The sequence below is a fragment of the Helicobacter pylori genome, from assembly GCF_014497725.1.
Taxonomy (GTDB): domain Bacteria; phylum Campylobacterota; class Campylobacteria; order Campylobacterales; family Helicobacteraceae; genus Helicobacter; species Helicobacter pylori_DE.
The window spans coordinates 57,672-115,342 of sequence record NZ_JACTGF010000002.1 but is presented as its reverse complement, the minus strand read 5'-3'; the positions used below and the strand labels follow the sequence as shown (position 1 = coordinate 115,342).

Genomic DNA, 57,671 nt, shown 5'->3' with positions numbered 1-57,671 from the left:
TAGAAGCAGGCTTTAACAAGGTAGCTGTCTTTAATTTGCCTGATTTAAATAATCTCGCTATCACTAGTTTCGTAAGGCGGAATTTAGAGGATAAACTAATCGCTAAAGGATTGTCCCTACAAGAAACTAATAAGCTTATCAAAGATTTTTTGAGCAGCAATAAAGAATTGGTTGGAAAAGCTTTAAACTTCAATAAAGCTGTAGCTGAAGCTAAAAACACAGGCAACTATGATGAAGTGAAAAAAGCTCAGAAAGATCTTGAAAAATCTCTAAGGAAACGAGAGCATTTAGAGAAAGAAGTAGAGAAAAAATTGGAGAGCAAAAGCGGCAACAAAAATAAAATGGAAGCAAAAGCTCAAGCTAACAGCCAAAAAGATGAGATTTTTGCGTTGATCAATAAAGAGGCTAATAGGGACGCAAGAGCAATCACTTACGCTCAAAATCTTAAAGGCATCAGAAGGGAATTGTCTGATAAACTTGAAAATGTCAACAAGGATTTGAAAGACTTTAGTAAATCTTTTGATGAATTCAAAAATGGCAAAAATAAGGATTTCAGCAAGGCAGAAGAAACACTAAAAGCCCTTAAAGGCTCGGTGAAAGATTTAGGTATCAATCCGGAATGGATTTCAAAAGTTGAAAACCTTAATGCAGCTTTGAATGACTTCAAAAATGGCAAAAATAAGGATTTCAGCAAGGTAACGCAAGCAAAAAGCGACCTTGAAAATTCCGTTAAAGATGTGATCATCAATCAAAAGGTAACGGATAAAGTTGACAATCTCAATCAAGCGGTATCAGTGGCTAAAGCAACGGGTGATTTCAGTAGGGTAGAGCAAGCGTTAGCCGATCTCAAAAACTTCTCAAAGGAGCAATTGGCTCAACAAGCTCAAAAAAATGAAAGTCTCAATGCTGGAAAAAAATCTGAAATATATCAATCCGTTAAGAATGGTGTAAACGGAACCCTAGTCGGTAATGGATTATCTGGAATAGAGGCCACAGCTCTCGCCAAAAATTTTTCGGACATCAAGAAAGAATTGAATGAGAAATTTAAAAATTTCAATAACAATAACAATAATGGTCTCAAAAACAGCACAGAACCCATTTATGCTAAAGTTAATAAAAAGAAAGCAGGACAAGTAGCTAGCCCTGAAGAACCCATTTATACTCAAGTTGCTAAAAAGGTAAATGCAAAAATTGACCGACTCAATCAAATAGCAAGTGGTTTGGGTGGTGTAGGGCAAGCAGCGGGCTTCCCTTTGAAAAGGCATGATAAAGTTGATGATCTCAGTAAGGTAGGGCGATCAGTTAGCCCTGAACCCATTTATGCTACGATTGATGATCTCGGCGGACCTTTCCCTTTGAAAAGGCATGATAAAGTTGATGATCTCAGTAAGGTAGGGCTTTCAAGGAATCAAAAATTGGCTCAGAAAATTGACAATCTCAATCAGGCGGTATCAGAAGCTAAAGCAGGTTATTTTGGCAATCTAGAGCAAACGATAGACAAGCTCAAAGATTCTACAAAAAACAATTCTGTGAATCTATGGGCTGAAAGTGCAAAAAAAGTGCCTGCTAGTTTGTCGGCGAAACTAGACAATTACGCTACTAACAGCCACACACGCATTAATAGCAATATCCACAATGGAGCAATCAATGAAAAAGCAACCGGTATGCTAACGCAAAAAAACCCTGAGTGGCTCAAGCTTGTGAATGATAAGATAGTTGCACATAATGTAGGAAGCGTTCCTTTGTCAGAGTATGATAAAATTGGCTTCAACCAGAAGAATATGAAAGATTATTCTGATTCGTTCAAGTTTTCCACCAAGTTGAACAATGCTGTAAAAGACGCTAAGTCTGGCTTTACGCAATTTTTAACCAATGCATTTTCTACAGGATATTACTGCTTGGCGAGGGAAAATGCGGAGCATGGAATCAAAAATGTTAATACAAAAGGTGGTTTCCAAAAATCTTAAAGGATTAAGGAATACCAAAAACGCAAAAACCACCCCTTGCTAAAAGCAAGGGGTTTTTTAACTTAAAATATCCCAACAGACACTAACGAAAGGTTTTGTTCTTTAAAGTCTGCATGGATATTTCCTACCCCAAAAAGACTTAACCCTTTGCTTAAAATTAAATTTGATTGTGCTAGTGGGTTCGTGCTATAGTGCGGAATTAATTAAGGGTTATAAAGAGAGCATCAACTAGAAAAAACAAGTAGCTATAACAAAGATCAAGTTCAAAAAATCATAGAGCTTTTAGAGCAAATCAATCGCGCTCTTAACCAAAGAAAAATCAGAAAAACCATAGGAATTATCACACCTTATAATGCCCAAAAAAGACGCTTGCGATCAGAAGTGGAAAAATGCGACTTCAAGAATTTTGATGAGCTCAAAATAGACACTGTGGATGCCTTTCAAGGCGAGAAGGCAGATATTATCATTTATTCCACCGTGAAAACTTATGGTAATCTTTCTTTCTTGCTAGATTCTAAACGCTTGAATGTAGCTATTTCTAGGGCAAAAGAAAATCTCATTTTTGTGGGTAAAAAGTCTTTCTTTGAGAATTTGCGAAGCGATGAGAAGAATATCTTTAGCGCTATTTTGCAAGTCTGTAGATAGGTAATCTTTTCCAAAGATAACCATCAGACATTTCGCTTCAAAACGCTTTTTCAAAACGCTTTCATAAATCTCTCTAAAGTGCTTTTTATAATCAACACAATACCCTTTATAATGTGAGCTATAGCCCCTTTTTGGAATTGAGTTATTTTATTAGCGTTACAATTTGAGCCATTCTTTAGCCTGTTTTTCTAGCCAGATCACATCGCCGCTCGCATGAAATTCCACTTTAGGGAATGCGTGTGCATTTTTCTTAAGGGCGTAATTTTGTTGCAAATATTCCACAATAGCATCGCCCGAATGGATGAGTAGGGGGGGCGTTGAAAGGGCAAAATGCTCCATAAAATAGCCCTCAATTTTTTGAGCGATCAAGGGAAAATGCGTGCAACCTAAAATAATCACTTCAGGTAAAATCTTTAAGGGAGTGAAATAATAACGCATGCAAGTCTCTAACAATTCGCCCTCTAAAATACTTTCTTCAATCAAAGGCACAAAAAGAGAAGTGGCTAAATGCGAAACGTTCAAATAGCCTTGTTGTTTTAGGGCGTTGTCATAAGCGTTAGATTGAATCGTCGCTTTTGTCCCTAGCACTAAAATAGGGGCGTTTTTATCTTCTACTTGTTGTTTGATCGCTAAAATGCTTGGCTCAATCACGCCCACAATAGGGATTTTGGAATGCTTTTGCATCTCTTCTAAAGCCAGAGCGCTCGCTGTGTTGCATGCCACAATCAACAATCCAATCTGGTGCGGTTTGAAAAAATCCAAAGCCTCTAAGCCAAATTGCTTGATCGTGGTGGGGTCTTTAGTGCCATAAGGCACTCTAGCGCTATCGCCATAATAGATGATTTCATCAAATAATTGCGCTTTTAAAAGGCTTTTTAAAACGCTAAACCCTCCCACACCGCTATCAAAAACGCCTATTTTCATGACACTTTTTTTAATTTAATGGGATTTTAATGAGGGATTTTATTTTTCATTCATTAAGTTTAAAAATTCTTCATTGTCCTTAGTTTGTTGCATTTTAGAATACACAAAGCTTAAGGCTTCTATGTCATCCATTTGTTGCATCACATTCCTTAAAACCCACACTTTAGTCAATCGGTCTTTACCAAGTAAGATATTATCTTTTCGTGTGCCGGATTTTAAAATATCAAAGGCCGGATAAATACGCCTGTCCGCAATATTCCTTGCTAAAACGATTTCGCTATTCCCAGTGCCTTTAAATTCTTCAAAAATCACCTCATCCATTCTAGATCCCGTTTCAATCAACGCCGTAGCGATAATCGTCAAACTCCCGCCTTCTTCAATATTCCTTGCGGCCCCAAAAAAGCGCTTGGGTCTGTGCAAGGCGTTCGCATCTACGCCCCCACTTAAAACCTTACCGCTTGAAGGCGTTACAGCGTTATACGCTCTGGCTAAACGGGTGATAGAATCTAATAAAACCACCACATCTTTACCCATTTCCACTCGCCTTTTAGCCCTTTCTAAGACTAATTCAGCGATTCTTATGTGGTTATTGGCGGGCAAATCAAAAGTGGAGCTAAAAACTTGACCTTTAACGCTTCGTTGCATATCCGTAACTTCTTCAGGGCGCTCATCCACTAAAAGGATAATCAGCTCCACTTCAGGGTGGTTAGAAGTGATGCCTTGGGCGAGTTCTTTCATCAGCTCCGTTTTCCCTGTCCTTGGTGGTGCAACGATCAAAGCCCTTTGGCCTTTCCCCACAGGGCTGAATAAGTCTAGCATTCTGCCGGTAACTTTAGTGGGTTCGTATTCTAATTTGATTTGTTCATCAGGGAATAGGGGGGTTAGATTGTCAAACAAAGGGCGGTTTTTGATCTCATCTGAAGGCAAGTAATTGATGGCTTCTATTTTTAAAAGGGCGTAGTATTTTTCCTGGTCTTTGGGGGATCGCACTTGACCGGTAACAATATCGCCATTCCTTAAAGCAAAACGCCTGATTTGAGAAGGGCTGACATATGTGTCGTTATGCCCGTCTGAAAAACTTCCATCAAACCCTCTTAAAAAGCCATAGCCATCAGGCATGATTTCTAAAATCCCGGTAAAAAGAATGTATCCGCCTTGCGTGACTTGGGTTTTTAAAATTTCAAACATCAAGTCTTGTCGTTTGAATTCTTGGGGGTTTTCCACTTTGAGCTTGTTAGCGATTTCTAAAAGCTTTTCAGTAGGGTAGGCGCGTAAATCTTCAATGTGATAACCGCTCACTGGCGTGTGGGTTTTGACCTTGTGCGAACTTTTGTGCGTAGGCGCGTTTTCGTTCATTAAATTTCCTTTTAATTAAAAAGAGGTTTCTAGTTGTTTCAATTAAGATAAAAATACAAAAAGCTAAAGCATTCTTAAAGAATTAGTGTAATCAAAAGATGCTAATAAGTGGCGCATGCCACAAGCGTTGAATTTCGTAATGCTTCGCTATGCTATCATAATTTTTTTAACAAAGTCAAATTTTATTTTAACTTTAGAGTGGTTTTAATTTATTATGACTTATGCTATAATTTTAAGTTTAAATTTAAGAATAAAGGATACTTGATGAAAAAAGGCATTCACCCCGAATACATCCCATGCAAAGTTACTTGCGTAACGAGTGGGAAAGAAATTGAAGTTTTAAGCACCAAACCTGAAATGCGTATTGATATTTCTAGCTTTTGCCACCCTTTCTATACCGGTAGCGATAAGATCGCTGACACTGCAGGGAGAGTAGAGAAATTCAAGCAACGCTACAATTTGAAGTAACTTTTTTAAAAAGCGTGGCTTTTTGTGTTGTATTTTTTGCCCACCCCAATAGGTAATCTCGCTGACATCACGCTACGCGCTTTAGAAGTTTTAGAGCGTTGCGAGGTTTTTTTATGCGAGGATACAAGGGTGAGTAAGAGGCTGTTGCACTTGCTCGCACAAAACCCTATTATTAGCCATTCTTTCCCTAATATCGCTGCTAAAAAAAGGGAGTTTATCGCTTTCCATTCACACAACGATCAGGAATTTTTAAACCAAATAAAGCCTTCTTTTTTTGACAAAGAAATCGCTGTGATGAGCGATGCAGGCATGCCAAGTTTGAGCGATCCAGGCATGAGTTTAGCCGCTTACGCTTTAAAACACAATATCCAATACGATGTTTTGCCTGGGGCTAACGCGCTCACTACGGCATTTTGCGCGAGCGGGTTTTTAGAAGGGCGGTTTTTTTATGCTGGCTTTTTACCCCATAAGAGCAAGGAAAGGCGCTTAAAAATCGCTAAAATTTTAAACGCTTTAGCGTATTTGGAGGAAAAAACCCCGGTGGTTTTTTATGAAAGCCCGCACCGATTGTTAGAGACTTTAAAGGATTTAAACGATCTGGCTAAAGGCATGCATTTGTTTGCAGCTAAAGAGCTTACCAAACTCCACCAGCAATATTATTTAGGAGAGGTTTCTCAAATCATAGAGCGGTTGCAACAAAATAATATCCAAGGGGAGTGGGTTTTAGTGCTTTTGAATGAGAAAAAAATAGAGCCTTGCATGGGGCTATCAGCGTTATTGGAATTGGATTTACCTCCTAAAATTAAGGCTAAAATTGAAGCCGCTATGACACAAAAAAACGCTAAAGAGCTTTATTTCCAGCGTTTGTTAGAAGAAAAAAATCAATAAAAGGGGTTTAGCATGCAAGCAGTAATTTATGGCAAGCAGGTGGTTATGCATATTCTAAACTCTCACAAAGAAAAATTGCAAGAAATCTATCTTTCTAAAGAAATAGACAAAAAGTTTTTTTTCGCGCTCAAAAAAGCATGCCCTAATATCATCAAAGTAGATAATAAAAAAGCGCAAAGCTTGGCTAGGGGGGGGAATCATCAAGGGGTTTTAGCTAAAGTAGAACTGCCTTTAGCTACTTCTTTAAAAGAAATTAAAAAAGCTCAAAAACTTTTGGTGCTTTGTGGCATTACGGATGTGGGGAATATTGGGGGTATTTTTAGGAGCGCGTATTGCTTAGGAATGGATGGCGTTATTTTAGATTTTGCTAGAGAGTTTGCTTATGAGGGGATTGTGCGATCCAGCTTGGGGCTTATGTATGATCTGCCTTTTAGCGTTATGCCTAACACGCTGGATTTGATCAATGAATTGAAAACGAGCGGGTTTTTATGTTTGGGCGCAAGCATGCAAGGCTCTAGCCAAGCAGAAAATCTGTCCTTAAAAAAATGCGCTCTTTTTTTGGGGAGCGAACATGAGGGGTTGTCTAAAAAAATCCTTGCTAAAATGGATGCTATATTGAGTGTAAAAATGCGAAGGGATTTTGATTCGCTCAATGTGAGCGTGGCAGCAGGGATCTTAATGGATAAAATCAACTAGGTGGTCAATTGAATGGAACAGAATAAAAAAAGTTTAGAAAATTTAGATCTTTCTGATGTTCAAAACGTTTCTAAAGATATTTCTGGCGCGGCATTAGAAGAATTATCGCTTAAAAATTTAGATAAAAATTTGCAGATTCTAAAAGAAGTTGGAGTGGCAGAAATTTGCAAGGCGACTAAAATCGCTTCTAAAAATATCCATTCTATCTTGGAAAAACGCTATGAGTCTTTATCAAGGGTGCATGCTAGGGGTTTTATACAGATTTTAGAGCGCGAGTATAAAATTGATTTGAGCGCATGGGTGAAAGAATTTGACAAAGTGTGTGTTTTTAAAGAGGGCGTGGGAGAAGAGCAAAAACAAGAAACAAGCCCTGAAGAAACAACCAAAAACCCTTTGAAAGTTGAGATAGATTATAGCATCAATCAAGCCAATACTTCATTATCCAAAAAGTCTTCCAAATGGAAACCCTTTGTTATCGTTTTAGGGGTGGTTGTTATTATTTTAGTGGTCGTTATCATTCAAAACAGCTCTTCTTTAAAAGAAGAGAGAGAGCAAGAAAGCGCTATTAAGCCCGACACCAAAAATAGTCCTTTCAATGAAGTTAGTCCTACAGAAGAAAAAAAGTTAGAGCCAACGCCTAAATTAGAAGAAAAACCAAAAGAACAAGACAAGCAAGGCAAAGAAGCGATCAAAGAAAATCCTAATACCATTTACATTATCCCTAAACGAGATATTTGGGTAGAAGTGATTGATTTGGATGAGAAAAAAAACTCTTTTCAAAAGGTTTTTAAAAAAAGTTATCCTTTAGAGGCTAAAAACCACCGCTTGTTGTTACGCTTTGGGCATGGGCATCTTATTCTTAAAAACAACCATCAAGAACAAGATTATAACGACAGCAAAACTAGGCGGTTTTTATACGAGCCAAATAAAGGCTTAACGCTCATCAATGAGGCCCAATACAAAGCGCTCCAGCAATGAACAAGCTTTTTTTAGCTTTTATTGTTGGGGGAATGCTTTTAAACGCTGATGCTTTAAATGATAAGATTGAGAATTTAATGGGGGAGCGATCCTACCACATGAACAAGCTTTTTTTAGAGCGTTTGTTTAAAAATCGTAAGGATTTCTATGAAATGGGGCGTTTGGATTCCTTAAAATTGCTTAACACTCTCAAAGAAAACGGGCTTTTATCGTTTAATTTTGACAAACCAAGCGTGTTAAAAATCACTTTCAAGGCTTCAAGTAATCCCCTAGCGTTTGCCAAAAGCATCAACAATTCTTTGAACATGATGGGGTATTCGTATGTTTTGCCTATTAAAATGCAAAGTTCTTCAGGCGAGAATGTTTTTTCATACGAGCTTAAAACGGAATACGTTTTAGACCCTAACATTTTGATAGAGACGATGAAAAGGCATGGTTTTGATTTTATAGATATTAGACGGGTGTCTTTAAAGGAGTGGGAATACGACTTTGCCTTACAAAAGATCAAGCTCCCTAACGCGAGAGCCTTAGTTTTGAGTAGCGATCCTGTGGAGTTTAAGGAAGCGAGCGGGAAATATTGGCTGAGCGTGAATCAAAACGCGTATTTAAAAATAAGCTCCAATAACCCTTTGTGGCAACCCAAAATCATTTTTTATGATGAAAACTTAAAGATCATTCAAATCATTGCTAAAGAAAACAGACAACAAGAAATCGCTCTTAACTTGCTTGATGGCGTGCGTTTTATCCATATCACTGACGCAAAAAACCCTATCATTTTAAAAAATGGGATCAGCGTGGTTTTTGATGCGATGCCTTAAGTAGGGGTAACCCTTATTTAATTGATTGGGATATGAGAAAATACGCTTTTAGATTTGAAAAAAGAGAGCCTTAATAATAGCGATCCACCCAATATTTACCAAAAAAAATCTTTTGTATCACACAGCCCACCAATAGATCAGCTCCCGCTTCTATAAAAAAGACAGCCCACCAATTAATGAAACCAAACCATACAAAAAATAAATGTGCTGGTAAAGCGCCAAGCAATAGTGAAACGCCGCTCACAATAGAAATTCCAAAGCGGGTTTTAAAGATCTTACTTTTTTTGCCAAACGCCATGTCTGCTACAAATTCCCCACTAAAAGAAATCAAAAACCACCCAATCAAATGTTCAGGCATCAATAACCAAGCAACTGCGCTACTTCTATTAACCGCTGTAATGACAAGAAGTGAGAAAAAATACACGCTTGAAGATGCAAAATGCCTGCCCCTATTCCTTAAAGACCAATTCCTAGAAAAGCGGCTTTTGATTTTTTCATGTATAACCATGGGATTTCTTTCTTTTTTAAAATACCATTAGACCTAACTTTTGTATTGTAAAATAAGAATGCTTTCATTCAATACGCTGAGCATGATGATTGTCTTTTTATATTCAAACAAAAGGAGAGAGATAGCAGATTGGTAACATAATGATGTTTTTTATATTATTTTACAAACTATGTAAAATATCTGCTTTTTTCTAAAATGATAGCAAGTGGTGAAAAATTTGGCTTTGTCCTCATTGAGCGTTGGTTGTCAAATCTAAAAAGTATTGCATTTTTTTAAAGATTGGATAATAGAGAGCTTGATTTTATTAAGCGGTATTTTTTAAAGCGGTCTTTAGGGGGGATTTTAGTTGGAGAATTATTTCAAAACGCCCCTTATTTCCTTAAGAGAATGAGTTTAAAATAAAGTTTAAAAACACAATTTTTAAAAGTTAAAGAACCAGCTATCAGTATTTTATTAAGGCAAAGTTTTTTATAGAGCTAATTCATGCCCTCCACAAACGAGCCAAGCGACATCAATTTTTGATAGCGGTTGTCAAGGAAATGAGGGTCTTGTTGGATAGTCCTTAGAGCGTCTAAAAAATACTCTTTGATCGTATTAGCGGCTGAAAATTTGTCTCTATGAGCCCCTTTGCTAGGCTCTAAGATAATATCGTCAATAAGCCCTGCCTCCTTTAAGTCTCTGGGTGTGATTTTCATCGCTTTAATAGCCACTTCAGTCTTGCTAGGGTCATCCCAAAGAATCGCCGCACAACCTTCTGGGGATATAACGCTAAAAATGGAATATTCCATCATAGCCAATTTGTCAGCCACCGCAATCGCTAGCGCGCCACCACTGCCCCCTTCACCGATAATTACAGAAATAGTAGGGACTTTTAAAGAGGCGAACTCTTGGAGGTTTTTAGCGATCGCTTCACTCTGGCCTCTTTCCTCTGCACCAATCCCCGGATACGCCCCGGCTGTATCCACAAGCATTAAAATAGGCAAATTAAATTTTTCAGCAAACTTTGCCATTTTCAAAGCTTTACGATAGCCACAAGGGTTAGGCATGCCGAAATTTCTTAAGAGCTTGTTTTTAGTCCCTCTGCCTTTTTCTTCTCCGATCACCACAACCGGGACATTATCAATTTTCCCTATAAAGCACACGATCGCTTTATCATCGTTATAATGCCTATCGCCAAAGACTTCATATTTATCTTTTAAGATGAGATCAATGTAATCCATAGCGTAGGGTCTGTCAGGGTGTCTTGCTAATTGGAGTTTTTGAAAGTCTGTGAGATTGGAGTAAATGGTTTTAACTTCTTTATCCAATCTTTTTTCTAAGATTTCTTTAGCGTCCTCATCGCCTCTAATGAGAGCTAGTTCAATTTCATTTTGAATCTCTTTAATATGATTTTCAAAATCTAAATAGATCGCCATTCACAAAATCCTAAATTAAAACTAGGCTTTTTTGAAAATCACAACACCATTAGTGCCACCAAAACCAAATGAGTTACTCATCACCGCATCCACTTGCTTTTCTCTGGCCGCATTAGGGATATAATCCAGATCGCATTCTGGGTCAGGCGTTTCTTGATTGATGGTAGGAGGTAAAATCCCTTGATTCATAGCCATGATAGAAATAACGGCTTCTAACGCGCCCGCAGCACCCAAGCAATGCCCAATCTGCCCTTTAGTGGAACTAACAGGAGGGACTTTTTCTTTAGAGCCAAACACATTTTTTAGAGCGATGCTTTCATACCAATCGTTATAATGTGTGCTAGTCCCATGGGCGTTCACATAGCCTACTTCCACTTTCGCCATTTCTAAAGCCATTTTCATGGCTCTAAAAGCCCCTTCACCCTCAGGGGCTGGGGCTGTGATGTGGTTAGCATCGCCGCTCTCGCCATACCCGGCAAATTCCGCATAAATTTTAGCCCCTCTTTTTTTCGCGCTCTCGTATTCTTCAAGCACTAAAGCCCCAGCGCCTTCGCCCATTACAAAACCATTGCGATCCTTATCAAAAGGTCTTGAAGCTTTTTTAGGCTCATCATTCCTTGTAGAAAGGGCTTTAATGCTCGCAAACCCTCCAATCCCTACAGGACAAATGGTGGATTCTGCTCCCACGACTAGCATTCTATCAGCCCCATTAAGCAAAATGGTTTTAACGGCTTCAATAATCGCATGAGTGCCTGCTGCACAAGCCGTTACGCTAGAAAGGTTAGGCCCTTTAATGCCAAACTCAATGGAAGTGAAACCTCCAATCATGTTCACTAACGCAGAAGTGATAAAAAAGGGATTGACTTTTCTAGGACCTTTTTCAAAACAAAAAATAGAATTCGCTTCAATATTGCCTAACCCGCCAATCCCAGAGCCAGAGCTTACACCCATGCGATTTGCCAATCCTTCAGGGCATCTATTGTGAGCGTCTAAAATCCCACTATCTTTCATCGCCTCTCTTGTGGCTTTCAAGGCTAATTGAATGAAACGACCCGCCTTTTTAACATCTTTGGGATTCATCACCTCTGTAGGGTCAAAGTCAGTGATTTCTCCAGCAATACGCACAGGAAACGCGCTAGCATCAAAACTTTCTATGTGTTTGATACCGCATTCTCCCTTAGCGATCGCTAAAAAAGAATCTTCTTTATTTAAACCTAGCGAATTGATCATTCCCATTCCAGTTACTACAATCCGACGCACCAATAGCTCCTCATTTCAAAACTTTAATTCAGTGAAAGCACCCCTTGCTAAAGCAAGGAGCTTCCTAACTAAAGCATTCCATTGAATGCTAACACGAAAGGCTTTGTTCTTTAAAGTCTGCATGGATATTTCCTACCCCAAAAAGACTAGCGGTATTTTAACCTCTTTTAGCTTGAATATAGCCTAACAGCTATGCACTTATATCTCTGACCTAAAGGATGGAGTTTTTCGTGCTGTTGGGATAAAACTAGATTTTAGCTAAAGCTAAATTTTTGACTAAAACCTGGAGACAAACGCTCCAAGTTAAAAAGATTAAGCTAGTTTATTGTCCTCAATATACTTCACTACATCGCCCACATTGACGATTTTTTCCGCTTGCTCATCAGGAATCTCAATGTTAAACTTTTCTTCTAACGCCATGATTAATTCCACGACATCTAAAGAGTCCGCACCCAAATCCTTCACAAATTCCGCCTCTGGCGTAACTTGCGCCGTATCCACATTCAACTGCTCAGCAATAACTGCTTGAATATCTTCAAATAAAGCCATGATTAAAACTCCCTTGTTTTGTAAAAATTAAATCAACCATTCATTGGAGCGTTTATTTTTGCTCCAAAACATCTAAAATCCTATACAACAAATAAATTACAATGAGAAACAATATTAAGTAAATAATCCCCATTTGATAATAACCTCTTTGTTTTAGAATAACCTCATAATGTTAGCATGATTTTTGCTACTTACAAACTTTTATCGCTAAAAGAATGTTTAGGACTACATATAAAGCCCGCCATTGACTTTGAGAGTCTCCCCAGTGATGTAACTAGAGTGATCGCTCAAAAGAAACGCTACCGCTTCTGCCACTTCCTTAGCAGACCCTAGTCTGTTTAAAGGAATGTTTTTAACATAATCCGCTTTGAGTTCGTCTTTCAAATTAGCGTTCATGTCGGTTTCTATAAAGCCTGGCGTTACAGAGTTGAAACGAATATTCCTTAAAGCTCCCTCATAAGCAAAGGACTTGCTCATCGCAATCATCCCCCCCTTACTCGCTGAATAGTTTGTCTGCCCCATATTGCCTCTTTCACCAATGATAGAAGCGATATTGACCACGCTCCCAAAACGACTCTTACTCATCACTTTTAAAGCCTCTCGGCAACCTATAAAGGCTGAAGTGAGATTATTTTCAATGACATGGTGAAAGTCTTCTGTTTTCATTTTGATCGCTAATTTATCGCGCACCACACCAGCGTTATTCACCAAATAAGACAAACCTCCATCGCTTTGAACAATGGTTTGTATCGCTTCAACAAAATCGCTTTCAGAAGTCGCATCAAATTTAATAACGGCCGCTTTATAGCCTTTTTCTTCAAGCTCATTTTTCAAAGCGTCAGCCACTTCAGCATTACTGCGGTAATTGATCCAAACTTTCAGCCCCATAGAAGCGAGAGTTTTAGCGATTTCGGCCCCAATGCCTTTAGAAGCCCCCGTAATGAGAACATTTTTCCCTGTGAATTGCATTATTCAATAATCCTTAAATTTTAAATTTGTTCAAGTTCTTATAGTCTTGATTCGTAACGCCTTAACATGTAAAGACGCTTTAAAACTTTCTTTTTAGCGCTGATTTTTTGTTTTTTGCGTTTTTCAGTCTTAGACTCAAAGAACCTTCTAGCGCGGCATTCTGTTACCACCAAATTACGATCGGTTTGCTTTTTGAATCTCCTGTAAGCTTCATCAAACGCATCGCCTTCTCTAACCTTAATCCCTGGCATACTGCTATCACCTCTTTTCCATAGCTTAAAATCATTGCTTAACAATGGCTACAAATGAAACAGCATTATATAAGACGAATTAACTGGTTGTCAAGAATTTTCACTTTTTTCTAGCAATTTTGTTAATAAGGTTATAAGGATCAAAGGCAACCGTCATATACACTTGGTAAGATTCTGACCAAGGTAAGCTCCTATCAAAGCCCCCACGCATCGCATTAAGCACGAAATTGATGCGGACCGATGCGAAGTCGTTTTTCCAGTTGTAATAAAAATCAAAACGATTATACATGTTGGCTTGAAAGAATGGCACGCCACGATAAATAGGCGTGGGGCAATACGAAGGCGTGCAATACATTTCAACATATTGGTATTGGTTATAAAAAGGCATCTCTGGGGTCTTGGCGAAGAAAAATAAATTGTGGATGCCAAAGCCTTTGTATTGGATCTCCACATCCAATTGCCCGCCCACGCTGTTCATAAAAGGCACATTTTTGTGGATTTGCCTTAATCGGCTTGATTCAGAAACCATGCCAAAACTAGCGTTGAGTTTTTCCATAAAGGGGGCGATGTCTAAAAGGCTTGTTCCTATGTAAGCGTTAAAGTAGAGGCGATCCATAAGATAAATATTATTGCTATCAATCGCTTTTTTTTCATTAAACTGCATGCCATCAGCCCCATTCAAAAGGTATTTGTCTTCGTTGTGGAACAAGACAAAATACCCTCCAATACCCAATAAATCCTTAAAGAAATTATAAGCGACAGAGCCGTTCATTTGAAACCTATCCATCGCATTCCCATAAGGGTTCCTCCCGAATTTACAAGTGTTGTAACAATTGCCTCCAAACCAATCTAGCATGAATTCCGCATGCCCATAATAGGGTTTTGAAGGCGAATAATGGTTTTGAAACTGCAATAAAAACCCTCTAGCGTTGGGGTCTATAAACCAATAATAGGGGGCAAAAATATTCAAACCATACCTCCCTAAGAGGTTTTTTCTAGGAAAAATCCCCCCATAAAAAGTAAAATGCTTTCCCTTAGCCTTATAATACATCGTAGGCCCCCAACGATAGGGAAAATTAGTGCTGTAATTATGGAAGTTTTGAAAGAAATACGCCCCCACAGTCAAGCTTTGCTCCACACCTCTTGTATAAAATTGGATCCCAAAATTTGGAGTCAAACGGGTTTTAAGATTGGTGTTAGTATTGACCCAATAAGGCGTTGAGCCTTCATGGTCCATGATGAACATATTGAAACCCAGATTGTATTTAAAAATATTCCAGTCAAAAGCGTAAGAATTAACCGCTAACAAACAAGCCAGAAAAGAATGTTTTAAAAAGGTGTTTATTGCCACTTGTTACCCCTATGTCATCATTTTTTTGATAAAAAAGCTTATCTTGTAACAAATGGGTATTCTAGCACATCTAAAAATATTTTTCTTTAGATTTAATATAAAATGGCGTTTATTTCATGTTAGAATAACCACTATGATGTTACAACATACTAACTAAAAAAGGAAATTTTAATGGAATTAGGAAATAAAAATATAAAACCCGGTCGTAAGCGTGTCGCTGTAGATGAGTTGAAACGCAATTTTTCAGTTACTTTTTATCTCTCCAAAGAAGAGCATGATGTTTTAAGACGATTAGCTGATGAAGAAGTAGAAAGCGTCAATTCCTTTGTCAAACGCCACATTTTAAAAACAATCATTTACAAAAAAGGCACTAACCAAGATTCTTCTATCAATTATGATTCTTCTAGTAGGCTTTAAGCCTACTTTAAGGTATTCGCTCTTTAAGAGCAACACCCGCTAGAGCATTTAGTTTTAATCCCTACCGATGAGCGATCCATCAAGCAAAACCCTTTCCCCTCTAAATAGCGTTTCGCATCAAATCCGGCTACAAACAAGCCTCCAGCAAATAACGCCAAGTCTTTAACCACTAACCTTCCAGCCCCAGAAAGCCATGGGAAATGCTGATTGACAAACACTTCTGGCGTTGTGAATAAAAAGGATAGAGTCGTGATCGTCATTCCAGCGACAAGCAAGCCCCCAATCACGCCCATTAAAGGCATCCAAAGCCCTAAAAGCACCAAAATACCTAGGATCATGATCGTAATCCCTAAAGCTTCAGCCACTAAATAAGTGCGGTTTTCTTTATGCCATTCTTTGTTTTCAACGATTTTAGGGTCATCTTGCATTTCTTCTTGCATGGATTGGGATTCAGACATTTTGTGTTGCTTGTATGCGGGCTTTTCAAATTTATACATGAAAGAAAAGAAAGGGGAATTAGCCACAAAAGGAGCGATCCCTTCGGCTTCATACGGCACAAACTTAAGCCCTCCAATCCAAATAAAAATGATGAAAATAGCTATATGCATCAAATAGCCGCCTAGATTCTGGAGTTTTGTAATCACTTCAAGCAATGATTTTAACGCTTGCATGGTTTTATTCCTTTAGGATATTTTTTATATTGCTAAAAACAGCTCGCAAATGATAGCGCATTATGTTTAATTACAACAAAATCATTTTGATTACCATTACAAGAAATAATGATCAAAAACACCCATTTTCAAAAACACTGCCCAAAACGCTCATGCCAATATAACGCACGATTCCTTTATAAAAAATTCCATCATTTTTTAAAGAAAGCTCTAAAGATTCGTTGCTTTTAGGGATGAGAGTGGCTTTTTTGGGCGTGTTATAAAAAATGCGCGCGGCGATAAAAACCGCTGCCATGCCTGTCCCGCAAGCTAGCGTGAAATCTTCAACCCCCCTTTCATAAGTTTGTAAAAAAATCGTCTCTTTATTTTCTATAAAAGCGATGTTAATATTAGCGTTAAATTCATGCCTTAAAGCCCTTAATTCCAGCGTGTTAAGGGAATTTAACCACTCTTTATTTTCCACAAATCCCACTAAATGCGGCACTCCTGTATCTATGAGGTAGAAAGTAGGGATATTTTCTAAAACGCTGTTATTAGTAAAAAATTTTTTGCATTTTAAGGCGGGTATGGTGTCTAGGATTTTGTAGTTACCGAGATTGCTCTCTATGATATTGGGTTCTTCTATACGGATAGAAATCTCTCTTTTTCCGGCTAAAAAAACATGCTCTTTAGGGGCTATACCATGCTGGTAGGCAAATAACCCCACGCAACGGCTCGCATTCCCGCACATGCCAGCTTTAGAGCCGTCTGAATTGTAAAAATCCCATTCGTAGTCATAATCCTTACTCGGTAAGACGACTACAAGCCCATCAGCCCCAAAACCTTCATGCCTATGGCACACCTGTTTGGCTAAATTGGAAAAATCTTTTTTTTTGAAGCTTTGAACGATTAAAAAATCATTCCCGCTCCCTGAATATTTGTAAAACACCATTAATACAAGCCTTTTTGATTTTAATTATAAGTTAAAAGAGGTTTTTTATCCTTAAAAGAGCGTTTTTTAGCTAACATTTGATAATTTTTGGTTCAGTTTAATGGGGATAATTGCATGAAAGCTCAGTATTTCTTTTGGATTCTTTTTTTGATTGGTTTTTATTGGATGATCTATTTGTATCAAGATTTTTTAATGGATGCGCTGATTGCTGGGCTTTTGTGCGTGGGGTTTTTTCAAGTGAAAGTTTTTTTAGATAAGCGTTTTTTCAATGTTGTCAGTTCGTTTTTATGCGTTTTAATTTTAGCGAGCGTTTTGATCGTGCCGTTGTATTTTATTGTTTATAAAAGTTCTAACATTATTTTTGAAATCAATTTTGAAAAATTTTCAGCCCTAATCAAATGGCTTAAAGGGGTAATCACTGAAAATTTATCGCATTTTCCTGCCATTCATGATGGAGTGAGCAAGTTTTTAGAAAATTTTAGCGCCGCTTCAATCACGGGCTATTTGTTGAAAATAAGTAGCTATGTGGGAAAATACAGCTTGAAACTCGTTACAGACGCTTTATTTATCTTGGGGTTATTGTTTTTCTTTTTTTACTATGGGGAGAAATTTTATCGTTATTTTTTAGGGGTCTTGCCTCTTGAAATGAATCAAAGTAAAAAGATTTTTGAAGAAGTGGCTGGGATTTTACGCATCGTGCTTTTAACTTCTCTCATCACGGTTATTTTAGAGGGCGTGGCGTTTGGGGCGATGATAATATGGTTTGGGCATGATGGCTGGTCTTTAGGGATTTTATACGGCTTGGCGTCTTTAGTGCCGGCTGTTGGGGGGGCTTTGATTTGGATCCCTATAGCGATTTATGAGCTTTATCATGGGCATGTGAATGAGGCTATTTTTATCGTTTTGTATTCCATTTTACTAATTGGTGTGTTGATTGATAGCGTGATTAAGCCAATTTTAATCGTCTTCATCAAAAAAAGAATCTTTAAAACCACCCTTAAAATCAATGAAATATTGATTTTCTTTTCTATGATTGCTGGGATTTCACAATTTGGTTTTTGGGGGATTATCGTAGGGCCTACCATTACGGCGTTTTTTATCGCGCTACTGCGATTGTATGAAAATTACTTTATTCAAAAGGAGCAAAAAACATGCGAATGTTGAATAAAAATAACGCATGCATTCACATGCCAATCACGCAAAATAATGACAATGAAAAGTAAAAAATGCGGACATTATCCACTCTTTCATTCCGCCGGCAAGAACGCTTAAAAATTAAGCCAATGGAGTGGGCTTGCTTTGAAATTATAATATAAATCTAATGCAAAGAATGTTGAATAACTAAAAAGTGCAGAAAAAGATCAATTAGTGTTTTGAATCACACAAAGAGAAGCCCACGCATTTTCCGACCCAGCAAAGCTATTACAAAAGAAAAGGACCTTAATTCTTTAAACTCTTTTGCTAATCCTACCATAAAATCCATTCAGCGCGCTAAAACACCCTAACGCATAAAAGGGCTTATACATGGTTAAGGTGGAGCTTTTGAAACATTTGTTTTTTGACAAGCTATTCAGTGGGTTTTTAGGGGAGTTAGTCGCTTGCGACCCACTAACCACGACAAAAGCGAGAGAACCATTTGTCTTTTAACCCTTAAAATTTTGATCATTCTAACGCACCAACCCAAACGTAAAAGATAAGAATATTAAAGAGCAAAAAGCTTCGCTATTTATTGCCCAAAGCGCATTAAACACCACCACGACCATGAAACCAATGACTAACGAACTATTAATAGGATTACAAAACGCGCTAAAAATAACAGCCTTTTCAAGGAATAAGCAGGGCTAATCCCTAAAGGGAGTGGTTTCATTTTTTATAGCGAATCAAAGGGTAGGAGCAGTTTTGGCATAAAGGTTCTAACGCTTCGCCCTTTAAAAAATGGGTTTTGATAGCCATAGCTTTTTGGCTGTTTAAAATATCTTTTAAGGGCGTATGGTTTAAATCGCCAAGGTTGATATGAGCTTGCGTGTCCATGCAGCACGGCACGACAACGCCATTAGATAAAATAGCGATTTGCTTGATCAAGCCGTAACAATAGGGGATTTTTGATTCTTGGTTTAAAGGATTTTGGGCGTTCAAATTCGGCCATTTAAAGGTTTTTTGGATATTCAAAAAACTTTTTTTAAACAGACGAGCGCGGCCTTGCGATTTTAGAGTCTCTAAAGAAACGCATTCAAAGCTTTCTAAAAAAGGCTTGATCAAATTCTGGTGTTTTTCAAGGGTGCTATCTTGAATGCGTAAATTCAAAAACACTTCGCTTTTTTTTTCACATTTGTAGCGGCAAAATTCTAAAATTTTTTGGATATAGCGGTGCTGGTTGAGTTTGTTATGATTATCTAGCCCTGCGTCTAAAGAAATAGAAATTTGATAGATTGCATCTTGTAAAAGCGTCTCAAAATTATGCAAATACGCCCCGCTAGTAACCAAATCCACTTTTAAAGAAAAGCGTTTGGCGGCGTTGAGATAGTGGTTTAAGTTTTTGAGTTTGCAAGGATCGCCTAAGACATGAAAGGTGATAATTGGGGTTAAGGGGGCCGCTTCTTTGCAAATTTTTTCAAACAATTCTAAAGGCATCACGCCTCTGATATTTTTATGGTTAGGGCAAAAACTGCATTGCAACCCGCAAATATCGCTTAATTCTATATAGATTTTTTTAAAAGGTTTCTTGTTGGGTGTCAATTCTTGAAAAGACGCTAGACATTGAAGCGAAAATGCAACACATCGCCATCTTGAACGATATAGTCCTTACCTTCAATGCGTAACGCTCCCTTTTCTTTTGCCCCGGCTTCGCCCTTATAAGCGATAAAATCGTCATAACTGATGGTTTCAGCTCTAATGAAGCCTTTTTCAAAATCCTTATGGATCACCCCAGCAGCCACAGGCGCGCTAGAGCCTTTTTTAATCGTCCATGATCGCACTTCCTTGACTCCAGCGGTAAAATAATTGATCAAGCCTAATTCCTTAAAACTCAAACGAATGGTCTTTTCTAGCCCGCTTTCTTCTACGCCCAAACTTTGCAAAAATTCTTTGACTTCATCTCCACTCATAGAAACCATTTCTTCTTCCAATTTAGCGCACAAGGCGACAAACTCGCTATTTTGCCCTTTCGCATGGTTTTTGACTTTTTTGGCATGCTCGTTGAGAATATTTAAATCTTCTTCGCCCACATTAGCGACATAGATCATTTTTTTATGGGATAAAAAACGCAATTCCTTGTCTAATTCCAAAAAAGCCTCGCTCGTGTTTAAGGGGAAAGTTTTCGCCGGCTTCAATTCTTCTAAATGCGTTTTTAAACTCAAAGCGCATTCTAAAAGATTTTTAGCGTCTTTTGAGCCTTTTAGGGCTTTTTGCAAGCGATCGATCCTTTTGTCTAAAGTGGCAATGTCCGCTAAAATCAACTCCAATTCAATGGTTTCTATATCATTTAGGGGGTCAATTTTATCGTTCACGTGCACGATATTGTCATCTTCAAAACAGCGCACCACTTGCAAGATCACTTCGCATTCCTTGATATTGGCTAAAAACTGATTGCCCAAACCCTCCCCCTTGCTCGCTCCCTTAATCAATCCGGCAATATCCACAAATTCCACCACAGAATGCAAAATGCGTTCAGGTTTTACGATTTGAGCCAACGCATCAAGCCGCCTATCAGGCACATTCACAATGGCTTTATTGGGTTCAATGGTGCAAAAAGGGTAGTTCGCACTCTCTGCGTTTTGGGTTTTAGTGAGCGCGTTAAAGGTGCTGGATTTGCCCACATTAGGCAAACCCACAATGCCTACAGACAAGCCCATTTCAAGCCTTTTTCAAAAGCTCTTCCACAAAAGCTGTGCAAGCTCTCACACCAGCCCCACTCGCTCCAAAGCTATTCACATCCCATTCTTTTTCCACATAAGCAGGGCCTGCAATGTCAATGTGTAGCCACTTATCCTTAAACTCATCTCTAATAAATTCATTTAAAAACAAGCCCGCCGTGATCGCACCGCCATAGCGCGAAGAAGAAATATTACACACATCAGCGATTTTAGATTCAATCAATTTCTTTAAATGGCGGTTAAAGGGGAGTTTAGCTAATAATTCGCCGGATTCTAACCCTGAAGTTTCAAAGAGATTTTTCAATTCTTCATTATGCCCCATGATCGCTGAAGTGAATTCGCCTAAGCCCACAACGCATGCCCCAGTAAGGGTCGCAAAATCCACGATCACATCAGGGCTTAAATCTTGAGCGTAGCTCAAACAATCCGCTAAAACCAAACGCCCTTCAGCGTCGGTATTACGGACCTCTATGCTCTTGCCTTCTTTGGAGATTAAAATATCATCTGGTTTATAGGCAGCTGGGCCTATCATGTTTTCTGTAGCCCCAATAATGCCATGCACTTCAGCTTCCACGCCTAGTTTGGCTAATGCGTTTAAAAGCCCAATCACCGCAGAGCCACCGCCTTTATCCGCTTTCATGGTAACCATGTAATCGGCCGGTTTCAAGCTCAAACCCCCACAATCATAAGTCAAGCCCTTACCCACTAAAGCGATTTTTTTCTTCGCTTTTTTGGGCTTATAGACTAAATGGATCAAGCGAGGAGGATTGATAGCAAGAGAGGCTTTATTGACCGCTAAAAAGGCGTTCATTTTCTTTTCTTCTAAAAATTTTTCATCATGAACATGGATTTCTAAATGGTTTTCTTTAGCCACTTTTTGCGCCACTTCAGCCATATAAACTGGAGTAGCAATCATAGGGGGGGTATTGACTAGATCTTTAACGATATTCAAGCTTTCTGTCATGATTTCAGCGTATTTTAAAGCTTCTTTAGCGCTCTTTTCTAAAGAATTCGCGCAAGTTTTTTCGCAAGGTTTGTGCAATTCTAAAGCGACAATGGCTTCTTTTAAAACGCTTTCTTTTTTGTTGGATTTAAAAGTGTCGTATTCATACAAGCCTAATTTTAAGCCCAAAAACAACGCTTTCAAGTTTTCTAAAAGCGCGTTATCTTTAGAATGCGCGCCGCAAGTATAAACGCCCACTTTAACGCTTTTAAAAGCGAGTTTTTTAAGGGTGCGAACGGCTAAACACGCACTCTCTCTCAATAAATGCACATCATCTTCTTTAACGCCCGCATACAGGATTTTATTTTCCTGGTCTAAAAACGTGCCTTCGCCTTCGTATTTAAAGGTTTCTAACAATTTTTTGTTTTTGACCCAAACATGATCAAAATCCTTATTGACAATAAAAACTAAACTGCATTCAGCTTTTGCGTTTTCAAAAGTGGTTTTTTCTAATTTGATTTTTAACATAAAGTCTCCTTTTTTAATTTCATATCTTTCAAGAATTGTATTGAAATCTAGCGGTTTTTCTTGCTATAGTATTGGAAATACCATAGAACCAACGCCAAGAAAGATACTAATAGTAATATTAGCGCATAAGGGTGTTTTTTAAGCCACTCTAACGCATGCAATAACTCTTCTCCCAAACACCACGCTAGAATAATGGTAATGCTCGCCCACACCATCGCACTAATGAGATTGATGATAGCGAATTTTAAAGCGCTATAACGCGTGAGGCCTATGCTAATGGGAATGATAGTGCGCATGCCATACATGTAGCGTTGGATAAAAATGATAAACCAGCCGTGTTTTTGCAACAATAAATGGGCTAGGGCGAGTTTTCGGCGTTGTTTTTCTAGCTTTTTTTGGATGTAAGCTTTATTGGTGCGCCCGATGTAAAAATAGATCTGATCCCCCACAAAGCCCCCAATCCCTGCGACTAAAATGGCTAACCCTAAATGCATATGACCGGTATAGCTGGCAATCCCTGCTAAAATCAACCCAATTTCGCCTTCTAAAATGCTCCACCCGAATAAAATGAGATACCCCCAAGTTGCTGCATGCTGATTCCACAAATCAATGATGTATTCTTCCAAAATTCACCCTTATTCTAGCACTCTAACAAACAAAAAGTCTTCACTCGCTCTTCTAAAAGTTGGATACCCGGTAATTCTTTTAACCCTATCAAAAAGCATGCTTCTATGCATTCAGCTTGTAGGGCTTTGATAAGCTCAAGGCTCGCTAAAGCTGTGCCTCCAGTGGCTAATAAATCATCAACCAACACCACCCTTACCCCCTTAATTCCCCTAAAAGCGTCGGAGTGGATTTCTATGCTATCGCTCCCGTATTCTAGGCTGTAGCTTTGAGAGAGGGTGTGCGCAGGGAGTTTGCCCTTTTTCCTCACAGGCACAAAACCCACCCCAAGCGCATAAGCTAAAGCAGAGCCTAAAATAAAACCTCTCGCTTCAATGCCCACGATAAAGTCTATATTGAGAGCGAGATAGCGTTTTTTGAGCGCGTCAATGAGTTTGTTAAAAAGTTTAGGGTAGTTGAGTAGCGTGGTAATGTCTTTGAATAAAATCCCTTTTTTAGGGTAGTCTTTCACTTCTCTGATGCTTTGTAAAAGTTCTTCTTTGAGCGTTTCATTCATTTTAATATCCTCTATCTAATATAACGGATTGGTTGTAGAATTTTGATTTATTATAGCGTTTTTAAAGGAGAGCTTCTATTTTTTGCTCCAATTCTTTAATACGATTTTTATATTTATCCGATTCGCCTTTGTATTCAGAGTTGCGTTGTTTAAGGGCTTTCAGTTCTGTTTTTAACGAGCTCATTTCTTGGGTAAGAATATCAATATTACCCAAAGCTCTTTGGAGTTGCAACTGGTGTTTTTGGATCAAAATTTCAGCTTCTTGTAGGGTGAGCTTCATGGACGCGTTGGTGCGTTCTTGCCGTTTAGCCACGGTTTTAAAAAAGAAGGTGCGCACGCCCATATAAAGGATAAAAACAACAGCGATAGTGAGAATAAACCATTGGGTAAACATTCTATTAAAATATCCTTTTAGCGAAACGATGTAATTATACTACATTAGGTTGATGATTTCAGCGATTCATCTAGCTTTTGGATACGCAACACATGACGGCCTTGTTCAAATTCTGTAGAGAAAAACGCTTCCAAAATGCTTTCCACTACGCCGATGCCACTAATCTTTTCGCCCAAGCACAAGACATTAGCGTTATTGTGCAAGCGAGTCATTTTGGCCATGTAAGCATCAAGGCACAAGGCGGCTCTAATACCCTTAAAGCGATTAGCGCTCATGCTCATGCCTATCCCTGTAGCGCACACTAAAATACCATAGCTTTGCGGATTTTCTAAGACCTTTTGGCACACTAATTTGGCGTAATCAGGGTAATCCACCCTCGTAGTGGGTAAGAAAGCTTGGATCTTAAAACGCTTGTCTTCTAAAAAATGTTTAACAAATTCTGCAAGATGCAACCCTGCATGATCGCTCCCTATAAAAACTTGAGCAATATTCAAAGGCTTATTCATCAGCCCTCCTTGATAAAAGATTAAGAAAGGAGTAAGGAAAATAAAAATCTTGTGGGCGCATGGATAAAAAACTCCGATAAAGGGGGGATAAACAAAAAGACAAACACCACCAACATGCCGTAGCGTTCCATTTTAGAAAACCATTCCAATAAAAACGAACTTTTAAAATGCAACGCTAAAAAGCCTAACGCTTTGGAGCCGTCTAAGGGCGGGATAGGGAGGCTGTTGAAAACGCCTAAGACAAGGTTATAAAGAATGCCTTGAATGAGAAAGGTTACTAAAGCGAGCTGATAAAGATTCAATTCATCAATGCTTAAAGCGTTGATCCCCAGTTTTTGGAAGCTCCAATGCGTGATGAAAGCGAGCAGAACGGCTAGGGTGAAATTATAAGCCACCCCAGCTAAACTCACCACTACGCATGCTAGAGAGCCTTTTTGAGAGACAATGTAGCGCATATCCACAGGCACAGGTTTGGCCCACCCAAACAAAAAGGGGGCTTGAAAAATGAGTAATAGAGCCGGTAAAAGCACCGAACCCATCATGTCTAAATGCCTGATAGGGTTTAAACTCAAACGCTTAGCGTCTTTCGCGCTCCTATCCCCGAATAAAAACGCGCTCAACCCATGCATGATCTCATGCCCTATGATAGCGATCAAAAGGGCTAGGATTTTCATTAAGGTGGTAATAAAACTTTCTAAAGAGAAATCAAAAAATTGCACAAAAAACCTTAACGCGTTGTCTTTTCTTTTTTAATGATTTTTTCTAAGCCTTCAACGCTTTTAAACATGCGTTCCCAACGCACCAGATAGCGTTTTTTGGGGTTATTTTCTGCATCCACTTCCAGGCTATTTTTTAAACTCAAACTGAAATAAACAAACCATGGCGAACCCACGATGTTTTTATAAGCCACACTCCCCCAAAAGCGCGAGTCGCTAGAATTGTCCCTGTTATCGCCGATCATGAAAAATTCATCGTGATTGATTTTCTTATAAAACACCTTTTCGCCCTCCATTTGAATGAGTTGCATGCTGATATTAGCCTCTGCGCCTTGAGTGGCTAACTGCTCCATTAAGTGGAAGGTTTCATTATCTTTTTGGTAATGGATGCCTGGATGCTTATTTTTATAAGGGTTTAAGACAAAAATTTTACCCATAAATTCTTTAGTCATGGCATCAGGGTAATGTTTAGCAATGTAATCTTTATCGTTGCCGCTCTCAAAGGGGTGCAAATAAAACCCCTCATTGGTGAATAGCACCTCATCGCCTCCAATGGCAAAATTCCTTTTGACATAGTAAGACTTTTTTTCATGGGGAGGGATAAACACCACCACTTCGCCGCGTTTAGGGCGATCCCCCTCTATCAAATGCCCGTTATTTTTAAAATCAGGCATGACGGGAAGCTCAATCCATGGGATTTTAGGAATGGGGATGCCGTAAGAAAATTTTTTGACAAAGAGCATATCGCCCTCATAGAGCGTGCCAACCATAGAGCGAGAGGGAATGATAAAGGCTTGTGCGATAAAAAAGATAACCAACAGCACGATAATAATCGTCCCCACCCAACTGGAGCAAAATGCATAAACAGAGCGTAAAAATTTCATTAAAATCCCTTCCTTTGTTGTTTTTCAAAAGCGATTAGAGTGTTTTCTAAAAGCGAGACAATCGTCATAGGCCCCACGCCTTTAGGCACAGGGGTGATAAAACCGGCAACTTTTTGCGCGTTGATAAAATCCACATCGCCCACGATACGCCCGTCATTCAAATGATTGATCCCAATATCCACCACTACAGCCCCTTTTTTTAACATGCTCGCTTTAATCAAATCAGGCTTACCCACGCCCACGCAGACAATATCAGCGTTTTTGGTGTAAAAACTAATGTCTTTAGTCAAAATATGGCACACGCTCACGCTAGCCCCAGCGTTTAGCATGAGCATGCTCAAAGGTTTGCCAATAATATTGCTCGCCCCGATAATTGCCACATCCTTACCCTTGATCTCAATATGGTAATGCTCTAAAAGCCGCATCACGCCCATAGGGGTAGCTGGCAGAAACGATTCCTTTTGGGTGCAGAGTTTGCCGATATTAAGGGGGTGGAAACCATCCACATCTTTGTTTGGGTTAATGGCTTCTAAAATCATTTTAGTATCAATGTGTCTGGGCAAAGGGAGCTGGACTAAAACGCCTGAAATGTTTTGATCGGTATTGTAATCTTTAATCAAGGACAGCAATTCGGCTTCAGTAATATTTTCTTGGAGGGTTTTTAAGTCAAAATCCATGCCCACCCTTTCGCATGCTTTGATCTTCATATTGACATAAGTGATACTCGCAGGATCTTTTCCCACTAAAATCACGGCCAGTTTGGGGCGTTTATGCGTTTGTGTATGGATTATTTGGATTTTATGTTTCAAATCTTTTTCTATATCATAAGCTAACGCTTGCCCGTCTAATAAAACAACGCCCCTATTTGGCATGCCCATTTATCCTTTATATAATTAAAATCCTACTATTGTAGCAAAAATCATGCGTTTAATGGAATTAAAAAACTCCCTTTAGCTTGTCAATCTTTAAGATTAGCCCCATGATAGAGCAAGTAATAACTAAGGGCTTTCAAAGATTCTAATTGTTGGTAAAATTTAGAAGCTTCTGTCTTATCGTTTTGTTTCTTGTCGTTTTGTTTATCCTTTGGCTCTTTAGGGCTTTCGTTCAAATACCTTAACCCCAAACTCGGGTTATAAAAGTAATCTTTGGTAGCGATCGCTTCATAGCCTAGCGCGTAATTGGGGTGGCTTGGAGGATTTGTTGTGTTGTTAGAAAATAAAGGCTTTCCAAAACTCACAAATTGAAAACCTTTAGGAGCGATTAATTCAATAATCGTAGGGGCGATGTCTAAATGCGAGCCGACTTGACTGATTTTTTTAGGCTTTAAAGTGGGGGCATATAAAATAAGCGGCACGGATTTAATGATATACAAATCGTTTTTAGCGTATTCATAGCTCCTGTCAAAATGATCCCCTGTGATGATAAAAAGCGAGTTAGGGAATTTTTGGCTGGCTTTTTTGATGAAATCAACCACCACTTTGTCATACCAGTAAATATGCCCTAAAGAATTAGCGTCCGGTAGATTTTCTGATTTGGGGGTTTTTTCCACAAATTGTTGGATTTTTTCTAAAGGCACGCCAAAGGCTTTGAGATTCACGTTTTTGATCGCATGATTGCTTAAAGTCATGACCATGCTGAAAGTTTTTTCATGGGGGTTGGTGTTTTCTAAAATATAGTCAAATAGAATATTATCATGCACTCCCCAGTTGCTCTCTATGGGTTTAGGGTAGGGCTTGTTTTTAACAAATTCTAAGAGATGATTGTTAAAATAAAGGGCGTGAAAACCTTGTTTTTTGGTGAAACTGGTTAATTTATTCCAAATCCCGCTGCCTCCATAATAAAAGTTGTTTTTATAACCTAAAGTCTTCATGATATTGCCGATTGCCATAGGAAAGCTAGGGAGAATCACCCCTGAATTGACTAAATTATTATCATTAATATAGGGTAAGCCTGTGATCTGGACATCTAGGCTTTTAACGGTTCGTGGGGCGCCTTCAATAAAAGCAGAAAGCATGCAGGCATGTTCTTTTTTAACCAAATCTTGTAAAGCGCTCGTTAGCCCTATGGAATCAAATTTTTTATCAAAATGCCATGAACTCAAGGACTCTGAAACGATATAAAAAACATGATCAACTTTTTGATTGGAATGGTTGTGGCTTGTTTGAGAAAGCAACTCATAGAGATTGTTTGAAGGGTTTTCTTTAAGATGGAAATAATTTTTCGCCACTTCTAAAGGCGATCCTTTAGCAAAATCGCTGAATTTAAGGTTATGGCTTTGTCTGTAATTGCGCGCTAAAAGATAAAGGTTGCGAAACGCCCCGGGGGTGATTTTCATTAAAAAAGGATCTTTGGCTGGCTCTATACTGAGATCTAAAGACGCGCCCACAAAGCTCAATTGCGCGTTGATGTAAAACATTTGCGTGAGCGAAAAAAGCGCAAATAAAATGAAAGTTTTAAGGGGTTTGGTGCGGGCGGCTTGATACACATTTTTGGGTTTAAAAAGGGCGTTTTGGAGTTTGAAATAGATAAAAGAAATTAAAACGCTAAGGATTACAAAGAGTGAAAAACTAGAAAGAATAGGGTATTCCCCACTCATTTTTAAAATCGTGAGCGTGTCTTCATGCAAAAATTCCAATAAATTTTCATCAAACACATTCCCATAAATGCCATAATAAACAATGTTCGCAATATTTAAAAACAGGATAATAGCGATAGAAAAACACGCCATAATATTAAGCATTCTGGTTTGGTGTTTGGAGGCCAATAACCCTAATAACCCGATGATGATAAAAAGAATCGCTAAGCTTGAAACCACACGATTATCGTATCTGGCTCCATTGAATAGGGTTTTAATGATTTCATCAAAAATAGGGTTTTTTAAAGCGTGCTTATAATAGCCAGTATAAAGGATAAAGACGATACGACTGAACACAAACAACAAACTCATAAAAAAAGTGAAATAAAAACCTTTTAAAAAGAGCGAAAATAGGGCATTAGATAAGGGTTTCATAAGCGTTAATACAACCTTTTTTTAGCAAGATATAAAGTCTTAAAAAAGACAAAAAGAAACAAGGGGAAATCCAATAAAGAATCTAGGATTTGAAAATTAGAACGCATCAAAAGCGAACTGGATAAAGCCACTAAAGCGATCACGCCCAGTAAGGGGCTGCTCAAAAACAAACTGCCGCAAAAAAGCGCGCTAAAAATCAGAGAAGCCATGAAATGATGGTAGATTGAAAAAGGCAAAAACCCTAAAATATCTGTCAAAAGCAACAGATTGAAAAACAGCATGACGCTATAAGATTGCAAGGTTTCTAAAGGGGGCTTTTTGAGGAGGCGGCAAGAAAAGAGCACATAAGCAAGGATCAAAAGACAGCTAAAGGGGCTTAAGGGGGCTGTAAAACTGCTTAAAAATGCATTGAGCGATAGAGAGTCTTTCAAAGCGATATTGCTTAAAATCACGCTTATTAAAGAGAGTGAAAACCTCAAACTTAACGCCTTATTTTTAAAAAAAAAGAAAATTAAAAAAACCCATACAAAACTCAGCGTGTAAGAAGAATATATGAACATGACTAATTACTTGAGAAGGGAATTTAAATAAGCCATATTGAAACGGATGTGTTTGATGTGAGAGCGGTTGTAAGTATAGACAATATCTATAAAATGAGGATTAAGACTATAGCTTGGGTAACTCACTTCATCCGCTTTATCTAAAATTTTTAAGGTTTTAAAAGAGTTTGGGTTTTCTAATTTAGAAAGCAAGAGTTCTTTACGGCGCAAAGATAAATCGCTAGGGTTGTGGATCAAAAACAATTCTTTGTTTAAGTTGATCAAATTCAAAGCGTCATTCAAGTTTTTCAAATTCGTGAGCATGGGTTTTTGCCAAGCGGTGGGGGTTTTACAGGTTTCTAGCATGAGGCTATCTTTAAAAGAATGGTTTCTAAACGCCATGATGGCGCAGTCTTTAAAGGGGGTTAGGCTTGGCTGGAGCTGGTGGTTTAGGGCATTAGGCCTTAAAAGCTCTCTTGGGTTATTTTGTTGGTCAAATTTCAACAACAAAGGGTATTGGGTGGCTAACTCGTGATAGAGCGGTAGCATAAACCCGCCATCAGTGGTGTTTAAAGGCTTATTTTTTATCAAATGGCTTAAGTTTAAAAAAGGGCTTAAAGAGAGTTTTCGCGCAAATTTAAAATGAATCGGCTCTAAAGCGCTTTCAAATTGATAGATTTTAGAAGTGGCCCACCCGCCCATGCTCACCCCTATGACAAACAACAAAATTTTATCGTCATGCAAAAAAAGCAAGGGGTTACCTAGTTTTTTGATGTATTCATGCGAATAATGAGAAAGCTCTTCTTTGGTTAAAATAATGAAGGCTTCGCTCCAGCGATTAGTCTTGTTATTAAAAAGATTCGCGCTGATTTTCACATCCCTTGCCCCTTCTTTAGTGCCGCTAAAATAAGCACTCAAAAGATTATCATTAGGCAAGCTGATTAAAGAGCTTGCATGCACGCTTAAAGCGTCATTTGGTTTAGGGATAGTGAGTTGCGTGAAATAGGGGGGGGTTTGAGTAACAAGGGTTTGATTATGCGTGAAAGCATAGGGGGGGGTTTGGCGCTTCATTATAATTAAAAATGAAACGATAAAAAGCCCCACAAAAAAGGCGGCATGTTTTAGGCGATTTCTTGAAGGTTCCAAGATAGCGTTTCGCCCCCTCTTAAGATAGCGATTTTTTCATTCAAGCAAAGCGTGTGTGTAGGGATCATAAAGGGTTTTTTAGACAAACGCGCTTTTTTACTGGGTAGATTGTCTAGTGCGTAGATTTTTTTAGCGTTATCGCTGATAAAGGCTTGCAAGTTTTCTAAAGCGTTGTGTTTTTCAAAAAGTTCGCACAACGCAGGCAATAAAATAGGGGCAGAAAAGATGCCCGCCGGGATGCTAGCGCTATGCTTTTTAGAAATGAAATGCGGAGCGCTATCAGAGCCAAAAGAGATTTTAGGGTGGGCTTTTAAAGCAAGGGATAAAAGCCTTTCTTGGTCTTTTTTGGTTTTGATTAAAGGTTTGCAAAAACAATGCGGGTTCAAACTCCCCCCTAATAAATCATCTAAAGTCATGCTGATATGGTGTAAAGTTAAAGTCGCATAGAGGTTGTCATGCTTTTCAATCAAAGCGATACTGCGCCAATCGCTCAAATGCTCTATAATGATTTTGAGTTTAGGGAATGAAAGGGCGAAAGTCTCTAAAACGCTATGGCATAAAAATTCTTTATCCAAACAAAACCCGGCTTGTTCTGCATGGATACATAAAATAAAGCCTAATTTTTGGGCGTTTTCTAAAATTTCTAAAGTTTTTTCACCCAACAAATCCGAAGTGCCGTTTTGCGCGTTTGTGGTCATGCCTTTGGGGTAGAGTTTTAAAAATCTGATACCTTTTTCGTGAGCGCGTTGCAATTCTTCTAAAGTCAAACCATCATTGAAATACAAACTCATTAAAGGCTTGAAGTTTGAAGAATTTTTTAAAATTTCTTCTTCATATTCAAGGGTGGTTGGAGTGTCAATCAAGGGCTTACTGAGGTTTGGCATGATCACCGCGGTGCTAAAAGGCTCGCTAGAATATCTTAATACCGCTTTTAAAAGCGCGTCTTCTCGCACATGCAAGTGGGCGTCTATGGGGTCAAAAAGCGTGATTTCCATTTTTTAATTGCCTCCTAAGTAATAACGCACTCTAATGCGAATGAGGGTTTTGGTTTTGGGGCGTGGGTAATCCTTATAAGCGATCTGAATGGTTTTTAAAGTGTTGTCATCAAGCATTTTGTATTCAGAGCCAATGATGATTTTAAGATCGGTAATATCGCCGTTGGGGTGCAAGTAAAATTCTACCGCATTCGTCCCGTCTTGCCCTAAATAAGCCGCTACTTGAGGGTATTCTAAATACTTTTGCGTGATGCGCCCAATATCCCTTAAATTATTCCTGATGAAATCTTTTTCGGCTGTGCCTAAATCCCCAAACTCTTCGCCATACAATTCATCAATATCCCTTCTAGTCTGGTTATCCAAGCCTTTATTATTTTCTTGTCTGGGTGGTGCAACTTCTTTAGGCAAGAAAGAAAGTTGGTTAGGGTCAAATTCTTTTTTAACAGGTTTTTTCTCTTCCACTTTTTTCTGCTCTACTTTTTGTTCCACTACTTTTTTCTCTTCTTTTTTCTCCTCTACTACTTTTTTCTCTTCCACTTTTTCCACTTTTTTAAGAGCCTTATGTTTGTGGTTAGGCTTTTTGGGTTCTGGTTTGGGCTTTGGTTTAGGTTCAGGCTTTGGCTTTTCTATAGGTTTTGGTGGGGTTGGCGGAGTGGGGGGTGTGGGTGGAGTGGGGGGTGTTGGGGGTTTTTGAGGGCCAGCTAGCGTGGGTTTAGGAGCGCCCGGGTTGTTTTTACTGGGATCTTGTGAATGGCCTCTTTTTAAAACCAATAAATTTTCAGGATTTAATTTAACGAGCTTGGGTTTTGAAGGAAAAAAATCTTCTCTGTGTTCAAATAAAAAATAAATCAACCAGTGCAACAATACAGACAGAATGAGAGAAAAGAAAAAATTCCTGTTAGAATGATCCACAGGGTCAAAATTTTTCCCTAACTTAGCAGGTTGTAGTTTAGAATTTTCCGGCATATAAATTTCCTAATTTTGAATTCTTTATATTATTTTCAGCTTCTTTAATCAGTTCTTCTTTAGATGTTTTTGGGCTTATTTTGTCTAAAAGCAGGCCATATTTATCGCCTAGTAAGACCAAGTAACGCTCCTTATTAGTTTCTATGGAAATGATTTTATGGTTCGCATCAACACGACCCAAAACACTAACTTCTAACTTAAAATCTTTTGCAGAAAAAGACCTTTGTGTGGGAACAATCTTTTTTTTGATTATATACAATATTAAGAGTAAGGCAGCAATAACCGCTAGCGCCTTATAAGCATGGCTTAAATCCAGTGGGGGTTTTAACTCTAGGGTGTTTAAGGGGCTTTGGGGTTGCTCTTTTTCATCTTGGCTTGCGAGATTGGCATGCTGAGATTTTTCTTTCAAGCTAGGCGGTGGGGCTAAATGAAAACCTTTAGGCAAAAAAAGAAAGCGGAGCTGCTTTTTATCCTTGCTGTTTGAAGCTTGGATTTCTAATTCCACTTTAGCTTTTTTAGACAAGAGGTAGATGTCATTTTGATAGGAAAACATTTCTAAGGCATTCAAAGAGGCTTCTTTAAAATCCATCATTTTTTTAGAATCTAGTTTAGCGTTTTTTAAAACAATCACTTTTTGCCCTTCAACTTCCATGATTTTAGGCGTTTTATTAAAAGGCGTTTCAAAAGTGAGCGTGGTTTGCACGGCTTTTATGGGTGGTATTGCTAGAGCGTTTGAATCGGGTTGGACTTCTTTTAACGCATTTTGCCAATGAACCAGTTTAATGGGGGCGTCATCATTTAAAGGTATTTTTTCTTCAGTCAATAACATCAAAGTAGCGCTCAGTAACAAGAACAACAATCTCATGAATTTTTAGCGAGATAATACACAATGGCGTTAGAATCAAGGATTTCATTCAAACGAATGGCTAAATTCCTTTCAAAAACCATCACCTCACCCTTACCAATAACCCGCCCGTTCACAAAAGTATCCACGCTTTCTCCGGCGGGTTTTTGCAAATCAATCACAGAGCCTTTTTCAAAACGCAAAATTTGCAACAAAGGGATTTGCGTAGAGCCAAGTTCCGCGCTAAAAACAATCTCCATGTCCAAAAGATTTTTATAATCGCAAATGAGTTCTTCTAAATAAGTGGAAAGCTCTAGTTCTCTTTCTTTATTCGCTTTCTCTTTTTCTTTTTCGGCTATTTTTAGCTTATTAGCTTCTGTTTCTGGCATAAAACTCTACTCTTTCAAGAATGATTTGACTTTGTGATTATAAAATCTTAATTTTACTATAAATTTTATAACAAATAAAGCCACTACGCCTTAAAGCGAGCTTTAGAAACGCAAAATTCTTTTAAAAAACACGCACCGCATAAGGGGTTTTTAGCCTTGCAGGTGTAGCGGCCAAACAAGATTAAGGCATGGTGGAGTTTGGATAGGTTGTCTTTAAAAAGCTCGCTCAATTCCTTTTCGGTTTTAATGGGCGTGTTAGCGTTGCTTAACCCTAAGCGGTGCGTCGTGCGGAACACATGGGTATCTACCGCCATATAATTTGCGTCAAAACACACTGAAAGCACCACATTAGCGGTTTTTTGCCCCACTCCATCTAAACTCATCAGTTCTTTTTGCGTAGAGGGGATAATGCCCTTAAAATCCCTAACCACTTTTTGCGCCATACTGATTAAATGCTTGCTTTTGTTGTTGGAATACGAAACGGATTGGATGATCTCTTTAACCTCTTCTAAAGAAGCTAAGGCTAAATCGTTCACGCTCGGGTATTTTTCAAACAGCTTGGGCGTTATTTGATTCACTCTAGCGTCCGTACATTGGGCGCTTAAAATGGTCGCCACTAGCAATTCATAGGGGTTTTTATGGTGCAATTCGGTGGTTTGGTTGGGGTAATGTTTTAAGAGCAGCTCTTTGATCTGTTGGGCTTTCGTTTTAGCGCGTTTCAAGCTCATTCTTGCGTGCTTTCTTTGATGACAAGGTATTGCGCTTCATGGGATCTTAAAGCCACTTGAATGCGGTTGATTTTAATTGAAAGCGTGGCCTTTTTCATGGAAGAATGCAAAAGGGTGCATTGAACCCCTTCATGGATACCAAAAGAGAGGAAACGTTTTTTAAGGGCTTCATCGCAGTTAGCGATTTCTACAATTTCATAAGTTTTGTCTTTAATGGCTTCATTGAGCGTCATTTTAATTTCCTTTTTGAATCAATGTTTTTTTTGACTTCATCCACGATGATGTCAATAGGCGTGAAAATACGGCGCAAGATTTTAAAAGGCGCTTGGATAATATCTGACGCTAAAGTTACTTGAGTTTTAGGTTTATCCAGCGTGCCTTTGACATTCACATTAGTGGTTACCTTACCTTCTTTCCCTAAAATGAGATAGCCCACGATAGGGATTTTATTTAAAACATTGCTCAAAGCCTTGATAGTGGAAACTTCTAAATTCAAATCTAATTTGTTTTTGTCTAATTCAATGATCCCATTGCCAGCAATATCAAGCGTTTTGCCGACAAGATCAATTTTTTCTAACCCTAAATATTCTTTAGTGATCCCAAAAACAACGGAGCCGGTTTTGATTTGATAGCCATTAGCCCCTAAATGAGGGTTTCTAAAGACAATGAGAGAGGGAATGGTGTTGATGAGATTGACCATGTTTTGCATGAGGGCGAAATTCTTTAAGCTTGTGTTTTGGAATTTCAATTCGCCATTGAAAACCTGATCTTCAAGAGCCCCAATAAGCGTGAATAAGCCTCCTTCTACGAAATCTTTTTGAAGGATGGTGTTGATATAATCCCCGCTAAAATTATGAGCCTTAAGATACAAAGCCCCATGCACTAAATCCGCCATGATCATGGCGTTTTTATAATTGCCATCAATTTTCACTCTGTCGTCTTGAGCGACAATATCAAGATTTTCTAAAGGAAAAGGCATTTTTTTATAGATCAGCACGACATCTTTAGCATGGATGCGTGTAGAGATAGGGATAATTTTGTGGGCTTTTTCATAGCGTTGTTTGGCGCTAATGAAAATATCTTCATCTTGGATTTCTTTAGAGCTAGGTTTTTCTTTTCGTTCTTTTGAGAATAATCCCGCAATCGCTGGCATCTTACTATCTAAAAAATCATCAATACTCAAATCAATGTTATTAAGGGTAATATCCTTTTGATCCCCCTTAACTTTTATAGATATGCTTTTGCTTGGAGTATAGACAGAAATTTCATCTTTATTGATAGAGCCAAATAAAGAGAGGGAATTAAACTGCTTGCCGTTGCTATGATAGATGGGTAAAGTGATTTTTAAATCTTTAGCAAAAAAATCAATATTGATAAAATCGCTCGTAGAAACTTCCAAAGAGCCATCTTCTAAGGCGAAATATTTCATAATAGGGGAATAGGGCTTGATTTTTTTCAAATCTTTGATTCTAAAAACATAGGCGTTATCTTTAAATTCGCCCTCTAATAAAAGTTGTGGCACGCTCCATTGCATGTGGTTGGGGTTAGAAAAATCAAAATTCAAAGAAAGGTTTTTAAGAGTGTCTCCTGTAGCGTAGAAAACATCTTTGGTGAATTTATCTTCACTTTGGGCTTTAATGGTGTCTATGATTTTTCTTCTAAACGTCTCTGAGTTTTCACCCTCTTGAATAACAGAATGCAAGCTTTTTAAATCCAAAGAAAATTTAGTAGGCTGTGGGTTATCTGGGTCGTTGTTCAAGCCATAAGAACGCATGTTGATATTATTGTTAGTGTTGAATCGTATTTTATGGACTAAAGAATCCAAAGAAAGGGTTTTTTTATTCAAATCTAAAGCGATTTTAGCGTCTAAATCCAGCATGTTTTCATAGCGGGTGTGGGTAGTTTCTATGTAGATGTATTGGTATTCTTGGGTAATATCTAAGCTTATATTAGCGTTTTGCGTATAAAGGGGGATATTATAGAGCGAGAGAGTGCCTTCTTGCAAATTAACGCTGCCTTGAACGCTAAATAAGGGGGCGGTGTTTTTCAAGAATTGTAAGGTGAGTTTCAAATCCGCGCTAGATGGCATGCTGATTTTATCCAAAGGTAAAACGACTTTATAAGCGCTCAATAAATCCTTAATGCTATCGCCATAATAATTAGGGGTCGTTTTTAAAAAAATCTCCAACTTGGGGGCTTCTAACAAATTGGAAAAAGTGGCGTAAGAGCCGGTTAATTCCATGGTTTCATAAGTGATTTTTTGGGGCTGTATGAGGAGCTGTTTGTTTTTGAAGATCAATTCGGTTTTATCCATTTTAATGGGCGATAAGCCATCATTAAAAACTACTGAAGGTTTAATCAAAGTGGCTTTAACTACAGAATTTTTCAAAAGCGATGGGATAAACTCGCTAGGAGTGAAATTGGCTTTAATTAAAGCGTTATCAATCTTAAAGCTAGCAAATTGGATCTTGTCAAAAATCCATGTTTTTAAATTTTTTTGCGATTGGCGTTGGAAAAGGGGCTTTAAAAACGCTAGGCTTTTCATTGGAGAAGTGTTGATTTTTAATTCTATGGTTTTTAAATCGGTTAGCCCTTGCAAATAAATTGCAGCGCTGGGTTCAATTAAGGGCTTGACAATCAAATTAAACGCCATTTTCCTAGCTTTGGGTGAATAGTGGGCGTTGCCATCCACTTGGACTTTAATGTCTTTAAAAAGCAGATTGATGATTTTAAGCTTGATATTTTTATCATCTTCTAGGGAAAATTCCCCTTTGATTCCTGGAAATTCCAACTCGTATTTATTCCCATCAAAAAAGATATTGGCTTTATTTTTATCATCTAAAATGATCTCTTTGACTTTCAGCTTTTCAAAATAAGACACCGCCCAAATACCATAACGGATATTTTTAATCAAATCAGAAACTTCTAAACGCTTTTTAGTGGGTTTTTGATGGAAGAAAGAAGAGAGATCAATGCGTTCAATTTCTAAAGAAAGCTTGTTATTGAGTTTTAAGTATAATTCAGAAATGCCAAGTTTCCCAATTTTTAAATTTTGTATGTGAATGCCGTTTGAAAGGGTTTTGTGAATGACAACTAAAAGAGTGAATACTGCCACAAACAAGATAATGACATTAAACACTTTCTTGGATACATGTTTTCTTTTATTCATCAGTATTCTTTTTTATTTAAGTATACCAATTTATCCTAATAAAGTGGTGGTTGTCCCGCAAGGTTCGCTCAAAAAAGTGTTTTTTTCTTTGAAAGAGCAAGGCGTGGATATTAACGCTTTGGATTTGCTTTTGTTGTGCCTAATGGGCATGCCTAAAAAAGGCTATATTGACATGGGCGATGGGGCTTTAAGGAAGGGGGATTTTTTAGTCCGTTTGATCAAAGCAAAAGCGGCGCAAAAAAGCGTTACTTTAATCCCTGGAGAAACCCGCTATTTTTTCACGCAAATTTTGAGCGAAACTTACCAGTTAGGAGTTGGCGATCTCAATGAAGCTTATGAAAGCATCGCGCCACGATTAAACGGCTCTGTGATAGAAGATGGGGTGATATGGCCAGACACTTATCATTTACCCTTAGGGGAGGACGCTTTTAAAATCATGCAAGCTTTAATCGGTCAATCCCTTAAAAAACACGAAGCTTTAAGCAAACAATGGCTTGGATACTACCATAAAGAAGAGTGGTTTGAAAAAATCATTCTCGCTTCTATTGTGCAAAAAGAAGCCGCTAATACTGAAGAAATGCCCCTGATTGCGAGCGTGATTTTTAACCGCTTGAAAAAAGGCATGCCTTTACAAATGGATGGGGCTTTGAATTATCAGGAATTTTCACACGCTAAAGTGACCAAAGAGCGCATTAAAACCGATAACACCCCCTACAATACTTATAAATTTAAGGGCTTGCCTAAAAATCCTGTGGGGAGCGTGAGCCTAGAAGCGATTAGAGCGGTGGTATTCCCTAAAAAAACTAACTTTTTGTATTTTGTGAAAATGCCGGATAAAAAACATGCTTTCAGCGCGACTTATAAGGAGCATTTAAAAAACATCAATCTTTCTAATAATCATTTTTAAAATTAGGGTTAATGGGGCGTTTTTTCTTTTAAATTGAGTAAAAAGTGTTTAGTATTTTCTCATTTTAATTTTAAGTTCTTACTATTAAAGCATTTTAGATTTTGTTAAAAAAGGCTTGCTACAATTTTAGGCAAATTTTGATTGCTAGGGCTTAAAATACAGCTTTTAGCACAAAGGAGAATGAATGGCTAAAATGAACGCTCCAGATGGGGTTGCCGTTTGGGTGAATGAAGACAGGTGTAAGGGTTGTGATATTTGCGTGTCGGTATGCCCTGCTGGGGTTCTTGGCATGGGGATTGAAAAAGAAAGGGTGCTTGGAAAAGTGGCTAAAGTAGCCTACCCAGAGAGCTGTATTGGTTGCGTGCAATGCGAGTTGCACTGCCCGGATTTTGCGATTTACGTGGCTGATAGGAAGGATTTCAAATTCGCTAAAGTTTCTAAAGAAGCCCAAGAAAGAAGCGAAAAAGTTAAGGCCAATAAATACATGCTCTTAGAAGAGACTATTTTAGAAGGGAGAGGCAAATAATGCGTGAGATTATTTCTGATGGGAATGAATTAGTCGCTAAAGCGGCGATTGAAGTGGGGTGTCGGTTTTTTGGGGGCTATCCTATCACGCCAAGCTCAGATATTATGCATGCGATGAGCGTGGCTCTGCCCAAATGCGGTGGCCATTTTATCCAAATGGAAGATGAGATCAGCGGGATTAGCGTGTCTTTAGGGGCGAGCATGAGCGGGACGAAGTCTATGACAGCGAGTTCTGGTCCTGGTATTTCATTGAAAGTGGAGCAAATCGGTTATTCTTTCATGGCAGAAATCCCTTTAGTGATCGCTGATGTGATGCGTTCAGGCCCATCAACCGGAATGCCCACTCGTGTGGCTCAAGGCGATGTGAATTTCTTAAGACACCCTATACATGGGGATTTTAAAGCCGTCGCGCTCGCTCCTGCGAATTTAGAAGAAGCTTACACCGAAACCGTTCGCGCGTTCAATTTGGCTGAAATGCTCATGACTCCTGTGTTCTTGCTCATGGATGAAACCGTGGGGCATATGTATGGCAAGGTGCAAATCCCGGATTTAGAAGAAGTGCAAAAGATGACCATTAATCGTAAGGAATTTGCGGGCGATAAAAAAGACTACAAGCCTTATGGAGTCACGCAAGACGAACCGGCCGTTTTAAACCCTTTCTTCAAAGGCTATCGCTACCATGTTTCAGGCTTACACCATGGACCCATTGGCTTTCCTACTGAAGACGCCAAAATCGGTGGGGATTTGATTGACAGATTATTCCATAAGATTGAATCCAAGCAAGACATTATCAATGAAAATGAGGAAATGGATTTAGAGGGCGCTGAAATCGTTATCATCGCTTATGGTTCGGTTTCTCTAGCGGTTAAAGAGGCTTTGAAAGATTACAATAAAGAAAGCAAGCAAAAAGTCGGCTTTTTTAGGCCTAAAACCTTATGGCCAAGCCCGGCTAAACGCTTGAAAGAAATAGGGGACAAATACGAAAAAATCCTTGTGATTGAATTGAATAAGGGGCAATATTTAGAAGAAATTGAAAGGGTTATGCAAAGGAAAGTGCATTTCTTTGGGCAAGCCAATGGGCGCACGATTTCGCCCAAACAAATCATCGCAAAGTTGAAGGAGCTTTAAAATGGCGTTTAATTATGATGAATATTTGCGTGTGGATAAAATACCCACTTTGTGGTGTTGGGGCTGTGGCGATGGCGTGATTTTGAAATCCATTATCCGCACGATTGACGCTTTAGGTTGGAAAATGGATGATGTGTGCTTGGTGAGCGGGATTGGTTGCAGTGGGCGCATGAGTTCGTATGTGAATTGCAACACCGTTCACACCACGCATGGCAGGGCTGTAGCGTATGCGACAGGGATTAAACTGGCTAATCCTAGTAAGCATGTGATCGTGGTTTCTGGCGATGGCGATGGCTTTGCGATTGGAGGCAATCACACCATGCATGCATGCAGAAGAAACATTGATTTGAATTTTATTTTAGTGAATAATTTCATTTATGGTTTGACCAACTCCCAAACTTCGCCCACCACGCCTAATGGCATGTGGACGGTTACGGCTCAATGGGGGAATATTGACAACCAGTTTGACCCATGCGCTTTAACCACCGCTGCAGGGGCGAGTTTTGTGGCTAGAGAGAGCGTTTTAGACCCTCAAAAATTAGAAAAAGTGCTTAAAGAAGGATTCACGCATAAGGGTTTTAGCTTCTTTGATGTCCATAGCAATTGCCATATCAATTTAGGGCGTAAGAATAAAATGGGCGAAGCGTCTCAAATGTTAAAATGGATGGAAAGCCGATTAGTGAGCAAACGCCAGTTTGAAGCCATGAGTCCTGAAGAAAGGGTGGATAAATTCCCTACAGGCGTTTTAAAGCATGACACGGACAGGAAAGAATATTGCGAAGCGTATCAAGAAATCATTGAAAAAGCACAAGGAAAACAATAATGGAAGCGCAGTTACGATTTACAGGCGTTGGAGGGCAAGGCGTGTTGTTAGCGGGAGAGATTTTAGCTGAGGCTAAGATTGTGAGTGGGGGTTATGGTACTAAGACTTCCACCTACACTTCGCAAGTGCGTGGAGGGCCTACTAAAGTGGATATTTTGCTAGATAGAGATGAAATCATTTTCCCTTATGCTAAAGAGGGCGAGATTGATTTCATGCTTTCAGTCGCTCAAATCAGCTACAACCAGTTTAAAAGCGACATTAAAAAAGGCGGTATCGTTGTCATTGATCCCAATCTGGTAACCCCCACTAAAGAAGATGAAGAAAAATACCAGCTTTATAAAATCCCCATTATCAGTATCGCTAAAGATGAAGTGGGTAACATTATCACGCAATCGGTGGTGGCGCTAGCGATTACCGTGGAGCTGACTAAATGCGTGGAAGAAAATATCGTGCTAGACACCATGCTTAAAAAAGTCCCTGCAAAAGTCGCTGAAACGAACAAAAAAGCCTTTGAAATTGGCAAAAAACATGCTTTAGAAGCTTTGAAAAAATAAGGGGGTAACTCCTTATCTTATTTTTCTTTAGCTGTAGCTTTTTCCCCTTTTTTTGTATTTTTGAAAAAAAAAAAAATGATATAATGCTCAAATTTTACAAAGGATTCTTGTATGCGCAAATTTTTGGATGGGGCAAAAAGTGAGGTTTTAAAATACGATGTGATTTCTTTTGATATTTTTGATACCCTTCTTTTAAGACCTTTCATTAAACCCACAGATTTATTTTGGTATATTGAGACTAAATATAATATTAAAGGTTTTCATCAAGCAAGAATCCTGGCAGAAATGCAATCTAGAAAATTAAGCAAAAAACAAGACATCACTCTAGATGAAATTTATTATCAAATCCCAAAAGAGTTTCATTCATATAAGGGAGTGGAAATCGCCACTGAAAAAGAGATGCTTATTCCAAACTTGGAGATGTTAGAACTCTATCGTTTCGCTAAAGAGAACAATAAAAGAGTGATTATTGTATCAGATATGTATTTACCTTTAGAAGTCCTTGAAGATATTTTAATTTCTAAGGGCTTTGGTGGTTATACAAATTTCTATCTTAGTAACCATATAATGCTCACTAAACATTCAAAAGATTTGTTTAAACATGTTTTAAAACAAGAAAATATTACTCACACGCAAATGTTGCATATCGGTGATAATTCTTGGGCAGACGACGCTATGCCTAAAAGTTTAGGCATAGCAACGCTATTTAGAAAAAGCGTGTTGAAACAATTAGAAGAAGCTTTTCCTAAATACAAAATGTTCACTCCAACCAGTGTTGCGCAAAGTTTTATTTTAGGTTCTTTATGCGTTTTTTATAAAAATCATATTCAAAAACATGAAAAATTTGATTATTGGTTTCTCTTGGGAGCGATGCAGGCAGGAATTGTAGCCGTTGCTTATTGCCAGTTTATCTATAAAGAGATTCACAAAAGAAATATTGATACTTTAGTGTTTGTTGCGCGAGATGGTTATTTATTGCAAAAAATTTTTAATATTTTATATCCAAATTCATATAAAACTACTTATGTCTATGCTCCCAGAATTTTAAAAAAAGCGGTATTTTTAGAAGTCGTAGAGGGCGAGAGTTTGGAGATTTTGCGTATTTTAGAAGGCGAAGAAGAAGTTAAAAAGAAACAAATCACCACCAACCAACAGGCGTATGTATATCTCTATAGCAATTTTGAACATTGCCGCCATTTAGCGTTAAAATGTTTAGATAATTACAGAAAATACTTGTCTTCATTAAATTTAGAGGGAAATATCGCTATTGTAGATACGATTACTTTGGGCTACTCTTCGCAAGAGTTAATCCAAAAAGCTTTAAACAAAGAAGTTTTGGGTTGCTATGTGGATCTCCTAAGAATTTTAAATTATGATTGCGTGAGTTTCTTACCTTTTTCACACCCTAAACCCGTTTATTTTCATAATTGGGATTTCATGGAGTTTTTGCTAACAAGCCCTGAATACCCTATTTTAAATGTAGAAAATGGCGTTCCAATCTATCAAAAAGACGTTTCATCTTGTGAAAAATACCGCTCTAAAGCTTATGAAGAAATAGTAGAAGGGGCTGTTGGATATGCTTCATATTTTAAAGAAAGTCAAATTCCTTTAGACATTCATGATGTGATAGAATGGGTGAATTTCTTCATTGACAATCCTAGTATTCAAGATCAAGAGCAATTCAAACAAATTTATTTTTTTCCAGACGCGACGCATAAAAACGCTCTGCCCTTGTTTTGTAACGATGTTTCTTTGCTGTCTTGTATCTTAAAACCTTCACAAAGTTATGGCGTATTAAAAAGAAGTCTTAGGACAAACAAGCAAGAGAGATTGTTTAAAATATTATCTCTAATTAAAAAAATCTATGGGAAGTTAAAAAAGAAATCATAAAATTGGCTCTGTTTCAATCAAATATGGATAACTAGGGCTTTCTCCCTTAAAATAATTCTCTCAAAAGTTATCCACTAGATATTTTTTAATTATCCAATAGTTTATTTTTGAGTATAATCCTACGAAAATTTTAAGGAACGGCATGGAGTTTTTAGGACTGCTTTTAAGTCTGGCCGCTATTTTGATAGCGTTTAAAAAGCCTGAAAAAGAAAATTGGGCGTTTGGGATTTTGATTGTGGTGTGGTTGGTGGAGCTTGTTATTTTTATAGCCCACAGCTCTAGCGTTTTGCCTAATATGAATCTATAAGGGGGATGCATGGATAAAGAAACCCGATTTTACAATCTTTTTTCTTTGGCAATTTTAGGGATTTTAATCTTTCCTGTGGGTTTGGCGAATTTTTATTTTGGTTATGTTTTGAAAGATTCGCCTTGTATTTTTTGCTGGGCGCAACGCATCAACATGATTTTAATAGGGGCGGTGGCGCTTTTGGTGGTGCGTTTTGGGTTTAAGCCTAAATACATTGCATTGCTGCTACTCATGGCTAGTAGCGGGCTGTATGAGAGCTTTTATCATACGGGTGGCCATGCTTTAGAAGATGTGGGGCAGGGCTTTGCGCTCGCTATTTTGGGCTTGCACACGCAGTTTTGGGCGCTTTTTGTCTTTTTTAGCGTGATAACGCTTTTAGGGGTTTTGCTCTTTTTTGCCCCTAATACCCAACCTTTCAAAGATCATTCGTTAAACGCGCTCCAAAAAAGCGCTTTTTATGTTTTCTTTATTGTGGTGGGTTCTAATGCGATACAGGCGTTTGTTTCTACCGGGCCTTTCCCTTACATAGGGCAAAGCGATCCGGTGCGTTTTTCGTGGAATTTGAAAGAATCGGTCTGGTCTATGGAGAATTGGGATCATTTGAAATTCCCAAGAAGCGTTTTAGGCAGGAGAGATGTGGGCGAGCCTTTGAAATTGAGCGCTTTGCCTAAAGATAATGATTATGAGCATTCGCCTCTAGAAATTGCAAAAACTCTAAAGATTGAAAAAAAAGAAGAGCTTTTTTTAAAATTGAATGGAGCGATCACGGATTTGAGTTTCAATGAAGACAAGGCGATCCTTACCACAGAAAACCAAGGGCTTTATCTTGTAAGTAACGATTTGAAAACCATTCACAGCCATATGGTGTTGGATAGTTATTACAGCACGACGGTGGGGGCGTTCGTGGGGGCGGATTTTAACGAAGATGAAAACATTGTGATCATGGGCAATAATAAAACGAGCGTAGAAATCACTCCTAACAAAAACGCTAACGCACTTAAAAACTTCCCTTATTTTTTAGAGGGGGCTGACTCTTTTGACGAAGTGGAGCGCAGCCGCTTAAAAACTTCTAGGGCGAAAAACTATTATATCAGCGCTGCAAGAAGAGGGGTTAAATTCACTTATTTGATTACCGCTCCTAACAAACGCTATAAGGATTTGATTATTATCTCTATGCGTAATAGCGACAAACAGGTGCATGGGGAGTTTTTACTTGAACTAGGTAATGCCAAACTTAAAGAAAAAAGGAAACTGGGCGAGTTAGTTATCAGCACGCTAGCTTTAAAGGATAATAAGCTTTATGCGTTCAGTAAGGAATTTAACACGCTTTTAGTCATAGACCCTACAAAAGAAGAGATTCTTGAAGTTTATGGCTTGCCTAAAGAGATTAAAAATATCAGTGCTGGAGGGTTTAGGGATAATGAGTTTATCCTTGTGAGCTATGAGAATCATAAAAATATTCTCTATACCCTTAATTTTTAAACTCTTTTAAAGCTACTTTTTTCTAATATATTAACGCATTAGAAGATGGTCGCTATTTTAGAATAGAGGAAAGTCCGGGCTACATTAGACAAAATTCCATCTAACGGATGGCTAGCGTAAGCTAAGGGAAAGTGCCACAGAAAGCAAACCGCCTTTTTAAGGTAAGGGTGAAAGGGTGGGGTAAGAGCCCACCAGAGCTAAAGCAATTTAGCTTGTTTGGGCAAACCCAATTTGTAGCAAGAAGCGCATGGTAAGTCTAAATTGATACGCGCTTCGCTTGAGGAATATTGCAAAATATTTCCCAGATAAATGGCCATCCATTGACAGAACCCGGCTTATTCTAATGCTTAACTGCGTGTTGATTTTTTTAACGAAGTTTTAATCATTTTATTTTTTTATTTTTTTACCTAATTATTGTTTAAATCTTAAAGATTTATGTTACACTCTGTAAAATCAAAATCAAAGGGGATAGCGTGTTAGAAAAATCTTTTTTAAAAAGCAAGCAATTGGTTTTATGCGGGTTGGGCGTTTTAATGTTGCAGGCTTGTACTTGCCCAAACACTTCACAAAGAAATTCTTTTTTGCAAGATGTGCCTTATTGGATGTTGCAAAATCGTAGCCAGTATCTCACGCAAGGGGTGGATAGTTCGCACATTGTGGATGGTAAGACAACTGAAGAGATAGAAAAAATCGCTACCAAAAGAGCGACAATAAGAGTGGCGCAAAATATTGTGCATAAACTCAAAGAGGCTTACCTTTCTAAATCCAACCGCATCAAGCAAAAGATCACTAATGAAATGTTTATCCAAATGACACAGCCCATTTATGATAGCTTGATGAATGTGGATCGTTTAGGGATTTATATCAATCCTAACAATGAGGAAGTGTTTGCGTTAGTGCGTGCGCGTGGTTTTGATAAGGACGCTTTGAGCGAAGGGTTGCATAAAATGTCCTTAGACAATCAAGCGGTGAGTATCCTTGTGGCTAAAGTGGAAGAAATCTTTAAAGATTCTGTCAATTACGGAGATGTTAAAGTCCCTATAGCCATGTAGGCTTAGAACAACAAGCGTTCCTCGCTATCGTCTGTTCTTTTGGGGGTGGGGGTGATGGAATTGGGAGTTGAGTAGTAGGGGATTTTATCCACGATTTCTTTACGCAAGCCTTTGGGGACATCAAACTTTCTTTTTAAAGAAGGTTCAATCGCTAAAATGTTACGCATGAAATACGAATACACAGGCGCACTCACAACGCTGCCTCCTGTCGCTCCTTTGCCAATAGGCGTGTTATCGTCTCTCCCAAACCAGATCACGCTTTGTAAGGTGGGGGTAAAGCCAATGAACCAAGCGTCAATATTGTTGTTAGAAGTCCCAGTTTTACCGGCAATTTCTAAACCTTTAATGCGAGCCAAACTCCCTGTGCCGTTTTCTACCGCATTCATCAGCGCTGAAAGGGTTAAAAAAGCTTGTTCTTTGGAAGTGATCTTTTTGGTTTCAATGGGCGTGAAAGTTTTGACTTCGTTTTGTTGGTTGGTGATGCTTTCAATGAGCATGGGTTTAAGCATGGTGCCGTAATTAGAAAATAAAGAATACTTTTCGGCCGCATCAATGGGTGAGATAGCAAAGCTCCCTAACACAATAGATAAATCTTTAGGGAGATTTTTAAACCCCATATCGCTTAAAGATTGATAAATTTTTTCAAAGCCAAGCTGATCGCTTAAATTGATCGTGGCTAGATTTAACGAATGGCTTAAGGCTTCTTGCAAGGTTACAAGCCCTAAAAACTTGCGAGAATAATTGCTAGGGTGCCATGCGTGGTTTTGTTCGCTGTTTTTACTATAATTGCCATTTTCAAAGTTTCGCGCGGTATCAGGGATTTTAGAAGTCGTGGAATAGCCATTATCAAAAGCGATTTGATACACAAAGGGCTTGATTGCGCTCCCAAACTGCCGTTTGGCTTGCGTGGCGCGATTGAAAGCGCTTTTTTTATAATCAATCCCCCCCACTAAAGCTAAAATCTTACCGGTGCTTGTGTCTGTAACTATCATGCTGGCGTTCAAGTTGTCTTCATCTTCATCATTAGAGGCGTTAGTTTTTGGCTTCTCTTTAGCGATTTTTTCTAAGATTTTTTGATGCCCAAAACGCAAGGACTCTAACGCTAAGCGTTGGTAATCCAAATCTATCGTGAGCTTGATGGTGTAGCCTTGAGTTTTTAACCCGTCTAATTGATCCAATTGCTTCAACACTTCATCCACGACATAGGGAGCGATATTTTGCGTGGAAGTTTGGTTATAAACGATTGGCACTTCATTGAGAGCGCCTTTGAGCTCGTTAGAAGAAATCCAGCCTAAAGAATACAACCGCCTTAAAATATCATTAGCCCTAGAAAGTGAAAATTCTAAATTTTTGGTAGGGTCATAAAAACTTGGGGCTCTGGGTAAGGCGACTAACATGGTGATTTCTTTAAGCGTGAGTTTGTCAAGAGGTTTTTTAAAATACCCTAAACTTGCGGTTTTCACGCCATAATACCCATGCCCAAAAAAAGTTTGGTTCAAATAACGCTCTAAAATTTCTTCTTTGCTTAAGACTTTTTCAATGCGTATGGAGATGATAGCTTCTTTGAGTTTTCTGGTCAGGGTTTTTTCTCGCGTGAGCACCATGTTTTTAACGAGTTGTTGGGTTAGGGTGCTACCCCCTTCGGTGTAACGACCGCTTTTAGCGTTTCTAATCATAGCGCGCATGACAGCGTCCAAATTGATCCCCCCATGCTCAAAAAAGAGGGTGTCTTCTACTGCTAAAAGGCTTTCAATAAATCGTGGGGGGATTTCTTCAAAACGCGCATAAAAACGAAATTCCTTATCATAGATATTAGCGATCAAACGCCCTTTTCGGTCTAAAATCTGTGAAGCGACACTGGGGCGATAATCTTTAATTTTAGCAATATCCTTATCCGTAGTTACCCAAACTTGAGCGACAAGAACGGCCAACAACCCTATGATAATCAAAAATAAAACGATAAAACCATAAAAAATCTTTTTTAGCATTAACCACTCTTAAAAGAAGATTGTATTTTAGAATAATCTAAAAGGGCGTTTGCAAGCTCTTTAGTGTCTTCTAAGCTGTTTTTGAGGGACAAAGAGACGCGCAAAAGGGGTTTAGAAACCGTAGGGGGGCGGATAGCTCCCACTAAAAACCCTTTTTCTTTCAAAAAATACTGGGCGTTTAAAAGGGCGGGATTGTTTTCAAATTCTAGAGTAAAAAATCCTGCGAGCGTTCTAACGCCTAAAGTTTCAAAAATAATCTGTTGGTGTTTGATAAGCTCTTTTTTCAATTCCTGTTTTTGCGCGATAAAGTATTCTAAATGAGCCAAAGTCAAAGCGGTGTCTAACAGGCTTAAAGCGGTGGTGTAAATCACGCTTTTAGCGCGATTAGTTAAAAACTCTGTGACTTGTAAAGAGGCTAAAACACACGCCCCATAGCTCGCAAGCGCTTTAGAAAAAGTGCTGAGCTTAATGATTTTGTCTTTTTCTTTGATGCGATAATATTCTAAAAAACCCAACAAATTCTCGCCGATAGTCCCAAAACTATGGGCTTCATCCACGATTAAAAAAGCGTTAGGAATCTCTTGAGTGATTGCATAAAAATCATAAGGAGCGATGCTCGCATCCATAGAATAAACCCCCTCAATGGCTATGAATTTGAGCTTGTTTTTAGGGGCGTTAAAGAGTTTTTGTTTCAAATCTTTAATATCATTGTGCGAGAAAAAAACCACTTGATCAGGTTTAGCTTTGGCACTAAAAATCCCGCTCGCATGGTAGTGTTCGTCCATGAATAAGAGGGCGTTTTTGACTAAAAGGGTGTCTATTAAAGCCAGATTGCCCAAAAAACCACTCCCCACTAAAAGAGCGCTTTCAAATTCCAACAAATTGGCTAATCGTTCTTCTAATTCTGCATGCAAAGGGTGGTAGCCATTCACTAGCATGGAAGCCTTGGGGGAGTGGCAATCAAAGGACTGGAGCTTATCAAAGGCGTTTTCAAGCAAATCTTTTTTAACGCTCAAACCCAAATAATCATTAGAAGCGTAATCTTTTAATAAAGGGTCAAACAACTCTCTTTTGCGGTAGCGTTTGGCATGGCGTAGGGCTTCTAAAGATTTAGAAAACATCAAAACACTTCATTGAATGGGATCATTCGCCTTTTTGAATTTTTTCAATGATTTTATTGAGTTCGTCTTGTTTTTCGTAAAACATCTTATCAATATTTTCTCTAACATGTTTAGCGCTATCTTCCATTAAATGCACTTTATGCTCTAGGTATTTTGAATCGGTAATGTGGTCTTCTTGAACGGCTTTAACCAAATCATTAGCTTCAGCATGCACGCTCGCATGGTGGCTTTCTAAAGCTCTATAGCCTGAAGTGTTAGCAAAGTTTTCTTTACCCGCGCCCTCATAATACCATTTGCCTAAACGGCAACTCTTATGGCTGGTAATATCAAAGGAGTTGAGGCCAAAAACCATGCCATAAAGATTGTTTTTGAAGACCACATGATCCAGTTTGGCCAGACCGCAAAACACCCGGTTATTGATATTGTAGATGGTGTATTTTGCGGCTTGCGCGACAATCATGTTATTTTTTACGGTGGATTTAAGCTCTTCCACATCGCCCTTAATAGAGCCTACAATAGAATTAATATCGTGGGTGTTGGTTTGAATATCGTTCGCTTCTTGTTGCATGCTTTTAACCACGACAGCGATTTCTTTAGTGGCTTTTTGGGTTTTTTCAGCGAGCTTTCTCACCTCATCAGCCACCACCGCAAACCCTCTCCCATGCTCGCCCGCTCGTGCGGCTTCAATAGCGGCGTTTAGGGCTAAGAGATTGGTTTGCTCTGCAATATCATCAATCAAAGAAATGACTTGAGTGATTTCATTGCTCCGTTGGTTGAGGGAGTCCGCTAACGAAGTGGCGTTTTGCATCTTTTCATAAAGCGATTCAATGTCTTGACCCGTTTTATTAACGGTCCCTAATCCTTCAGTAGAATGCACTTCGCCATTTTTAGCCGCATTCAAGAGCAAGCCTGTTTCTTGATGGAAATACTGCATGCTTTCTTGCGCGTTCTCTAAGCCCTCTTTTAAGCTTGCACAAAAAGTCTTAAACAAATCGCTTTTATGGTATTCCCCCACACCCCCTGTTTTTTTGGCTAGTGAAAAATACTGCACGCCATCAATATTTTGGCTTTTTAAAGAATAAGAAACGCCTTGTAAATTAACGCTCTCTGCATTTTCTTTAAAATGAACGCTTTGCTCTTCTAGATTGCTTAAGCCTGCAAGATTCCCGCTTTTAAAAACGACTTTATTGTTTTTAATGCCTACAAAACCTTCATGCAAGCACAAATTTAAAAGGCTTTGATAGAGATTGACTTCCTTTTTTAACTCCGTAATTTCAGAATCTTTTTGACTGATTTGAAGTTGCAACTGTTTATTCCCAAACATGGTGGCATTCCTTATTTAAATTTGAATCTTTTGGGATTATACCCAAAATTACCAAATATTTTAATCGCTCGTTAGTATTGCTGCTTCAAATACAATTCAGAAAATAAGCCTTGTTTCTTTATAAGGGTTTCAAAGTTGCCCTGTTCTATAAGTTTGCCTTTGTCTAACACAATAATTTCATCAGCCTGTTTGACGCTACCCATGCGGTGTGTAATGATTAAAGCAATCTTAGATTGCGATTTTTTAAAAATAAAATCCAAAAACTCTTTTTCTATAATGGGGTCAATAGTACTGCTTGGCTCATCTAAAACAACACAATGACTTGGTTTTAAAAAGGCTCTTATAGTGGCTATGCGTTGCTTTTGACCCAGAGAAAAATCTACCCCATTATATTGCGCTCCAAATAGTGTGTTGTTGCAATCATTAAGACAATTTTGAAAATTTTCATCAAAAGATTTTAGCATTTCTCTCTTTTGCTTTAATTGCTCTCTTGTGGGGTTGTTTTGCATGAAAAGATTATCATCAATGCTATACCCAGCATAAAGAGAAAAATCTTGGAATATGGCACTCATTTGTCGGTGGTAGCTGTTTAGCTCTAAATCTTGTAATGAGTATTTGTTATTGATAATAATTTGACCTGAATTTGGGATATAAAACCCTAGCAATAATTTAATCAGCGTGCTTTTCCCACTAGCATTCCTACCGACTAATGCATAAATTTTGTTAGTGCTTAAAGAAAGATTAAAATTTTCAAAAATAGGTTTTGAATTAGAATAAGAAAAACTAATGTTTTCAAATGTAATACTATGGATTTTTTCTTCTAATCTGATTTGTGATTCTAGTTTTGGTGTTTTGTAATCTAATATATAAAAATAATTTTCAAAATATTTATTGATAGTAAAAAACCACTTTCCATAAAATGATAAATCTTGTAGTTGCTGTTGGGTAGAGCTAAATGCTTGGATATACCCAGCAATTGCCCCCACAGGATTTTGAAAGGATAATAAAAACCATTAGAAAAAATAGTGCAATACTTAAAATGGTGGTTAAAACATCAGTATATATGGTGAATATTAAGTTTTTTTGGGCTACTTTCACAAAATTATTAAGATATAATTCTTTTGTTTCAATAAATTTATGATAAAAATTGAATACAAAACTAAATAATAGGTTGTCCTTGTTCTTTTGGTTATCTAGTCCAGAATATAGATAATTTTGTATGCTCTCTTTTTTGTCTTGAAGCTTATCTATGGAAGCACTATGTTTTTTGCTATATGATTGGAGATGAAAATACAAGGCACTGTTGCAAAAATCATTATAAAGGGTAGATAAATACTAATGGAAAATAATATCCCAAACAGACTCACAAGCCCTATAATGCGTTGCAAGTTAAAAAATAGATTACTGACATAATTTAGGGGACGGATGTATAGACCATTATGGATAGCGTTAAGCTTAATAGTGTGATCTTTGTTTTCAAAAAAATTTAGATTTTTAACTTGTGTGAGTTTATTAGCGAGCTGTGTGATGATGTTTATAGAAAATTGTTCGGCAATAATGGTTTGCAAGCTTGATAAAATTCCTAAGAACACATGCGTTAAAAATAGCAAGGTCCCCCATAGTAGCAAAGTTGGTAACAGCAAGCTGTATTCAAAATGCATATGATTTTGCAATAGGTTTACCACAATATCAATCAATCTTATTGTAACAAGAATATTTATTGATGGGAGAATACCAATCAATAGCACTGTAATTGATGCCAACACAACACATTTTGGTGAGCTTTTATAGAGTAAAATGAAAGTCCTTAGGGGAATGTTTTTTATGGTATCCATCGGTGTTTGCATGCAATAATCAAATTTTCTTTATTATAACCCATTTTCATGCCCCTAATTTTGCTTTTAAAATAAAGCCCTTTAAAATTTCAAACTTTAACCGATTATAGTTCCAACCAAAAGCAAGGATGCCTTTGGGTTTTTTATAACAAGGAGTTACAACAATGGCTTTTCAGGTCAATACAAATATCAATGCGATGAATGCGCATGTGCAATCCGCACTCACTCAAAACGCACTTAAAACTTCATTGGAGCGATTGAGTTCAGGTTTAAGGATTAATAAAGCGGCTGATGACGCATCAGGCATGACGGTGGCGGATTCTTTGCGCTCACAAGCGAGCAGTTTGGGTCAAGCGATTGCCAACACGAATGACGGCATGGGGATTATCCAGGTTGCGGATAAGGCTATGGATGAGCAGTTAAAAATCTTAGACACCGTTAAGGTTAAAGCGACTCAAGCGGCTCAAGACGGGCAAACTACGGAATCTCGTAAAGCGATTCAATCTGACATCGTTCGTTTGATTCAAGGTTTAGACAATATCGGTAACACGACTACTTATAATGGGCAAGCGTTATTGTCTGGTCAATTCACTAACAAAGAATTCCAAGTAGGGGCTTATTCTAACCAAAGTATTAAGGCTTCTATCGGCTCTACCACTTCCGATAAAATCGGTCAGGTTCGTATCGCTACAGGTGCGTTAATCACGGCTTCTGGGGATATTAGCTTGACTTTTAAACAAGTGGATGGCGTGAATGATGTAACTTTAGAGAGCGTGAAAGTCTCTAGTTCAGCAGGCACAGGGATTGGCGTGTTAGCAGAAGTGATCAACAAAAACTCTAACCGAACAGGCGTTAAAGCTTATGCGAGCGTTATCACCACGAGCGATGTGGCGGTCCAGTCAGGAAGTTTGAGTAATTTAACCTTAAATGGGATTCATTTGGGTAATATCGCAGATATTAAGAAAAATGACTCAGACGGAAGGTTAGTCGCAGCGATCAATGCGGTTACTTCAGAAACCGGCGTGGAAGCTTATACGGATCAAAAAGGGCGCTTGAATTTGCGCAGTATAGATGGTCGTGGGATTGAAATTAAAACCGATAGCGTCAGTAACGGGCCTAGTGCTTTAACGATGGTTAATGGCGGTCAGGATTTAACAAAAGGTTCTACTAACTATGGGAGGCTTTCTCTTACACGATTAGACGCTAAGAGCATCAATGTCGTTTCGGCTTCTGACTCGCAGCATTTAGGTTTCACAGCGATTGGTTTTGGGGAATCTCAAGTGGCAGAAACCACGGTGAATTTGCGCGATGTTACCGGGAATTTTAACGCTAATGTCAAATCAGCGAGTGGCGCGAACTATAACGCTGTCATCGCTAGCGGTAATCAAAGCTTGGGATCTGGGGTTACAACCTTAAGAGGCGCGATGGTGGTGATTGATATTGCCGAGTCTGCGATGAAAATGTTGGATAAAGTCCGCTCTGATTTAGGTTCTGTGCAAAATCAAATGATTAGCACCGTGAATAACATCAGCATCACTCAAGTGAATGTTAAAGCGGCTGAGTCTCAAATCAGGGATGTGGATTTCGCTGAAGAGAGCGCGAATTTCAATAAAAACAACATTTTGGCGCAATCAGGCAGCTATGCGATGAGTCAAGCCAATACCGTTCAACAAAATATCTTAAGGCTTTTAACTTAGTTTTAAGAAAGGTGTTTGTATGGGGCTGACGCTTTAAGCGTTGGCTTTTCGCTTTAATTTTTACTTCTTTTTTAATAAAATACTCTTTTTTATTTCTTTTTATTACAGGCGGTTATTGTGTTGGATAGTTTTGAGATTTTAAAGGCTTTAAAGAGCTTGGATTTATTGAAAAACGCCCCTGCTTGGTGGTGGCCTAACGCTTTGAAATTTGAAGCCCTACTAGGGGCGGTTTTAACGCAAAACACTAAATTTGAAGCCGTTTTGAAATCTTTAGAAAATCTAAAAAACGCTTTCATTTTAGAAAATGATGATGAAATCAATCTTAAAAAAATCGCTTATATAGAGTTTTCAAAGCTTGCAGAGTGTGTCCGCCCTAGCGGGTTTTATAACCAAAAAGCCAAACGACTGATTGATTTGAGCAAGAATATTTTAAAAGACTTTCAAAGTTTTGAAAATTTTAAACAAGAAGTAACCAGAGAGTGGCTTTTAGACCAAAAGGGCATTGGCAAAGAAAGCGCGGATGCGATTTTATGCTATGTGTGTGCTAAAGAAGTGATGGTGGTGGATAAATACAGCTATCTTTTTTTAAAAAAATTAGGCATAGAGATAGAAGATTATGACGAATTGCAACATTTTTTTGAAAAAGGCGTTCAAGAGAATTTAAATTCTGCCTTAGTGCTTTATGAAAACACCATTTCTTTAGCGCAACTTTATGCGAGATTCCATGGAAAGATTGTAGAATTTTCCAAACAAAAATTGGAATTAAAGCTTTGATTTTTAGATTTTTCTTAATCTTAAGCCTTTTAAAAGGCGTTTTACTGGCCAAAAAGGATTGGAATTTTTTCAAACCTTTAGAGCCTACTAAAAAATATTTTGGCTCTTTTAAAATCGGCTATCTTTATCAGCATGCAGAAACGACTAAAAGATCCCCTATCCGCCCTAAAAACCGCCCTCCTATTTTAATGGATAAAACTTACCATGACGCTTCTTTAGGCTTTCAGGTAGGGTATGTTTTAAAAAAGAAAGCTTTATTAGGGGGGTATTTGGATGCAGGAATGGGCGATTCGTATTTCATGAGCGCTGGGCTAGTCGCTGGGGTTAGGCTTTTTAAGGGGTGGGTTATCCCTAAAATCGCCTTAGGCTACCAGCTTCAAATTTTAGGGGCTAAGATTGATAAGTATCAATTCAATATCCAATCAGCGGTGGGGAGTGTGGGCTTATTTTTCAATGCGGCTAAAAATTTTGGCTTGAGCATAGAAGCAAGGGGTGGTATCCCTTTTTATTTTATCCAAAGCAAATTTTCTAAGGCTTTTGGCACGCCACGATTGAATATCTATTCTATTGGTATCGCTTTCACTTTTTATGATTTTACGAGATTTTTAGGGTAAAATATTCATTTTAAAAACTAACTATAAAGTATAAAAACAAACCACTAAACAAATTTTTAAGGAGTTATGATGATTTTCATTGACGCATGCTTTAGAAAGGAAACGCCTTACACGCCCATTTGGATGATGAGGCAAGCGGGGCGTTACCTTAGCGAATACCAAGAGAGCCGTAAAAAAGCGGGGAGTTTCTTGGAATTGTGTAAAAATAGCGATCTAGCCACAGAAGTTACTTTGCAGCCGGTAGAGATTTTGGGCGTGGATGCGGCTATTTTGTTTAGCGATATTTTAGTAGTGCCTTTGGAAATGGGCTTGAATTTGGAATTTATCCCCAAAAAGGGGCCGCATTTTTTAGAGACGATTACGGATTTAAAAAGCGCAGAAAGCCTAAAAGTAGGGGCTTATAAACAACTAAACTATGTCTATGATACGATTTCTCAAACGCGCCAAAAGCTTTCTAAAGAGAAAGCGTTAATCGGTTTTTGCGGATCGCCTTGGACTTTAGCGACTTACATGATAGAAGGCGAGGGGAGCAAATCGTATGCTAAAAGCAAGAAAATGCTCTATAGCGAGCCTGAAGTTTTAAAAGTGCTTTTAGAAAAATTGAGCCTTGAATTGATAGAGTATTTGAGCCTTCAAATCCAAGCAGGGGTCAATGCGGTGATGATCTTTGACTCATGGGCTAGCGCTTTAGAAAAAGAAGCGTATTTGAAATTCAGTTGGGATTATTTGAAAAAAATCTCTAAAGAGCTTAAAAAACGCTACGCGCATATCCCGGTTATCCTTTTCCCTAAAGGGATTGGCGCTTATTTGGATAGCATAGACGGGGAATTTGATGTGTTTGGCGTGGATTGGGGCACGCCTTTAGAGGTGGCAAAAAAGATTTTAGGCGATAAGTATGTTTTGCAAGGGAATTTAGAACCCACCCGCCTTTATGATAAAAACGCTTTGGAAGAAGGGGTTGAAAGGATTCTAAAAGTCATGGGCAATCAAGGGCATATTTTTAATTTAGGGCATGGGATGTTACCGGATTTGCCCAGAGAAAACGCAAAATATTTAGTGCAATTAGTGCATGCTAAAACCAGGCGATAGGGGGATTGATGAATACTATTATAAGATATGCGAGTTTATGGGGCTTGTGTGCAGCTTTAACTCTAGCACAAACCCCCTCTAAAACCCCTGATGAAATCAAGCAAATCCTTAACAATTATAGCCACAAGAATTTAAAACTCATTGATCCGCCGACAAGTTCTTTAGAAGCAACACCGAGTTTTTTATCCTCGCCTAAAGAAACAGCGACCACTATCAATCAAGAGATTGCTAAATACCATGAAAAAAGCGATAAAGCCGCTTTGGGGCTTTATGAATTGCTAAAAGGGGCTACCACTAATCTCAGTTTGCAAGCGCAAGAACTCAATGTCAAGCAAGCGATGAAAAACCACACCATCGCCAAAGCGATGTTTTTGCCCACTTTGAACGCGAGTTATAATTTTAAAAATGAAGCTAGGGATACTCCAGAATATAAGCATTATAACACCCAACAACTCCAAACTCAAGTCACATTGAATGTGTTTAATGGTTTTAGCGATGTGAATAATGTCAAAGAAAAGTCTGCGACTTACCGATCCACTGTGGCTAATTTAGAGTATAGCCGCCAGAGCGTGTATTTGCAAGTGGTGCAACAATATTATGAGTATTTTAACAATCTCGCTCGCATGATCGCTTTACAAAAGAAATTAGAGCAAATCAAAACAGACATTAAAAGGGTTACCAAACTCTATG

General features: G+C 38.4%; 59 protein-coding genes, 1 other RNA gene and 2 pseudogenes (2 of these 62 cut by a window edge). 25 read left to right on the top strand and 37 right to left on the bottom strand.

The features are described 5' to 3' along the window. Positions 1-1,967 carry the 3' portion of a type IV secretion system oncogenic effector CagA gene (gene cagA / locus H7N69_RS02490; protein ID WP_187884697.1) on the top strand. 1,582 nt of this gene lie to the left of the window's left edge, so only the last 1,967 of its 3,549 coding nucleotides appear in the window; its start codon lies beyond the left edge, outside the window; it ends in the stop codon at positions 1,965-1,967. 62 nt (positions 1,968-2,029) lie between these two features. Here the strand turns inward: cagA and H7N69_RS02485 are convergent. Continuing rightward, a pseudogene (locus tag H7N69_RS02485) lies at positions 2,030-2,134 on the bottom strand (RNA-guided endonuclease InsQ/TnpB family protein); the annotation flags it as partial. Between the two features lie 103 nt (positions 2,135-2,237). Between H7N69_RS02485 and H7N69_RS02480 the strand changes: the two are divergent. Then, on the top strand, positions 2,238-2,612 hold the full coding sequence (locus H7N69_RS02480; protein WP_332246420.1) for a C-terminal helicase domain-containing protein: 375 nt from the start codon (positions 2,238-2,240) through the stop codon (positions 2,610-2,612). A gap of 156 nt (positions 2,613-2,768) precedes the next feature. Here H7N69_RS02480 and murI read toward each other — a convergent pair whose 3' ends face one another. Beyond that, positions 2,769-3,536 carry a glutamate racemase gene (gene murI / locus H7N69_RS02475; RefSeq protein ID WP_187884696.1) on the bottom strand — a complete coding sequence of 256 codons (768 nt, stop codon included), beginning with the start codon at positions 3,534-3,536 and terminating at the stop codon, positions 2,769-2,771. Positions 3,537-3,575: 39 nt separating this feature from the next. Continuing rightward, positions 3,576-4,892 carry a transcription termination factor Rho gene (rho, locus tag H7N69_RS02470; protein WP_079299152.1) on the bottom strand — a complete coding sequence of 439 codons (1,317 nt, stop codon included), beginning with the start codon at positions 4,890-4,892 and terminating at the stop codon, positions 3,576-3,578. A gap of 264 nt (positions 4,893-5,156) precedes the next feature. Between rho and rpmE the strand changes: the two genes are divergently transcribed. The 5 genes from rpmE to H7N69_RS02445 are packed head-to-tail and all read left to right on the top strand — an operon-like array spanning position 5,157 to position 8,740. Then, a complete protein-coding gene (gene rpmE, locus H7N69_RS02465) occupies positions 5,157-5,360 on the top strand; it encodes a 50S ribosomal protein L31 (RefSeq protein WP_000715278.1) in 204 nt (67 codons plus the stop codon). Between the two features lie 24 nt (positions 5,361-5,384). Further along, positions 5,385-6,248 carry a 16S rRNA (cytidine(1402)-2'-O)-methyltransferase gene (rsmI, locus tag H7N69_RS02460; protein WP_128039740.1) on the top strand — a complete coding sequence of 288 codons (864 nt, stop codon included), beginning with the start codon at positions 5,385-5,387 and terminating at the stop codon, positions 6,246-6,248. A gap of 12 nt (positions 6,249-6,260) precedes the next feature. Next, positions 6,261-6,944 (top strand): 23S rRNA (guanosine(2251)-2'-O)-methyltransferase RlmB, encoded by a 684-nt coding sequence (gene rlmB / locus H7N69_RS02455; RefSeq protein WP_187884695.1) that lies wholly within the window; start codon positions 6,261-6,263, stop codon positions 6,942-6,944. A 12-nt stretch (positions 6,945-6,956) separates the two neighbouring features. After that, positions 6,957-7,922: a sialidase gene (locus H7N69_RS02450; protein ID WP_187884694.1), complete on the top strand. Its 966-nt coding sequence runs from the start codon at positions 6,957-6,959 to the stop codon at positions 7,920-7,922. Then, positions 7,919-8,740: a hypothetical protein gene (locus H7N69_RS02445; protein ID WP_033761426.1), complete on the top strand. Its 822-nt coding sequence runs from the start codon at positions 7,919-7,921 to the stop codon at positions 8,738-8,740. The genes H7N69_RS02450 and H7N69_RS02445 overlap by 4 nt, the downstream gene beginning before the upstream one ends. Before the next feature lie 70 nt (positions 8,741-8,810). On the opposite strand, the gene H7N69_RS02440 is transcribed toward H7N69_RS02445, so the two are convergent. From H7N69_RS02440 to H7N69_RS02410, 7 genes are all read right to left on the bottom strand, one after another. After that, entirely contained in the window at positions 8,811-9,248 is a 438-nt protein-coding gene (locus H7N69_RS02440; protein ID WP_000234650.1) for a hypothetical protein, read from the bottom strand. Between the two features lie 476 nt (positions 9,249-9,724). Then, positions 9,725-10,663: an acetyl-CoA carboxylase carboxyl transferase subunit alpha gene (gene accA / locus H7N69_RS02435; protein WP_001029404.1), complete on the bottom strand. Its 939-nt coding sequence runs from the start codon at positions 10,661-10,663 to the stop codon at positions 9,725-9,727. Positions 10,664-10,684: 21 nt separating this feature from the next. Further along, positions 10,685-11,923, bottom strand: coding sequence for a beta-ketoacyl-ACP synthase II (locus H7N69_RS02430; protein ID WP_033609287.1), 1,239 nt, complete (start codon positions 11,921-11,923; stop codon positions 10,685-10,687). Between the two features lie 312 nt (positions 11,924-12,235). Then, the gene (gene acpP, locus H7N69_RS02425) at positions 12,236-12,472 is read right to left on the bottom strand and encodes an acyl carrier protein (protein WP_001163105.1); all 237 of its coding nucleotides are present in this window, start codon (positions 12,470-12,472) and stop codon (positions 12,236-12,238) included. Positions 12,473-12,697: 225 nt separating this feature from the next. Continuing rightward, positions 12,698-13,441, bottom strand: a complete 744-nt coding sequence (fabG, locus tag H7N69_RS02420; protein ID WP_053575987.1) for a 3-oxoacyl-ACP reductase FabG — start codon at positions 13,439-13,441, stop codon at positions 12,698-12,700. A gap of 38 nt (positions 13,442-13,479) precedes the next feature. Beyond that, complete coding sequence (rpsU, locus tag H7N69_RS02415) at positions 13,480-13,692, bottom strand: 30S ribosomal protein S21 (protein WP_001117778.1); 213 nt, start codon at positions 13,690-13,692, stop codon at positions 13,480-13,482. 100 nt (positions 13,693-13,792) lie between these two features. Further along, positions 13,793-15,043 carry a hypothetical protein gene (locus tag H7N69_RS02410; RefSeq protein ID WP_187884693.1) on the bottom strand — a complete coding sequence of 417 codons (1,251 nt, stop codon included), beginning with the start codon at positions 15,041-15,043 and terminating at the stop codon, positions 13,793-13,795. 171 nt (positions 15,044-15,214) lie between these two features. On the opposite strand from H7N69_RS02410, the gene H7N69_RS02405 reads away from it, so the two are divergent. After that, positions 15,215-15,460 (top strand): ribbon-helix-helix domain-containing protein, encoded by a 246-nt coding sequence (locus tag H7N69_RS02405; protein ID WP_000418876.1) that lies wholly within the window; start codon positions 15,215-15,217, stop codon positions 15,458-15,460. Between the two features lie 23 nt (positions 15,461-15,483). Here H7N69_RS02405 and H7N69_RS02400 read toward each other — a convergent pair whose 3' ends face one another. Both H7N69_RS02400 and dapF read right to left on the bottom strand, forming a co-directional pair. Beyond that, positions 15,484-16,131, bottom strand: a complete 648-nt coding sequence (locus H7N69_RS02400) for a YkgB family protein (protein WP_001148292.1) — start codon at positions 16,129-16,131, stop codon at positions 15,484-15,486. 112 nt (positions 16,132-16,243) lie between these two features. Next, complete coding sequence (gene dapF / locus H7N69_RS02395) at positions 16,244-17,062, bottom strand: diaminopimelate epimerase (protein WP_187884692.1); 819 nt, start codon at positions 17,060-17,062, stop codon at positions 16,244-16,246. Positions 17,063-17,176: 114 nt separating this feature from the next. Between dapF and H7N69_RS02390 the strand changes: the two genes are divergently transcribed. Both H7N69_RS02390 and H7N69_RS07855 read left to right on the top strand, forming a co-directional pair. Then, complete coding sequence (locus tag H7N69_RS02390) at positions 17,177-18,226, top strand: AI-2E family transporter (RefSeq protein WP_187884815.1); 1,050 nt, start codon at positions 17,177-17,179, stop codon at positions 18,224-18,226. Between the two features lie 378 nt (positions 18,227-18,604). After that, positions 18,605-18,709 carry a DUF4241 domain-containing protein gene (locus tag H7N69_RS07855; RefSeq protein ID WP_231623834.1) on the top strand — a complete coding sequence of 35 codons (105 nt, stop codon included), beginning with the start codon at positions 18,605-18,607 and terminating at the stop codon, positions 18,707-18,709. Positions 18,710-18,925: 216 nt separating this feature from the next. On the opposite strand, the gene H7N69_RS02385 is transcribed toward H7N69_RS07855, so the two are convergent. The 20 genes from H7N69_RS02385 to H7N69_RS02290 form a co-directional block, all read right to left on the bottom strand. Beyond that, the gene (locus H7N69_RS02385) at positions 18,926-19,798 is read right to left on the bottom strand and encodes a radical SAM/SPASM domain-containing protein (RefSeq protein WP_187884691.1); all 873 of its coding nucleotides are present in this window, start codon (positions 19,796-19,798) and stop codon (positions 18,926-18,928) included. Between the two features lie 14 nt (positions 19,799-19,812). Beyond that, positions 19,813-20,913, bottom strand: coding sequence for a redox-regulated ATPase YchF (gene ychF / locus H7N69_RS02380; RefSeq protein ID WP_187884690.1), 1,101 nt, complete (start codon positions 20,911-20,913; stop codon positions 19,813-19,815). 1 nt (position 20,914) lies between these two features. Then, positions 20,915-22,405 (bottom strand): leucyl aminopeptidase, encoded by a 1,491-nt coding sequence (locus tag H7N69_RS02375; RefSeq protein ID WP_187884689.1) that lies wholly within the window; start codon positions 22,403-22,405, stop codon positions 20,915-20,917. Positions 22,406-22,452: 47 nt separating this feature from the next. Beyond that, positions 22,453-23,031 carry a DedA family protein gene (locus H7N69_RS02370; protein WP_000393397.1) on the bottom strand — a complete coding sequence of 193 codons (579 nt, stop codon included), beginning with the start codon at positions 23,029-23,031 and terminating at the stop codon, positions 22,453-22,455. A 14-nt stretch (positions 23,032-23,045) separates the two neighbouring features. Further along, a complete protein-coding gene (gene apt, locus H7N69_RS02365; protein WP_001006113.1) occupies positions 23,046-23,585 on the bottom strand; it encodes an adenine phosphoribosyltransferase in 540 nt (179 codons plus the stop codon). A gap of 61 nt (positions 23,586-23,646) precedes the next feature. Then, positions 23,647-23,979: a hypothetical protein gene (locus H7N69_RS02360; RefSeq protein WP_000495097.1), complete on the bottom strand. Its 333-nt coding sequence runs from the start codon at positions 23,977-23,979 to the stop codon at positions 23,647-23,649. 44 nt (positions 23,980-24,023) lie between these two features. After that, positions 24,024-24,485, bottom strand: coding sequence for a ribose 5-phosphate isomerase B (gene rpiB, locus H7N69_RS02355; RefSeq protein ID WP_187884688.1), 462 nt, complete (start codon positions 24,483-24,485; stop codon positions 24,024-24,026). 20 nt (positions 24,486-24,505) lie between these two features. After that, entirely contained in the window at positions 24,506-25,204 is a 699-nt protein-coding gene (locus H7N69_RS02350; protein WP_187884687.1) for a site-2 protease family protein, read from the bottom strand. A gap of 8 nt (positions 25,205-25,212) precedes the next feature. Continuing rightward, positions 25,213-26,085: a signal peptidase I gene (gene lepB / locus H7N69_RS02345; RefSeq protein WP_000670642.1), complete on the bottom strand. Its 873-nt coding sequence runs from the start codon at positions 26,083-26,085 to the stop codon at positions 25,213-25,215. Continuing rightward, positions 26,085-26,957, bottom strand: a complete 873-nt coding sequence (gene folD, locus H7N69_RS02340) for a bifunctional methylenetetrahydrofolate dehydrogenase/methenyltetrahydrofolate cyclohydrolase FolD (RefSeq protein ID WP_187884686.1) — start codon at positions 26,955-26,957, stop codon at positions 26,085-26,087. The genes lepB and folD overlap by 1 nt, the downstream gene beginning before the upstream one ends. Before the next feature lie 86 nt (positions 26,958-27,043). Beyond that, positions 27,044-29,095, bottom strand: coding sequence for an LTA synthase family protein (locus H7N69_RS02335; protein WP_187884685.1), 2,052 nt, complete (start codon positions 29,093-29,095; stop codon positions 27,044-27,046). A 5-nt stretch (positions 29,096-29,100) separates the two neighbouring features. Then, complete coding sequence (locus H7N69_RS02330) at positions 29,101-29,655, bottom strand: 3-deoxy-d-manno-octulosonic acid hydrolase subunit 1 (protein ID WP_165525328.1); 555 nt, start codon at positions 29,653-29,655, stop codon at positions 29,101-29,103. 6 nt (positions 29,656-29,661) lie between these two features. Next, positions 29,662-30,780 carry a 3-deoxy-d-manno-octulosonic acid hydrolase subunit 2 gene (locus H7N69_RS02325; RefSeq protein ID WP_187884684.1) on the bottom strand — a complete coding sequence of 373 codons (1,119 nt, stop codon included), beginning with the start codon at positions 30,778-30,780 and terminating at the stop codon, positions 29,662-29,664. Next, entirely contained in the window at positions 30,756-31,775 is a 1,020-nt protein-coding gene (pyrC, locus tag H7N69_RS02320) for a dihydroorotase (RefSeq protein WP_187884683.1), read from the bottom strand. The genes H7N69_RS02325 and pyrC overlap by 25 nt, the downstream gene beginning before the upstream one ends. Positions 31,776-31,778: 3 nt before the next feature. Continuing rightward, on the bottom strand, positions 31,779-32,741 hold the full coding sequence (locus tag H7N69_RS02315) for an energy transducer TonB (RefSeq protein ID WP_001945492.1): 963 nt from the start codon (positions 32,739-32,741) through the stop codon (positions 31,779-31,781). Next, positions 32,725-33,606: a hypothetical protein gene (locus H7N69_RS02310; protein ID WP_187884682.1), complete on the bottom strand. Its 882-nt coding sequence runs from the start codon at positions 33,604-33,606 to the stop codon at positions 32,725-32,727. Before H7N69_RS02310 ends, H7N69_RS02315 begins: the two co-directional genes overlap by 17 nt. Beyond that, on the bottom strand, positions 33,603-33,974 hold the full coding sequence (gene fliN, locus H7N69_RS02305) for a flagellar motor switch protein FliN (RefSeq protein ID WP_001115284.1): 372 nt from the start codon (positions 33,972-33,974) through the stop codon (positions 33,603-33,605). Before fliN ends, H7N69_RS02310 begins: the two co-directional genes overlap by 4 nt. Before the next feature lie 83 nt (positions 33,975-34,057). Then, the gene (gene nth, locus H7N69_RS02300) at positions 34,058-34,702 is read right to left on the bottom strand and encodes an endonuclease III (RefSeq protein ID WP_187884681.1); all 645 of its coding nucleotides are present in this window, start codon (positions 34,700-34,702) and stop codon (positions 34,058-34,060) included. Then, entirely contained in the window at positions 34,699-34,935 is a 237-nt protein-coding gene (locus H7N69_RS02295; protein WP_078262612.1) for a FeoA family protein, read from the bottom strand. The genes nth and H7N69_RS02295 overlap by 4 nt, the downstream gene beginning before the upstream one ends. Then, positions 34,932-37,871, bottom strand: a complete 2,940-nt coding sequence (locus H7N69_RS02290) for a DUF3971 domain-containing protein (RefSeq protein WP_187884680.1) — start codon at positions 37,869-37,871, stop codon at positions 34,932-34,934. Before H7N69_RS02290 ends, H7N69_RS02295 begins: the two co-directional genes overlap by 4 nt. Between H7N69_RS02290 and mltG the strand changes: the two genes are divergently transcribed. The 10 genes from mltG to H7N69_RS02240 all read left to right on the top strand — a co-directional run bounded on the left by mltG (position 37,789) and on the right by H7N69_RS02240 (position 46,539). Then, the gene (mltG, locus tag H7N69_RS02285) at positions 37,789-38,778 is read left to right on the top strand and encodes an endolytic transglycosylase MltG (RefSeq protein ID WP_187884679.1); all 990 of its coding nucleotides are present in this window, start codon (positions 37,789-37,791) and stop codon (positions 38,776-38,778) included. The two genes, H7N69_RS02290 and mltG, sit on opposite strands and share 83 nt — an antisense overlap. 184 nt (positions 38,779-38,962) lie before the next feature. Further along, positions 38,963-39,304, top strand: a complete 342-nt coding sequence (locus H7N69_RS02280; RefSeq protein ID WP_001096850.1) for a 4Fe-4S dicluster domain-containing protein — start codon at positions 38,963-38,965, stop codon at positions 39,302-39,304. Further along, positions 39,304-40,431 (top strand): 2-oxoglutarate synthase subunit alpha, encoded by a 1,128-nt coding sequence (locus H7N69_RS02275; protein WP_187884678.1) that lies wholly within the window; start codon positions 39,304-39,306, stop codon positions 40,429-40,431. Before H7N69_RS02280 ends, H7N69_RS02275 begins: the two co-directional genes overlap by 1 nt. Position 40,432: 1 nt before the next feature. Continuing rightward, positions 40,433-41,254, top strand: coding sequence for a 2-oxoglutarate ferredoxin oxidoreductase subunit beta (locus H7N69_RS02270; protein ID WP_000885307.1), 822 nt, complete (start codon positions 40,433-40,435; stop codon positions 41,252-41,254). Then, on the top strand, positions 41,254-41,808 hold the full coding sequence (locus H7N69_RS02265; RefSeq protein ID WP_000388048.1) for a 2-oxoacid:acceptor oxidoreductase family protein: 555 nt from the start codon (positions 41,254-41,256) through the stop codon (positions 41,806-41,808). The genes H7N69_RS02270 and H7N69_RS02265 overlap by 1 nt, the downstream gene beginning before the upstream one ends. Positions 41,809-41,919: 111 nt before the next feature. Next, positions 41,920-43,698, top strand: coding sequence for an HAD-IA family hydrolase (locus H7N69_RS02260; RefSeq protein WP_187884677.1), 1,779 nt, complete (start codon positions 41,920-41,922; stop codon positions 43,696-43,698). Between the two features lie 142 nt (positions 43,699-43,840). Then, on the top strand, positions 43,841-44,005 hold the full coding sequence (locus H7N69_RS02255; RefSeq protein ID WP_001947649.1) for a hypothetical protein: 165 nt from the start codon (positions 43,841-43,843) through the stop codon (positions 44,003-44,005). Between the two features lie 9 nt (positions 44,006-44,014). Next, entirely contained in the window at positions 44,015-45,487 is a 1,473-nt protein-coding gene (locus H7N69_RS02250) for a disulfide bond formation protein B (RefSeq protein WP_187884676.1), read from the top strand. Between the two features lie 35 nt (positions 45,488-45,522). Beyond that, positions 45,523-45,838: RNase P RNA component class A (rnpB, locus tag H7N69_RS02245), an RNA gene on the top strand. Positions 45,839-46,020: 182 nt separating this feature from the next. Beyond that, the gene (locus H7N69_RS02240) at positions 46,021-46,539 is read left to right on the top strand and encodes a tumor necrosis factor alpha-inducing protein (RefSeq protein ID WP_232260181.1); all 519 of its coding nucleotides are present in this window, start codon (positions 46,021-46,023) and stop codon (positions 46,537-46,539) included. A gap of 2 nt (positions 46,540-46,541) precedes the next feature. Here the strand turns inward: H7N69_RS02240 and pbp1a are convergent, their stop codons facing one another. The 5 genes and pseudogenes from pbp1a to H7N69_RS02215 all read right to left on the bottom strand — a co-directional run bounded on the left by pbp1a (position 46,542) and on the right by H7N69_RS02215 (position 52,819). Then, positions 46,542-48,527: a penicillin-binding protein 1A gene (pbp1a, locus tag H7N69_RS02235; protein ID WP_187884674.1), complete on the bottom strand. Its 1,986-nt coding sequence runs from the start codon at positions 48,525-48,527 to the stop codon at positions 46,542-46,544. Continuing rightward, positions 48,527-49,648, bottom strand: coding sequence for an aminotransferase class I/II-fold pyridoxal phosphate-dependent enzyme (locus H7N69_RS02230; RefSeq protein ID WP_187884673.1), 1,122 nt, complete (start codon positions 49,646-49,648; stop codon positions 48,527-48,529). Before H7N69_RS02230 ends, pbp1a begins: the two co-directional genes overlap by 1 nt. A gap of 22 nt (positions 49,649-49,670) precedes the next feature. Further along, complete coding sequence (gene tlpD, locus H7N69_RS02225) at positions 49,671-50,972, bottom strand: chemotaxis chemoreceptor TlpD (protein WP_187884672.1); 1,302 nt, start codon at positions 50,970-50,972, stop codon at positions 49,671-49,673. A gap of 71 nt (positions 50,973-51,043) precedes the next feature. Next, positions 51,044-51,958, bottom strand: coding sequence for an ATP-binding cassette domain-containing protein (locus H7N69_RS02220; RefSeq protein WP_187884671.1), 915 nt, complete (start codon positions 51,956-51,958; stop codon positions 51,044-51,046). Beyond that, positions 51,924-52,819: pseudogene (locus H7N69_RS02215) on the bottom strand (ABC transporter ATP-binding protein). The gene H7N69_RS02220 and the pseudogene H7N69_RS02215 overlap by 35 nt, the downstream one beginning before the upstream one ends. Before the next feature lie 152 nt (positions 52,820-52,971). Here H7N69_RS02215 and H7N69_RS02210 point away from each other — a divergent pair. The 5 genes from H7N69_RS02210 to hefA all read left to right on the top strand — a co-directional run. Beyond that, on the top strand, positions 52,972-54,504 hold the full coding sequence (locus H7N69_RS02210) for a flagellin A (protein WP_000885496.1): 1,533 nt from the start codon (positions 52,972-52,974) through the stop codon (positions 54,502-54,504). Positions 54,505-54,621: 117 nt separating this feature from the next. Continuing rightward, positions 54,622-55,278, top strand: coding sequence for a 3-methyladenine DNA glycosylase (locus tag H7N69_RS02205; RefSeq protein ID WP_187884670.1), 657 nt, complete (start codon positions 54,622-54,624; stop codon positions 55,276-55,278). Beyond that, on the top strand, positions 55,275-55,892 hold the full coding sequence (locus H7N69_RS02200) for a hypothetical protein (protein WP_187884669.1): 618 nt from the start codon (positions 55,275-55,277) through the stop codon (positions 55,890-55,892). The genes H7N69_RS02205 and H7N69_RS02200 overlap by 4 nt, the downstream gene beginning before the upstream one ends. Positions 55,893-55,961: 69 nt before the next feature. Further along, entirely contained in the window at positions 55,962-56,981 is a 1,020-nt protein-coding gene (gene hemE, locus H7N69_RS02195) for a uroporphyrinogen decarboxylase (RefSeq protein ID WP_187884668.1), read from the top strand. 8 nt (positions 56,982-56,989) lie between these two features. Then, positions 56,990-57,671 carry the start of an efflux RND transporter outer membrane subunit HefA gene (gene hefA, locus H7N69_RS02190; RefSeq protein ID WP_187884667.1) on the top strand. It continues 752 nt past the right edge of the window, so the window shows 682 of its 1,434 coding nt (coding positions 1-682); the start codon lies at positions 56,990-56,992; the stop codon falls past the right edge of the window.

Coding starts and splice junctions, on each gene's coding strand:
- murI (WP_187884696.1), bottom strand. CDS start 3,536: ATGAAAATAGGCGTTTTTGATAGCGGTGTGGGAGGGTTTAGCGTTTTA.
- rho (WP_079299152.1), bottom strand. CDS start 4,892: ATGAACGAAAACGCGCCTACGCACAAAAGTTCGCACAAGGTCAAAACC.
- rpmE (WP_000715278.1), top strand. CDS start 5,157: ATGAAAAAAGGCATTCACCCCGAATACATCCCATGCAAAGTTACTTGC.
- rlmB (WP_187884695.1), top strand. CDS start 6,261: ATGCAAGCAGTAATTTATGGCAAGCAGGTGGTTATGCATATTCTAAAC.
- H7N69_RS02450 (WP_187884694.1), top strand. CDS start 6,957: ATGGAACAGAATAAAAAAAGTTTAGAAAATTTAGATCTTTCTGATGTT.
- H7N69_RS02445 (WP_033761426.1), top strand. CDS start 7,919: ATGAACAAGCTTTTTTTAGCTTTTATTGTTGGGGGAATGCTTTTAAAC.
- H7N69_RS02440 (WP_000234650.1), bottom strand. CDS start 9,248: ATGGTTATACATGAAAAAATCAAAAGCCGCTTTTCTAGGAATTGGTCT.
- accA (WP_001029404.1), bottom strand. CDS start 10,663: ATGGCGATCTATTTAGATTTTGAAAATCATATTAAAGAGATTCAAAAT.
- acpP (WP_001163105.1), bottom strand. CDS start 12,472: ATGGCTTTATTTGAAGATATTCAAGCAGTTATTGCTGAGCAGTTGAAT.
- fabG (WP_053575987.1), bottom strand. CDS start 13,441: ATGCAATTCACAGGGAAAAATGTTCTCATTACGGGGGCTTCTAAAGGC.
- rpsU (WP_001117778.1), bottom strand. CDS start 13,692: ATGCCAGGGATTAAGGTTAGAGAAGGCGATGCGTTTGATGAAGCTTAC.
- H7N69_RS02405 (WP_000418876.1), top strand. CDS start 15,215: ATGGAATTAGGAAATAAAAATATAAAACCCGGTCGTAAGCGTGTCGCT.
- H7N69_RS02400 (WP_001148292.1), bottom strand. CDS start 16,131: ATGCAAGCGTTAAAATCATTGCTTGAAGTGATTACAAAACTCCAGAAT.
- dapF (WP_187884692.1), bottom strand. CDS start 17,062: ATGGTGTTTTACAAATATTCAGGGAGCGGGAATGATTTTTTAATCGTT.
- H7N69_RS02390 (WP_187884815.1), top strand. CDS start 17,177: ATGAAAGCTCAGTATTTCTTTTGGATTCTTTTTTTGATTGGTTTTTAT.
- ychF (WP_187884690.1), bottom strand. CDS start 20,913: ATGGGCTTGTCTGTAGGCATTGTGGGTTTGCCTAATGTGGGCAAATCC.
- H7N69_RS02375 (WP_187884689.1), bottom strand. CDS start 22,405: ATGTTAAAAATCAAATTAGAAAAAACCACTTTTGAAAACGCAAAAGCT.
- apt (WP_001006113.1), bottom strand. CDS start 23,585: ATGAATGAAACGCTCAAAGAAGAACTTTTACAAAGCATCAGAGAAGTG.
- H7N69_RS02360 (WP_000495097.1), bottom strand. CDS start 23,979: ATGTTTACCCAATGGTTTATTCTCACTATCGCTGTTGTTTTTATCCTT.
- rpiB (WP_187884688.1), bottom strand. CDS start 24,485: ATGAATAAGCCTTTGAATATTGCTCAAGTTTTTATAGGGAGCGATCAT.
- lepB (WP_000670642.1), bottom strand. CDS start 26,085: ATGAAATTTTTACGCTCTGTTTATGCATTTTGCTCCAGTTGGGTGGGG.
- folD (WP_187884686.1), bottom strand. CDS start 26,957: ATGCCAAATAGGGGCGTTGTTTTATTAGACGGGCAAGCGTTAGCTTAT.
- H7N69_RS02335 (WP_187884685.1), bottom strand. CDS start 29,095: ATGAAACCCTTATCTAATGCCCTATTTTCGCTCTTTTTAAAAGGTTTT.
- H7N69_RS02330 (WP_165525328.1), bottom strand. CDS start 29,655: ATGTTCATATATTCTTCTTACACGCTGAGTTTTGTATGGGTTTTTTTA.
- pyrC (WP_187884683.1), bottom strand. CDS start 31,775: ATGGAAATCACGCTTTTTGACCCCATAGACGCCCACTTGCATGTGCGA.
- H7N69_RS02315 (WP_001945492.1), bottom strand. CDS start 32,741: ATGCCGGAAAATTCTAAACTACAACCTGCTAAGTTAGGGAAAAATTTT.
- H7N69_RS02310 (WP_187884682.1), bottom strand. CDS start 33,606: ATGAGATTGTTGTTCTTGTTACTGAGCGCTACTTTGATGTTATTGACT.
- fliN (WP_001115284.1), bottom strand. CDS start 33,974: ATGCCAGAAACAGAAGCTAATAAGCTAAAAATAGCCGAAAAAGAAAAA.
- nth (WP_187884681.1), bottom strand. CDS start 34,702: ATGAGCTTGAAACGCGCTAAAACGAAAGCCCAACAGATCAAAGAGCTG.
- H7N69_RS02295 (WP_078262612.1), bottom strand. CDS start 34,935: ATGACGCTCAATGAAGCCATTAAAGACAAAACTTATGAAATTGTAGAA.
- mltG (WP_187884679.1), top strand. CDS start 37,789: ATGACAACTAAAAGAGTGAATACTGCCACAAACAAGATAATGACATTA.
- H7N69_RS02290 (WP_187884680.1), bottom strand. CDS start 37,871: ATGAATAAAAGAAAACATGTATCCAAGAAAGTGTTTAATGTCATTATC.
- H7N69_RS02280 (WP_001096850.1), top strand. CDS start 38,963: ATGGCTAAAATGAACGCTCCAGATGGGGTTGCCGTTTGGGTGAATGAA.
- H7N69_RS02275 (WP_187884678.1), top strand. CDS start 39,304: ATGCGTGAGATTATTTCTGATGGGAATGAATTAGTCGCTAAAGCGGCG.
- H7N69_RS02270 (WP_000885307.1), top strand. CDS start 40,433: ATGGCGTTTAATTATGATGAATATTTGCGTGTGGATAAAATACCCACT.
- H7N69_RS02265 (WP_000388048.1), top strand. CDS start 41,254: ATGGAAGCGCAGTTACGATTTACAGGCGTTGGAGGGCAAGGCGTGTTG.
- H7N69_RS02260 (WP_187884677.1), top strand. CDS start 41,920: ATGCGCAAATTTTTGGATGGGGCAAAAAGTGAGGTTTTAAAATACGAT.
- H7N69_RS02255 (WP_001947649.1), top strand. CDS start 43,841: ATGGAGTTTTTAGGACTGCTTTTAAGTCTGGCCGCTATTTTGATAGCG.
- H7N69_RS02250 (WP_187884676.1), top strand. CDS start 44,015: ATGGATAAAGAAACCCGATTTTACAATCTTTTTTCTTTGGCAATTTTA.
- H7N69_RS02240 (WP_232260181.1), top strand. CDS start 46,021: ATGTTGCAGGCTTGTACTTGCCCAAACACTTCACAAAGAAATTCTTTT.
- pbp1a (WP_187884674.1), bottom strand. CDS start 48,527: ATGCTAAAAAAGATTTTTTATGGTTTTATCGTTTTATTTTTGATTATC.
- H7N69_RS02230 (WP_187884673.1), bottom strand. CDS start 49,648: ATGTTTTCTAAATCTTTAGAAGCCCTACGCCATGCCAAACGCTACCGC.
- tlpD (WP_187884672.1), bottom strand. CDS start 50,972: ATGTTTGGGAATAAACAGTTGCAACTTCAAATCAGTCAAAAAGATTCT.
- H7N69_RS02210 (WP_000885496.1), top strand. CDS start 52,972: ATGGCTTTTCAGGTCAATACAAATATCAATGCGATGAATGCGCATGTG.
- hemE (WP_187884668.1), top strand. CDS start 55,962: ATGATTTTCATTGACGCATGCTTTAGAAAGGAAACGCCTTACACGCCC.